We start from the raw sequence: 57671 nt of genomic DNA on the forward strand, positions 1-57671 counted from the left end.
GCGGCCTTGGCGAACTGCGTCCCGATATGCCAGGATATTGCGACGGAGAGAGAAGATCAGAGAGAACGCGTGCTCGGAGACACTTGATGCTCCGTACGCACGAACGTTGCAGACCGAGATACCAAGACGCCCGCATGCTTCGGTGTCGATGATGTCATAGCCAGTAGCGGCAACAGCGATAAGTTTCAGGTTGGGGGCCTGTGCCAGTGCAGTGGCATCCAGTCTGACCTTGTTAGTGATGACAAAGTCTGCGTCGGCAATTCGTTCTGACACTTTGTCTGCAGTGGTGCGTGGGTAGGCTACGAATTCGTGGTCGAAAGAGAGGCTCTTCAGCGTGGTATTTGGTGGAAGCGTGTCTCTGTCCAAGAATACAATTTTCGGTGTCTTCATTGACTTATTCATTTTCTATAAAAGATTTGATAAAAATATCGCAGTGCTAGTCTGTAAGAATTGGGCGTTCGTCTACCGTCAAGACGCGGTGCCCTAAGGGGCGTCCAGTTGCAAAGCTATGTACATCGACACATAGTCTTCGGTGCTAGACAGGTTGATGCGGCACAATTCATTGACTCGCTTGAGTCGCTTGTCCAGTGTATTACGGTGGATTCTTAATTCTTCAGCTGTTTTGTTAGGCTGACCGCCATGGCGATACCACGCCTTTAAAGTTGGTAGAAGTTCGATCCTGGCACGATCTTGCGCTTTTAAAATTTCTAAAGGGCGCATCACTTCGGTGGCTTGCCAGGTTCCGGCCCAGGTAGAGAGAGCGGAAAAGAGGCGATGTTCGTAGAAAGAAAAACAGCGCTCGCGCAGGTTTGACCTTCTGGCAATGCCGGCCTGCATGGTCGCCAGCGCGCTTTTCCAGGAATGATTGAACGCAGTGATGCCGCTAAGGCCAACTCCTATGGATACTGTGAGTGGGAGTTTGCCGCTGGAATCAATGAGGTTCGTGATGGAAAATAGTCTTTCACGCGCTATCTCGGCCATGCAATGATCCGTCGCTGAAATGGAGATCTGGTCGAGGATAATTAATTCGCTGTGAGATGTGCGTGCCGAAAGGCATTGCGGGATATGCTGACTCAGTTTCCATTGAGCACGTGCAATATCCTCCAGAGCTTCGTTTAGAACAGTTTTAGGGTGGAGGAAATCACAAACGAGAACAAACCAAAATGCTGAAAAATCCACCCCAAATCTATTGGCCATGTTCTCTAATTCGGTGGCAGAGAAGGACCCTTGTGCATTGATCAAATGAAGAACTAAGTCTTCTCGATGTCTTTGATTACGGCGAAGTTCTGTAGTCAATGCTTCTCGCTCCAAGATCATTTGTGCGAGTACTTGCAGCAGTTTTCCATACTGGCGAACCTCTTCTGGCGCACCTGTAATTCCGATAGCGCCCCAAACTTCGCCATCAACGAAAATGGGCATGTTGACGCCAGGTTTTACCTTTGGAATCCGCTTGGCCATCGCCTTATCTACTTCCAGGTCGCTTCCGTTGCTGAGCGCAATCTGGGCACCGCGATGAAGGGAGCCGACGCGGCTTAGGTCGGTACTGGCCAAGATGGATCCGGTTTCGTCCATCACATTGATATCGAACAGCAGGACCCTCGTCGCTTCCGCAACAATTTGTTCCGCCAATCTTGTGTCAATTCGCCGCACCATAAGAAATCGTCGTACGCCTCAATAAAATGATTGGCCAATACGTATTGCTGCAGCAATGTTTCTTGCGCTGCTCCGAACGTTCCGGTAGGCATCCCGCAGCGCTTCATCGAGCGAACATGGAGCGTGGACGGCACTAAAAACCGCGTTAACGCCTGCGTGATAGAGGGCGTCGGCATCGGCGCCGAGAGACCCGCCCAGCGCGATGACCGGAATATCCTTCATACGCGCAATTCGCGCCACCCCGGCAGGTGCCTTGCCTCGCACAGTTTGGCTGTCTACCCGACCTTCGCCGGTGATGACCAGGGCCGCGCCATCTATCAGCTCTGCTAGTTTTGTTGCTTCTGCGATGATTTCGGTACCTGGACGCAGACGAGCGCCAAGAATCGCAGCCAAGGTCGCACCGATACCGCCGGCGGCACCGCCGCCCGGTAACTCAATCAAATCCTCATGCAAGTTAAAGTCTCGCTGCAAAATAGCAGCGAAATGTGCCAATCCCTGGTCCAGCATCGCAACCATTTCCGGCGTAGCTCCCTTTTGCGGTCCAAATATGACGGAAGCGCCACTTGGCCCGCAAAGCGGATTGTCCACGTCGCAGGCAAGCTCGAACTGACATTCGCGAAGGCGGCGATCCAAACCGGTGACATCAATTTTTTCCAATCTTTGGATGTCCTTTAGAGTCACATCCTGGCTGTCCGAATCCAGCATACGGACTCCAAGAACCTGCAAGATTCCAATAGCCGCGTCGTTTGTCGCACTGCCGCCCAAACCTATGACGAATCGGCGCAGACCGGCGTCGAGGGCCGCCAAGATGAGCTCGCCCGTACCACGACTGCTGGCAATTAGTGGATTGCGTTCTGATGGCGCGAGCCGCTCAAGTCCACTCGCTGCTGCTGTCTCTATCAGCGCGACACCTTCTGGCGTGATACCGAACTTCGCATCGATGGGGCGACCAAGCGGGTCACTGACACGAGCGTTCTTATATTCCCCTCCTAGCGCTCGTAAAAGGGTCTGAACGGTACCTTCACCGCCATCAGCAATAGGAAGAAGGACAAATTCTGCGTTCGGGAAAATCTCGGAGAAGCCGGCTCGGATGGCATCCGCAGCTTCTGCCGCACTAAGGCTTTCTTTGAATGAATCTGGCGCAATTACGATTTTCACGATGAGTGTCTCGATTGGATGTTTCTTAAATTAACCACAGAGCATAACTACCTAGCCGGAGCCTGAATATGGGCGATTGCCCTTCTACGAAAGCGCGGATTGATCTTTTATTGTGCAATTGCATATGTATCACCTGCGACCCTGCCATCTTTGGATGGCAGGGTCGCAGAGGGTAGACAGAGCGCGGCAGATTCCTGAGCAAATCAACAATCTTTCCGCCCTGTCGTCGCCGATCAAGATGATTCGCCTCCCTCCAGACAAAAAAGAAAGACGTGCACATGTTGCTTAGCAATAAGGCGCATGTCGCGGGCTTTTGGCGTTGATTTGCAAGGAATCTCCTACGATTTCTTGCTTGCAGTCGGCGGGATCGTGCTGCGCCTGCACAGAAAAAAAACTTGCAAGTGGAATGTGCGCACTGTACATTGTACTCTGTCGACAGCATGCACGATGTGAAAAATTCTTCACGATTCGTGGCGCGGGCGGCTGAGAGCCCAACGGGCAAGGCAAAGAAATAGAACTTTGAGAGGTACGAATGAACGATGACTATGTGGCCACGCTAGAAACTGCAGTGCGCCACTTGTGCCGCAGCGCGGATGCTGTGGTGGAGGGGTTGGAAAAGTGGGGCGGAGTTCCGCGGCTCAATGCGATGACCGGCAGCTACAGTTGGGATTCCGAGTACATTTGGGATAGCTGGGCGAACTTCCAGTGGGCGGGCTTCCTTGCCGGGCGCTTGTGGTTGCTATCCCGACTCGCGCAAGACCAGCGCTATGCCGATGCTGCAATGCATATCAGTCGGCAAATCGGCCCCGTGCTTGCGAAAAACCCGACGACCTTTTCGTCGACTGGCATAGATATGTATTATGCCCTCACGCTCGGCTACCAAATGACGGGCGACAAACAACTGAAGGAATGGGCTTTGGCAGGCGGTGACAATTTTGCCAACATTTTTGACAAAAAAGCCAATGCATTTCTGCAGATAGCAAGTGCCGATCGGATTGTCATTGATACCGGGCTGAATTTGCCGTCGATGCTTTGGGCCTCTCAATGGGAGCCTGAGCGGGCAACGTTGCCCTACAGGCATCTGGACACAGTCTTGTCAGTTGGCCTTGTACGAGAGGATGGCTCTAGCTGTCACGCTGCAGCCCTGGATCCTGGAACAAGGTCGGTCACGCATTTGTTTAGCCTTCAAGGCTGGCGCGACGACAGTGTTTGGGCACGTGGTCAGGCGTGGGCAATGCTCGGATACGCGCACGGATACGAAGCGAGTGGCAATCAGAAATATCTGGATGCTGCAGAACGTGCTGCCGACTGGTATGTGCAAAACGCGCCTCCGGACTGGGTACCTCGATACGATTACTTCGATCCGGAGCGTGAAAAAATGCCCTATGACTCCTGTGCAGCAGCAATTGCCACAGCTGTCCTGTTCCGGCTAGCACGCTGGATTCCGGACAAAGCGGAGCGCTATCGCGCCACAGCTCGCGAAACTCTGAAGACTCTGATCGCGAAATTCCTTACAGACGGCGGTGTTCTTTTGCACGGAACCTGGGGGCGCATGCGCCACATAGAACCAGGCCACCCGCGTCTGGGCAGATTTCCTCAAGAGGATGTCATGCCCTATGGAAATTACTGGATCGCTGAGTGCCTCTTCCGAGAGCTTCAAAGCGATTGGTCCCCCCTTTCATTGAACGACAAACACTAAATAAGGAAAGATATGAAATTCACTGCAGATGGAATCTACACAGCGATCGTCACGCCCTTCACCGCAAACGACGAATTTGACGAAAAAGCCTTTCGAAAACTCATCGACTTCCAAGTGGATGAGGGCGCTGGTGGACTGCTTGTTGCCGGCGGAAGCGGCGAATACGTCAGCCTCACGCCATCCGAGCGGAAAAAGGTCGTGGAAGTTGCGGTTGACCAAGTGCGGGGGCGGATCCCGATTATCGTCGGCGCGTTGGCTCCGGCTACCCGCGAGGTGCTGGACACTGCCAAGCATGCTGCTGACGCTGGCGCCGACGCGGTCTTGGTCCTTCCTCCTTACTATATCAAGCCAAGCGCGGATGGAATTGTCGAGCACTTTGCCACGATCGCGGACGGCACTTCGTTGCCGATTGTCGCGTACAACAACACGGGCCGCACGGGACTGACCCTGGACATCCCGATTCTTGAACGGCTAACGAAACTGCCGTCCGTGGTGGCCTTGAAGGAATGTGAGCGCGATCTTGCCGTTGTCTCCGCAAAAATCAAGGCGGTGGGCGAGCGCATCGCTGTCATGTCCGGTGATGATGACCTTGGCTTCCCGACCTTTCTATTAGGTAGCCCCGGCGGCATTTTTATGACGGCAAACCTCGTACCTGCCTTCCACAAGAAGCTTTTCGACGCCACCAAACGCGGCGACATCGCCAATGCGAAAAAAGCCCACTATGCTTTGTTGGCGTTAGTTGAAGCTCTCTACACCGCCAATCATCCAGGCCCCCTCAAGGACGCGATGGCCTATGTTGGTCAACCAATTGGCGCTGCTCGTACTCCGCTGCAGCACGGAAGCGCCGAAAGTCTCAAGCGCGCCAAGGCTGCCATCGAAGCCTTGCAAAGCCTTGTATTCTAAGAAGGCTTTGTTCTTTTACTCACCACTTCAGGACACTACAATGAAAACCTCGATCTGTTCGCTGTCGGTTGCCGCAGTATTCGGCATTTTGTCCACCTGTACGCTGCCGGCTTATGCCGGCAAGACGCTAGACGCAATCAAGTCCAAAGGTCAGTTAGCCTGCGGTGTGAATCCCGGTCTAGAGGGATTCGCGGCTGTTGACAATCAAGGCAATTGGAAGGGGATCGACGTGGATGTCTGCAAGGCGGTGGCGGCAGCGGTGCTTTCCGACGCGAACAAGGTCAAGTGGGTACCGCTCAATGCTGTGCAGCGTTTCGCGGCGCTCCAGTCGGGTGAAATCGACATTCTGTCGCGCAACACCACCTGGACGCTTACGCGCGATGCTTCGTTGGGGTTGAACTTCACGGGAACAATGTTCTATGACGGCCAGGCGTTCATGGTGCAAAAACCGAAGACGGATCCTGTGACCAAGAAGACTACCGGAGCCAACATCACTAGCGTGAAACAACTCAAGGGCGCAACTGTATGCGTTCGATCCGGGACGACTACGGAGAGAACTCTCACTGACTTTTCGAAAGCCAATGGCCTCAATCTGAAGGCTGTCGTCTACGAATCGCAAGAGGCGACAGATAAAGCTTACTTCAGTGGTCGCTGCCAGGCATATACCTCAGACGCTTCAAATCTGGCATCGGTGCGCAGTGCACAAGCGCCGAATCCGGCAGACCATGTCATCCTGCCCGAGCTCATCTCCAAGGAACCTTTCTCTCCCTCGGTGCGGCGCGGAGATGACGAGTTCTTTGCCATCGTGAAATGGGTTGTCTATGCTTTGATTGAAGCAGAGGAGTATGGCATCACGCAAGCCAACGTCGACGATCTGAAGGCCAACAGCAAGGATCCAGCGGTGCAGCGCATCCTTGGCACCGGCGAAGACATGGGGCGTCTGCTGGGGCTGAACAAGGACTGGGCTTACCGCGCCATCAAGGCCGAGGGAAATTACGGCGAAATGTTCGAGCGAAACGTCGGGGCCAAGTCGCCTTTGAAGCTCACCCGCGGATTGAACAATCTGTGGAATAAGGGCGGCTTGCTCTACGTGCCGCCAGTTCGCTAAACGAACTGTGATCACAGCCATGGAACATACTGGACATCAGAGTTGGGGAGGCGGGTGGCGTAGCAAAAGCACCCGCAGCGTAATCTATCAGGTGGTCGCGCTGGCAGCGGTGATCGCCATGGCGACATGCCTGTTACACAACACGCTCACAAACATGCACGAGCGTGGTGTTCAAAGCGGATATGACTTCCTGTCGCAGCCGGCCGGTTTCTCTATCAGTGAAACCTTGCTCGCCTTCGATTCGAGCGACTCGTACCTGCGCGCCCTGGCGGCAGGGCTGCTGAACACCCTTCGCGTTGCACTGCTTGGCTGCGTTCTGTCGACTGTTGCCGGCACGTTGATCGGTATCGGCCGTCTCTCTCGCAATGTACTACTGCGGTCGCTCTGTGGCGCCTATGTGGAAGCTGTACGAAACGTACCATTGCTTCTGCAGCTGTTTGCGCTCTACTTCATATTGACCGAGCTGATGCCGCCGATCGATGCGGCATTGCATCCCGTTGCAGGACTTTTTCTGAGCAAAAATGGTCTGCAATTTCCCCTTCCGAAATGGGATGCCGGCTACTGGGGTGCATTTGCAGGAGCCATGGCCGCTGCGGCCGGCGGCTGTGCATGGGGCATTTATGCCAGACGGAAGCGAGAGATGAATGGCCATCGGTTGCCGGTATTTGTACCGCTGATCTTGATTGCGATTGTCTGTGTTGGTGCTGGGTGGATGTTGGGAGGAGCGCCACATGTGATCGATGCCCCCGGCGAACAGATGGCTTTATCGACGGCGGTGCCGCCGTGACGCCAGAGTTTTTGACTATTCTGATCGGCTTGACGGTCTATAACGCCGCCTTCATCGCAGAAATAGTACGCGGCGGCATTCAATCAGTGCCCTTTGGGCAGCACGAGGCTGCGGCAGCGCTGGGGTTGGGCCGAACACTCGAATTGCGTTTTGTGCAGTTGCCCCAGGCAATGCGCGTGATTGTTCCGCCGCTGACCAGTCAGTACTTGAATCTGACCAAAAACTCATCTCTCGCTATCGCTATTGGATATCCCGACTTGGTCTCGGTAGCAAATACGACGCTGAATCAGACGGGACGCGCCTTCGAGTGCATTTCACTTGTCATGGCGTGTTATCTGACGCTTTCGCTGGTGACAGCGGTCGGCATGAATATCTATAACAAACGGTCACTCATCAAGGAGCGCTGAAGTGCATGGCATTATGAAAAGTTCGTGTGCAGCAAGTAGCGTGAAACCCAGGACTTCCTCCCTGAGTAAGGCTTGGCTGTGGTGTAGAAAGAATCTGTTTGGCGGTGTGTTCAACACCGTGGTCACGTGTGTCATTGTAGTTCTGGCGTTGTCGGTTCTTCCGTCGGCGTTTAATTGGGCTATCCGAAACGCCGTATTTGCACCCGATAGCGCTGCGTGTCGAGCAGCTGCGGAGCATGGCGCATGCTGGGGCGTTATAGCCGCCAAGTACCGGATTATGCTGTTCGGGCGCTATCCATTTCCTGAGCAGTGGCGCCCGCTCTGCGTAACGATCGCCCTTGTGTTTCTGCTCGTGTTGAGTTGCTGGAGAAGGATGTGGCGCGCTGGATTGCTGGTGGTCTGGCTGGTGACGCTTCTGTCGGCATTTTTTATGTTGCGAGGTGGCTTGTTCGGACTCGATCCCGTTGAAACTGAACGCTGGGGTGGACTTCCACTCACCATGTTGCTGTCCATGGTCAGCCTTGCACTCTCGTTTCCGCTGGCAGTGATGATCGCGTTGGGGCGTCGATCCAGGATGCCGGTAATCAAGGCACTCTGCGTCTTGTTTGTGGAGATTGTTCGAGGCGTACCGCTCATTTCAGTCTTGTTCATGGCGTCATTCATGTTCCCGTTTTTGTTGCCGCAAGGAGTGAGCATCGATGTCCTTGTGCGGGTGCTTGTCGGATTGACGCTTTTCACCGGGGCCTATCTCGCCGAAGCAGTTCGGGCGGGATTGCAGGCCATCCCGAAAGGACAAGTTGAGGCGGCTCACGCAATTGGCCTTTCGACCTGGCAGACGAATCGCAAAATCGTCCTGCCGCAGGCACTGCGTCTTGTTGTTCCTTCGATGATGAATACCCTGATCGGGACCTTCAAGGACACCTCTCTGGTGACGATTGTAGGACTCTTCGAGCTGACGGGAGCCCTCCAGCTTGCCCTTGCCGATGCCGAGTGGCGGCGCTTCTACATTGAAGGGCAGCTATTTATGGCTGCAATCTACTTTGTCTTCTGCTTCTCCATGTCGCGCTACAGCCGCTGGATCGAACGCCATTTGAACCGTGGTACGCGCCGCCAATGACCCCTCAATCAACTCAACTCCTCGACAGCATGAAAATCGACCAACCGATCATCGAATTTAGCGGCGTACATAAGTGGTACGGCGACTTTGAAGTGTTGCACAACATAAATTTGAGTGTCCGCCCGGCGAGCGCATCGTAGTTTGCGGACCATCGGGATCAGGCAAGTCAACGATGATTCGATGTATCAATCGGCTGGAGGAGCACCAGCAGGGAAGGCTCATCGTCGACGGCACCGAACTCAAGGATGATGTTCGTTCGATCGAGCGGGTACGCAAGGACGTAGGCATGGTGTTTCAGCAGTTCAATCTGTTTCCCCATCTGACCGTTCTTGAGAATCTTACCCTGGCGCCAATGTGGGTTGGCAAGGTATCCAAGCGCGAGGCAGAGGAGCGCGCAATGCAGCAGCTCAAGAGAGTCCGCATCGCCGAGCAAGCGGGGAAGTATCCGCTCCAGCTTTCCGGTGGACAGCAGCAGCGCGTGGCGATCGCGCGCGCGCTCTGTCTCTCGCCCAAGATCATGCTCTTTGATGAGCCGACCTCTGCGCTTGACCCGGAAATGATTCAGGAGGTCCTGGATGTCATGGTTGAGTTGGCGGAAATGAAGATCACCATGCTCTGCGTCACCCATGAAATGGCGTTCGCAAAGGCTGTAGCCGATCGTGTTATTTTCATGGATCGAGGCCAGATCGTCGAGCAGGCTGCTCCGCGCGAATTCTTCGAAAACCCGAAAAACGAGCGCACCAAAGACTTCCTTTCGAAAATCATCACCCATTAACGGCGTATGTACTGGCGCCTTGGAAATTTAACCTGGAAAACCAATGAGTATCTATACAAAACTTCAGCAACTTGACATCTCTTTGCCGCCGGTGGCGGTACCGGTCGCGGCGTACGTTCCTTTCGTGCAAACGGGAAATCTGATCTTCCTGAGCGGACAGATCGCTAAGAAGAATGGTCAGGCCTGGGTAGGTCAACTCGGAGCGACGATATCGGTTGAGGACGGGAAGTTGGCGGCGAGGGCGGCAATTGTCGATCTCTTGGGTACGTTGCATGCCGCGACAGGCAATCTGGACCGCGTTAAGCGAATTGTCAAACTGACCTCGCTCGTCAATTCGACCAGCGTTTTTACCGATCATCACCTGGTGACCAACGGTGCAAGCGAGCTGCTTGTCGAGGTTTTCGGCGAGGTGGGTGCTCACGCGCGAGCCGCGCTTGGCGTGGCGCAACTACCTTTCGGCGCCTGCGTGGAAATTGACCTTATTGCTGAAATTGAATGAAGCGTACGGGATTTGCATGCTGAGCTGTTCTAACAGGACGGCGTGACGTCCATCTATCTATAAATAGAATTTCTGTCATTCCGAGAAATACAGCGTGGCCTATGGGCAGCTTTCGGATAGCGATCTCACAACGAGACTCTTTTGAAGATCCTCAACATTCCACACACAAATGAAGATTCAAATTGATACGGCGTTGAGCTACTGCAAGTCGGTCCTGGTAGCGCTTGAAACAAGCGATTTGCATGCTCAGATTGTGGCGAGCCACCTGGTTGAGTCTGACACCAAGGGAGTGCGATCACACGGCTTGCTGAGGTTGTTGCGTTATGTCGACCAGATCGAAAGTGGCTATATCGATAATCGCGCGACACCGGTCGTTCAGATTCTGAGCTCCGGGCTTGTACAAGTCGACGCACGAAGAACTTGGGGAATCCTGGCGCTTAACGATCTTGTTCCTGTCCTGGCCGAGAATGCAAGGCTTTATGGCATTGCGGGTGGTTCGGTGATCAACTGCGCGCACACTGGCCGGATTGGCGCATTTACCGAGGCTCTCGCGAAGGATTTCATGTGGGCACAGATCTTCGGGGGAGGCGCAAATCAGCGACTCCGCGAGGTGGCACCTTTTGGCGGGGCAAGGGCGGAGTTCGATACGAATCCCTATGCGATCAGCGCTCCGTTGGCATCGAATCAAGTCAGCACTATCGATTTCGCTACTTCCGCGACGGCCCAAGGAAAGCTCCTTGTCCACCGGACCAATCGTAAGCCAGTACCAGATGGCTGGCTAATCGACAAAGAGGGAAATCCTTCCAACGATCCAGAGTCGTTCTATGAAGGCGGTGCACTCCTGCCGTCTGGTGCGCACAAGGGATATGGGATGGCATTTCTCGCTGAGCTATTCGGTGAAGCCGCGTTGGGTACGCCGCATGAACTGAACTGGTTTGCGGTCGCTGTTGACCTGAATCGATTCTCTGCGCGCGAAGGGTATTTTTCTCGATCTGAGAAGTTGAAGAAGAAAATAGAACAGAGTCCACCCGCAACTGGGGTGTCTAAAGTCATGTGGCCGGGTCAGCCTGAACTTGAGACGGCTCAGTCAACATGTGCAGAGGGCTCAATTGAATATTCCGATCTGGAGTTTTCCAAACTGTCCATCCTCGGTTTGCGATTTGGACTGACGTTGTGAATGTGCCTTTTACGGGGAAGACTTCGCACATGCGAAAACAAAAATTATTGGAGCGCCAATTCCTTTGCCTCGGCGATTTCGAAAAGGCCGCAAAACGACATCTCCCTCGCCCATTTTTCGAGTACATTGCCGGTGGAGCAGAGACTAACCAATCTTTGCGGGACAATGCGACCGTCTTCTCCGAATACGGGTTCATTCCGCGTTATATGGTCGATGTCAGACGCCGCGATACTCGCGTGTCTCTACTCGGTCGCAAGTACGATGCACCTTTCGGCATAGCACCTATGGGAATCGCGGCACTGTGGGCTTACCGTGGCGACATTGTACTTGCACGAGGTGCTTGTCGAGCAAACATTCCAATGATATTGAGCGGCTCCTCTCTTATCCGCCTCGAAGAGGTAGCGAGCGAGAATGAAGACGCCTGGTTCCAGGCGTATCTTCCGGGCGATGACGAAGGCGTCATTCAGCTCGTTGAGCGCGCCAGTACTGCAGGTTATCGCGTTCTTGTAGTCACCGTAGATTGCCCTGTGGGCGCCAATCGGGAGAACAATGTCAGAGCTGGCTTTTCCACACCTATGCGACCAAGCCTGCGACTTGCTTGGCAAGGCCTGACGCATCCTCGCTGGACGGTTGGGACGTTCTTGAGAACGCTGGCGAGTCACGGTATGCCTCATTTTGAAAACAATCATGTAGGCAGAGGTGTGCCAATTTTTCACCTACGCTGGAACGCGATCTGGGCGAACGAGCACACATCAATTGGCGCCACCTTGAGGCGATACGTCGACTTTGGCGAGGTCAACTCGTAGTAAAAGGACTGTTGGACGTTCGTGACGCAAAAACAGCGGTAAGTCTCGGAGCCGATGCCATTGTCGTCTCGAACCACGGCGGAAGGCAGTTGGATGGCGCTGTTTCTCCATTGCGGGTGCTGCCGAGAATAGTCTCAGCGTGTCCGGAAATTCCCATCATTTTCGATAGTGGACTTAGGCGGGGAAGTGACGTTCTTAAGGCGCTTGCGCTTGGTGCTAAGTTCGTGCTGTTGGGACGGCCGTTCGCCTACGCCGCCTCAGTGGCAGGCGAGGAGGGCGTAATGAGGGCAATACAAATCCTTAAAGATGAAGTCTCTCGAAATATGGCACTCCTAGGCTTATCGTCTCTTGGCGAACTGAATGACAGTTTCCTTGAAAGAATTCACGGCCACGATCTCGATGTGCGGTATAATGTCGACAATATACACGCTTAGCAATTAACTATGGTTCTTCACCTTTCATCTCGATCCTCTCTTGCTGACGAGGTTACCCAGGCCTTGCGCAATGCGATTTTGGACGGATCCTTAAAAGCGGGCACATTGCTTCAAGAGCCCGCGATCGCCAAGGAACTCAGTGTCAGCCGTTCTCCTGTCCGCGAAGCCCTCATTCAGTTAGAGCGGGAAAATCTCGTTTTCAGTAGCCCAAACCGTTCAACTGTAGTTCGGCGTCCGACAGCAGAGGAAATCTATCAGATCTATACGATACGGGCGCCATTGGAAGGTATTGCAGCTAGGTGGGCGGCGGAACGTTCCACTCCAGAACTCGTCGCATCATTGCGTGACGCGGCCGCAATATTGAATGATCGTACTGTCGGTGTTAAGCCCAGCAAAGGAGATGCGGCTCGCATGGGCATCGAATTTCATGCGGCGATTGCTGAAGCTTCGCAATCGATAGAGCTGCAGCGAGTCCTTCAAAGCTTACGAAACCAAATCCAGCTTGTGATGGTGGGTGGCTTGGCTAGCTTGTCGAACTCTCGTGCCGAGACCGTACATGCAGAACACCTTAAGCTCATTGCTGCGATCGCAGAGAAAAATAGCGGTCTCGCGGAGAGATTAGCCAGCGATCATGTTCTCAGTGCGCGCGACAGGTTGGTACATGCTAACGCTGAGGTGGTTGAATAAGGGGCGTGGTCGCTGTTACTTTCCAGTCAGTTTTCTATTGAGAAGTGGTACGGGCAATTCAACGATCCTAACCCCATTGGACGATAGAGTCGCCGCGCGATATTTTCGGCAAGGCATTCATATTGAGCCGTACGCGTACAAAAACATTGCCGGCCCGACTTTGGGACAGCATTTTTTTTGAAGTCACGCCCATACTCCCAGCTGTCTCTACAGTCGTACTGGTTATTCCATTGTGCGGCGCGTTGCTGTTTTTTTTAGTTCGCCGAGATCGTCAGCATGGCGATCCATCTGCATAGTCAAGCACCCCATGCCCAACGTTTGATTGATCCAGAAGCCTTTGATTCGCCACCATCTGGATACAGATTTACCCAGCCACTAACAGTAGACATCGCCGACTCGTAGAATCAACCGTAATACTGATGCCAGTTACACCTATCGTGGCGCTAAGGAGCAACGAGTGTCGAACACCAGCCCCAGTTCTTCAGCCTTTGCAACGATATAGCTACGTTGTTCAAGAAGAATGCATGGCGACATTCGTGCGACTCTACGCAGTTGATTGATCGAAATAGGAATTTGGAGTCCAGCATACTCTTGAAGAGCCCAATCGATGATCCTGCGTTGGAAGTCCTTTTTCCCTTCGGAAAGGCGCTTAGCTTCGGCACGGGTATTCGGAAATTTCCCCTCATTTTTTCTCTCAATGGCACCCAAAGCGCCAGCGATCGTTAATAATCTGGTTCGAGTGAGCCAAGTTGGTCTGTCGATCTTGTTGATCTCATCGAGGGCGGCTTTTCGAATTATGGCGGCCGCTGCAGTGTCAATCGCGGGCCAATCCTTTCGTCTTTGTCGGAGTATCTTTTGGACTCCGCGTATGGATAAGGGCAGATGACCCTCGAGCCACGTCCTGTCGTATTCTCGCAACCAGTCAAAGGCGCCAGCGTGCATAGTGACAAATGCCGATCGCGACGGTGAAGGATGATCTTCGCAATATTTGAGGAGGGCCGTGCGATGATTTTCTCGTTGTCGTTCGATGGTTGCATTGCGATGTGCGTTGCTTAGGTCAAGGTCATCGAGTTCGATCAGCAGAATTGACCATTCCGATATTTGTAGAGGTGTTGAATATCTTTTTTTGGTATCCCTTTTTTAAGCGCCTCTTGGATTGCGTGGATGCGTTTGATTCCTAGCCGTTTCGCGGTGACATTTGGCAGTGGTAAGCGCAAGCCATTTCTTCGCATCTCGGCCGCTAGTACATATGAGTGCACGCCAAGGACGCGCGCGGCGACGGTGATTTTCCCCTCGGTTGATTGAACCGCTAAATCGATCGTCCGGTTATCGAGGGCCTGACAAGAGGAAGCCCGGCGGCCATAGCCTGTGGGACAACGTTTTTCCTGCACTTTCGAAGTTAATTCCATATCCGAGAGAATCGATATGTCGGCAACAACAAGGCGGGCAAGCAATAACACGTGCAACACATTGGGAATTTTCCTACCTTCGATTACATCTCGGCTGAGCACACGATTTGCCCGATGTCCGTTGGAAAGCAGTTCACACCAATTCCCGAGATCTAATTGCTGCAGAAATGACCTGCCAAATCGTTCGTTCAGTGCATCGGCCACTGCTGAGGAGTCAAGGCCTCCAGTCGTTCCAGAAAATCCATTTTCTTTTAGGCAATTGAGGAGTTTTTCCGTAATGGAATGGTCGGTCGGTACATTCGAGTACCCCAGAATAATCGCGACCTGGTGCGATAGCCACAACCAATTCTCATCAGTTTTTACGTTAAGATCGGCATTGAGCACTGCCTGGGTCAGCGGCGAATGGCAATTGCAGCGGCCTGCCATTTGCCACATTCGAGTATGTCGATGCAATTCCTGACACCGAACGCAATTCCAATATAGCGGTTTGGCATGCACGTCGCACATGCGCACGAATGATGGCTGGTGCTGGCGATAAAGAACAGGAAAGCCGTGTGTCGCGATGTCTCGAGCTACGCAGTCGGGGCAGATTTTTGCTTTATGTAGTAGTTTCGTTGATCGGCTTGGGGTTAGCCCAACGGTCGCTGTCGGGTTTCTGCTGCGTCCCGCCGCGATTTCTGCAATGACCTCAGCGCTACGCTCAGCGGTGGAAAAACGGAGAAATAACGGTATTAGCGTGTGATCCAGGATGATGCGGCTCGGAGTATCGGCCCAAGGATGACTGGCCGGTAATACCTCGACGAACGGGGGGAGGTTGTTAGGAACGAGAGAATTTGCCGAGGCGATGCGCAGTCCAAGTTGGTCAAGATGGCGGCTTTTCGTCGCGGGGCTGCGAGCCAAGTGACGCGCTATGACCGAAGAGAAGATTTCCCCGGAAGCTGCAATCGGGAATCCTGGCAGTCTCATAAATTATCGAGGATGCTGATCAAGTCCAGCATGGAGTCTGAAGTGACTAATTTTTTGATCTGGTCTTCCGACAGTGCTGGGCTAGTTTTTGGATGTTTGGTATTCTTGCGGCGCACTTTGATTGGCTGCTCTACTGATGGGTTCAAGTCTGCGATGGCGTCGTCACGGACCTGTATTTTGGTACTGTCCGACTCGACGTTAGGGTCCGAACTATTGTCATTTCGGGATTGCGTGGGATACAAATTATTATAGATATCGTCAAATTTGTCCAAGAGGCGCGGATCCCCCGATTTGAGAATCCTCACCGCCTGATGAAGTGGCTTCATGCGCTCCTTGAATACATGACGGATTAAATCGGCGTCGACTCTCTCGTGCCCACCATCTTCCATTGCAGCAAGTTGTGAGGCAACGAAGACATTGAGCATAATTCCCGTAATACCCTGGCTTACCTCAAAGAGGGCATCGCCAATGTCGGACGAATACTCGATCGGCTCACGAATCCATTGGTATTGCCACGTGATTTCGCATAACTCCTGCCAATTGCTGTCGTCCGATGTGGTTGGACGCTCAAGATCGAAATAGCCGCCTTCGACCAGGCGCCGTGCGATGCTTAGATCTCCTTCCAATAAACGCAGTGCTTTGTAGGTCCCGACGACCACGATGGGAAGACCGAGTTCATCTCGGAGATTGACGAGCAATGCAATAATTTTCTTCGCTCCGACTCCCATTAGCGAAAGGTTTTGGAACTCGTCTAGCACTAGCAAACCGACATGATGGGTCGTAATGATTTTACGAATTTCTGCAAGATAAGCATCCCTACCTCCCCGTTTTAGCTTGTCGAAGATCCCTCCGTATAGAGACATGCGCAAAACGCGGTCGGTGTAGTCACCGAAGGTGGAGCATAAAGTGCCGACGCTACAATGCTCGGGGACGTTACGTCGCAACCAAAGGACCTGCGTTTCCGAAAATTCCTTACCGTGGAAGCCTGAGTGGCATTGCACTTGCTCACCTAAATAGCCGAGAATCCGGTCTACGAGAGTAGATTTTCCCATGCCGGAAAGTCCCGCCACAAGTGAAATGGTTGGACGGTACGTCAGGTTGACCGAGCCCCATACAAGATAGATTGTCCTTCAGCGGTCATGGGATTGCGGGCCATGTAGCCGTCGAATACTTGGGAGCAGATTTCAATGAGGGCACGACGATGAACGGGCAGAGTTGGGATGAAAAAGCGCCGCAAGCGGTTCACACGCAAGCGCCGAATAGCCGTGGGAAGTTTGCGTTCGCTAGCATCGAACTGCGGTTGCATGCCCAAAGCAAGAAATGCATCATCTCCGGTGTCAGGAGGAAGTTTTAGATGAGCGATCAGCGGATTACTATCAATCTCCGGTACGCCAATGGTTCGATAAGCTGGATTTAACTTAGTGCTTGTTGACAGCATTGACCTTTTCCCAAAGTGATTTTGTTTTGCTCATGGTGTTTGATTCGGCTATCGTTTCGGGAACATTGTCGGGGCGAACGACTCCGGTTTTTGCATCGCTCGCCAAGTTGTTTTTCTTGTCTGACGCTGGGAATGGTGGGGCGCTAGAAATTGCGCCATTCAGACCCGGTGATCGTTCATTTGCCCGTTCTTGCGCTCGGTTCTCACGTATTTGTGCTTTTGCGCCACTTGTTTTTATATTGACAGTTTTCTTTTCTTGAATCGCAACTTGGATAATTTTGCGCACGACAGGAATGCGCTGCCTGCGCTTGGCGTGAGAATTGAGCCCAGCCTGCTCGGTGAGCAGGTTTTGCATTGCGCGATAGTTTGCCGTCTCTGCAAACGAGGCTTTTAACCGCGCGATTTCTGGATCGACGTTGAATGCCCGGGGCCAAAGACCGTTTTTCTGGTCATGGAAGTAGATTTCAGAAGCAAACAGCGGATTGTATGCAGCGCTTATTTTGACGTTATTGTCTACAGAAGTAATAAGGATACCCAATTCGCGCAAGCGATCGCAGCTAAAGATTTCGCCTTTAACGTGAATGCCTTGCGGCGTAACAGGTGCGTTCACCCGAGTTAAGAGATGCTCGTATGCGAAATTTGGACCCATAGTAAGGGTGTAGCCGGCGCGGTGTTCCAATCCCCATTCGTAAAAGCCAATGCGGCTAGCGACTTTCGCGCCGCATAATAGAGCATCGGGAGGAATTCGCCTCGCAGCAATCGGCTCCCGATTGATGTCCATGATGATTTCCACCAGGATTCGTTCGAACTCGAAAATGTCGAGTGCCGCTGTCTTTTTCCCGTCAGGTGATCGTCGCCTACGAATCTTCTCATAGCGACCAGGCAGATCAAATCTGCCTCGCTGCGATTTTTTGATCTCGGCATTCTTGCCTTCTATCGTCCCTTTTGCCTCTGGGGTCATGGATGGGGCAATTTCGACCCGAATCCCCGAGGACGGAAACGCTTGTCCCATGTTTGATACGAGTTCAGCGCGATCCGCTCGCAAAAAAATTGGAAGTTGCCGACACGGCCAGTCTTTGGACTCGTAGGGCAGGCCTAGACGCTTAAAAACGAAGCCTTTGTCGTTGAAGCAATTAAAAAGGGCTTGTGCAGCGACTGCCCAACTAGGATTCTCCAAGCTAACGCAATAACCGGTGATTGCGCCGGAGAAAATATCGACGATGAGGTAGACGGTAGGCTTACCAACCAGTTGCGCCTTCGTTAGGCGTGAAACAAGCTGAATTTGGAAGTGCGTAGCGTCGATCTCGAAAAATCCAGGCCGAAGACATCGTCGGCGGCCTTGCCGCGTTTGCCTTGTGGAAGTTCCGTACCTTGGTTGGTGACCTCATTCTTGAGGCATCGGCAGCGATATCTGAACTGTGTCCATGTCGGCACACGATATTTTTCGACGAGTACTCGATCCAGGAATAGCCCATGTTTCTGCTCCGACATAGCTTCTTCTGGAATACCGTACAGCGCGATAAGCATCTCGTGATATGCATCGCGCCATGTCATTCTCCGTTGCATGACGTACATATCATAGGCTTTACTGATATTTCCTGTGACTTCATGCGCAGGTGCCAGGGAGGCGGAAGCGCCAATACGACGGCTGACGCCCCGCTTCTTTCCTTGTTTCTGAGGAATGATGACTTTATTTTCGTCCTTAGGTAAAAATTTTCGAACTGCGGCAACAGGATTCCTGCCGGCTTTCAGCCATTCAAAGACCCAGCGTTTGATCGTTCTGCTATTTAACCTCATGGCCTTTGCGATGGCATTGATCTCCGTGGTAAGTGCCTTCCGCGTGTGGAGCAAGTTTGGCGTCATGGATAATTTCGAGGTTATCTCAAGGACTTGCTTGTATCGGACGGTGGCGCCAATCGGTAGACTCTTTGGAATTGATGAGAGCATCAAGTAAGGGTCTGCCGTTTTCATCACTGAATCGGAGTGAAGAAGATCCAGCCATTCTTGGAAATCGAAGCTGAATGGAGCACTATGATTATTTTCGTCTACGCCGATCAGGATGACCTTTTTGAGGTCAACGGTATCGATGACCCGCACAGCACCCGTAATTCGCGACATCGGTTTCGTCGGCGTGAATATTTCATTGATCTTGAACATAGGGGCCTTACACGGTGAGTATGACGGCGCTTCGGTGACTAAGTGGCGTGGCATTTATGTCGATACGACTGGTTCGTTCCCATACCGCCCTGCCTAATAGTGTGTGACCGACCTGAATATCTACGCCTATATCTTGGATCGTCTTTGTCATAATTTCATTAAACGAAAGATGTGCTGCATGGTGCTCTTCAAACTTCCGGCTGAAATGAGTGGGATCAATACCAGATTGTGCCCTCGGCGATCATTAAGCGCCGCTTCAAAGAATTGCAGATTTCTTGCCCGCACGTTCGGTATGTTTGTTTCTGTGGCTAGGACCCAGCGTATCCCCCGTCTATTCCAATAGACACGTTCAATGAGAAGTTTCTCCAGATTTCTCGGCGTCAAGTGTTTGGTTAACTTTACGCTCACGGCAACCAGTTCAATGCCATCTGGGCGCTTAAAACTGAGAACCAAGTCCGTAGTAAGAACGGTTGGCGTGGAGGTCCCTGGGAAGTGGGGGTGCCGGATGCCGAGGTTTTTTGCGATTGACTGTGTTTCGTCCCATGGGAGAAGGGCGAATTGCTCGCGGATATCCAGAGTAGATCGACTGTACTCGGCAAGTAGGTGAGTCTTAAATTCCTGTCTAGACAAGTAATGGTGATTTCGACCGGTGATTCTGCTTGTCACCATGTTGGACGCCCCAATGGATGGAACATCGCGAACGTTCATGAATGGCTTGTAGCTGGAGCCTTGACCTTGACCATAACCAGCTTTGATCCAGCGTTTCACAATTTCTACAGTTGGCTTACGGGACTTTGTGCCGGCCATGCGTAATATCCCCTCTGATGCGTAGTACGACGATCGCCACTAAGTTATCGTGGTGTAGATATAAATCTAGTTGCAAAATCAATCGCCCCATGCGAAGATTCTTTCGTCGCAACGCGGCAACTCCTTTTAGCAGCTCGCAAGAACCTCCGCTGAGCAGTAGTACCCAATACTAATTTTTCAAAATGCAAATTTTTGGTTTTCCGTTACCACTAGCGGAAAGCCCGCGCCTCGCCTATTTTTTGCTATCGCCGCTTATGCGGAATAAAATTGAGGCTTCGGAAGTTTCCTGTTCGTTTTATGGTTTCGGCAGTAACGGAAGCCTTACGTCGAACCAAAGTACGGTAAACTTCATAACTTTATAATTACACAGCAGCTTTCTGGAAGAATCATGTTATTTTTTTATCTAAAATGCGGTGTTGGAAAATTTGGACAAATTTAATTTGTCCCTAATCGCATTTTTTTTGGACAAAATATATTGTCCCTAGGCAGCCGTTTTCTGGAAATCTCATGGGATTTTATCATCTGAAACGCAACATTGTAAGATTTGGACAAATTTAATTGTCCCTAATCGCATTTTTTGGACAAATTTAATGTCCCTTGGACAAAATAAATTGTCCCTGGACATTAGGAGAGAATTACATGGCATCGGTCAATAAAGTCATCATCGTCGGCAATCTCGGCCGCGACCCTGAAACGCGTTACATGCCGAACGGCGAAGCAGTCACCAACATTGCCGTTGCAACGACGGAAAGCTGGAAAGACAAGAATAGCGGCGAAAAGAAAGAATTGACCGAATGGCATCGGATCACCTTCTATCGCAAACTTGCGGAAATCGCCGGCCAGTACCTGAAAAAGGGCTCGCAAATTTACGTCGAAGGCCGCCTGCAGACGCGCAAATGGCAAGACAAGGACGGCGCTGAACGTTACACTACCGAAATCATCGCCGACACCATGCAGATGCTCGGCAGCCGTCAAGGCCAGGGCGGCGGCGCATCGATGGATGACGGTGGTGGCTACAGCAGCGCGCCACCGGCCCGCCAGAACACCAGCGCCCCGGCAGCCCGGCACGCCAGCAAGCCCCGGCTTCACGTCCGGCGCCGAATTTCTCGGATATGGATGACGATATTCCGTTCTAGGATATACGTTTTTATATTTGCAAACAAAATGAACGCAGCCCTTGAAAAGGCTGCGTTTTTTGTTGTTTGCGCTAAAAATACATTCCTGTTTTCTTGCATGAGCTGTGCGTTTGCACAACGCAAGCAAGCGCGGTCTTTCTATTTTTGGCACTCGCCAGCAGAGACTTGGATAAGCCGTCAAAATACGCTGTCTTCACACGTCTGGCGCCAACTTTTTTCATGAATAAAACTGCGAATCATCCACGCTTCCTGATATTTTTCATTTGCATGCTGGCCTCCGCGGGCCAGTTGGCGATTGATATCTACGTCCCCGCACTGCCGACGATGGCGCGTTTTTTTCAAACTTCGGCGCAGGCGATTCAATCGAGCGTGACGATTTATCTGGTGGCATATGCATTCGGACAGCTTCTCTTCGGCCCTTTATCTGACGCCTACGGTCGTAAAAAAATGCTTGCTCTGGGAATGGCCATGTTTACCGCTGGCTGCGTGTTGACGCTGGTCGCAAGCAACCTGGAGACTTTTGTCCTGGCGCGTTGCCTGCAAGGCTTTGGCATCGCGGCAACCAATCTGCTCGCCAAGGCGATCATCACGGATACGTTCTCGGGGCAGGCGCTGATGCATGTGTTTACTTATATGGCCACTGCATGGGGGCTGGCGCCGATTCTGGCGCCCGTCATCGGAGCACATCTGCAAACGGCGTTCGGCTGGCGTTCTTGCCTGACTTTTCTGTTGATCTATTCATTCGCGATGTGGATTTTTCTCTGGCGTTACCGGGAAACACTCAAGCATCCGGTACATCTGAATCCGAAGACGCTCATCAAGAACACCGGCATGGTGCTCTCGAGTCCGGTATTCCAGAGTTGCTTTCTGGCGCAAGGGCTGTGCTACAGCATTCTTCTGGTGTTCAACATCGTCGGGCCATTCATGGTGCAAGACACCTTGCACAAGCCGCCAACTTATTTCGGCTACCTGGCTCTGGCAATCGGGCTCATGTATTTTCTGGGCGGTATTTCCAATCGGATACATCATCCGCGTTTGCCGACATCTGAACAACGTCTTCGCATCGGTGCCCGCGTCATGACAGGCGCAGCAGTTGCCATGCTGATTCTGTCGCTAACGATTGGCTTGAACGTGTGGACCTTGATGGCCCCCGTCCTGGTCATGGGCTTGTGTGCCGGCGCCATGTATCCCACCTTGATGGGCAAGGGGAATTCGATCTTCCCTCATATTGCCGGACTGACGAGCGCCATTCTTGGATTCGCGCTGATACTCGTGTCGTCGGGCATGATGGCGCTGGCCGGGTTTGTGCCGTTCCACAGTCTTGCCCCGATGGCGGTCTTCTTCGTTATCGTTGGCCTTACCGTCATGCTGACGGTAGGCAAATTTCTACGTCACTTTGAGCGTCCGGTCGCATCATTGGCAACTTCTGACAATCGGACCACGACCGGTGTGAGCTAATTAGCGTGTCACGTTTGCCGCCACCCCGGCCGTCGTCGACGGCCATGTCGTCCGAAGACGCCCTGCTCGAAAAGCAGGTGCGTGAAAGCAAGGACGCGCTGATTCGCGGGGTCACTTCGATCCACGAAATGCGTGAAGCGATAAGACGTGTGGCGCGCGGCCTTCCAGCCATTTCGGTAGTGCCGCGCATCGGCGGCCTCGACGCCGCAGCTTTTCGCATGCATGCCGCAGAAGGCTTGCCATTCGTCATCACTGGGCTTGTCAACAAGTGGCCATTGTCAGCCCTCACGCCGCAAACGCTACGCGAGCGTTTCGGCGCGCTGCATGTGCGCGCCAGGGTGGGTGACTATATCAACACCGCGTTCGCGCCCGACCGGGCGATGCAGGATATGTCGCTGCTGGCATACCTGGACTTGGTCGCCGATAACACGCAGGACCTGCCACCGTATCTGGGCAACCTGGCGTTGCGTGAGTTGAATGCGCTGTGCCACTGGCCAACCTATTTTAATAAGATGGGCCCGCCACGCTTTTGGCTTGGACCATCGGGAACCGTGACGCCGTTGCATTGCGACTATGACGACAATATCTTTGCCCAGATCTGGGGCAGCAAGCGTATTTTCCTGTCACCGCCGCATCACGACGAATTCCTTTACCCGCGCGAGGCGAACGCGATTCTGTTCGGCTCACCCTTTGATCCGGAAGCGCCGGATTTCGACAAATTTCCGCTTGCCCGCCAGGCCGCTATGATTGAATGCATCATGCAACCTGGTGAACTGCTGTATGTGCCGGCGGGGTGGTATCACCAGGTGCGCGCGCTGACCTTTTCACTGTCGGCCAACCGATGGGCCAGGGCGCTGCCGTTGGCGTTGAATGGGGATGTTTCTCTGAAGGCAGGTTAGTTGATCATGTTGGATGCCGGCTAGCATCGTTTGTTTTTTTAAAATTGAGCTTGATGAGAAAGATTTGGCGAGACAACAAATTTCCAATCACGATAAGAAGTTTTTCCTGTGAATTCTACGTATTCTGGACTGAAATTTCCCAACTTTATAGGTTCGGAGTCGGACAAACTAAATACGCCAACAATGCCGCTTTTGTCTAGAGATTGGATTGTTCCCCATTCTTCTTTGCCGGTTATTGGATCTGCATACAATTTGCGTAAATATCGATGGGTTTCGGGATAACGGGGATCCTTCAAAAGATCTTGCAGAGAGGTGGGGTTGCGTGAATGCCCCACTGGAGTTGCATTGATATAGCTAGTGATTGCGTTTTGCATCTCGCTACCAATATGCAATAGGTTTTCCTCTGCATTTCGCCGTTGTACTAACGATCCAATTTGTAGCGATGCGACCGATGCAATACTAAGAATCGCAACTAGGATTAATACACCGAGATAGGTAAAGCCGGCATTTCTATATTTCCTATCATTTGTGCCATCGTGTAGTTCATGATGATAAAGATTACAGATCAGTAAAGGGTATGCCCATGCGATTGTTGCCTGGCGCGCCACTGCGAATGCTATAGACATTCCCCTTCTCCAGGTCTTCCGGAGGTACGATTATCCAGGCATCGGTATTTTCTGTAATGGGGTCAACGGGAAGGGATCGTAAATACTTCTTTTCTACCAACTCGTTGAGAGAGTCGGGATACTGACCTGTATCGGCATAGAATTTATCAATGGTGTCTCTTGTTAGGCGCAAATTTTCTACTAGAATAGCCTCCTTTGCTGTGTCAATACTTTGGAAGTAGCGAGGTAACGCCAGTGTTGCTAACAGAGCCACGATGGCCAAGACGACCAGTAATTCGATCAGCGTAAAACCATGTTCTGCCGTCTTTTTTTTGTACGTCTGAGTAGCGGATCGGTCATCGATATTCGTGGAGCGCGGGTTATTCATGACGTTACCATTTTCTATAGGGTATGCCGTTTAAACCAACCTTGGATGAGGTCGAATAGATGTCATAAACGTCATCACCCTCCTGCGGATCATTAGCCTCGCTGGCGTAGCTGCGCTTACCCCATGTTAATGCCCCGTCCTCGTTACTGTTTGCAGCCATGGGGTCACTTGGAATGCGCCTTAAAAAAAAGATTTTTGAACGTTTTGGATCACGTTGATCCGCTACGCCTTCTACTAGAATATCCAAATTCTTTGGATACCCGCTAGCCCCAAGGGATTTGGGAATTCGCCCCTCATCTGCGGCTCGCTTGTAGGCATCAATACCGCTGCGGATTTCCCAGAGTATCCGACGTAACTCCTGCTCTTGATGACGCTGCATTCCAACCTGTGTCAAGGGTACGGCTACACTAGCGAGTAGCGCCAGAATGGAGAGAGTGATTAATAATTCGATCAGAGTGAAACCCTGGCGCTTATTGGAGTCTGGCTGCGCGAAGTGGTAACTTCCCGCCCCACGGATACTGGATCGATAGAATTCTTCGCATCGGTTCGAACCCATGTTATTGGGCCTGTACCTGTATCTGATAAGGCGAAGGAGCGCCTACAGAGACAGGATTGCCGGTTGCGTCGAGGGGGGTGATGGCAAGCAAATGCACCTGGGAGATATCGGCTGCAGATAGTGCTTTGAAATTGATTGTTGCGATGGCGCCCAAAGCTGTTGCGCCGCCGTTACCGCCAGAGCGGGTATCAACTATCTGTATTTTTCCAGAGTTATCGACCTGACTATTGAAGTTGGTTTGTGCTCCACCTTGTTTTAAAAAATCTCCTTCAATAACGTTCTCGACAAGAATGACGCGGCTATCAAAGCCCAATACTATCGGCAAGCTTGCTACTGGTTGAGCAGATTGCATCATTAGCTGCACCGCAAACGTATCGCCAGCTTTTACTTGAGTTGGGCCCGACCATTGCAGTTGCGTACTGTTTGCGGGGTAACCCTGACTCCCCCCGTTGATGCTGCCGGAATTGCCGCTGATGGGAGTATTGGTGCCACCCGAGGTATTCCCTGTCGTTCCAGTAGATGACGAGGGCGTCGGCGCGCTTTTTGACGTGCTCGCGGGAGCCTCTACGGGTGTTGCAAGCGGTTCCCTTTGAACATCTCTCATTGAATCAGGGCGTACCCTGAAACTGGTGTCTGTACCAGAACGAAATTCCGATAACGCGGCATCCGGCCGTTGGATATTGCGAATCAAATGTGGCGTAATTGAAAGAACGATTTCTGTTTTTTGATTGTTGTCCGAGTTGCTGCCGAAAAGACGTCCAACCACTGGCAACTCACCCAAACCAGGTACTTTATTGCCACTACGTCGGTCCTCGTCGTTGATCAGACCAGCCAATACCTGATTTTCACCATCCTTGAGGCGCAACACGGTGCTGGCGGTGCGCGTGCCTATTTGATATGCAACAGAACCGGATTGGGTTTTCAATTGCCCGATAATATTGCTGACTTCCAGCGATACTTTGATGCCAACATCGCTATCCAAATAAATTGTAGGCTCGACATTTAGTGTCAACCCGACGTCTACGTAATTGATAGATTCTGAGACAAAGCCGGTCGAGGTGGCGGTGGTTGTGATGTTCGGTACGCGCTGACCAATTAGGATTTTTGCTTTTTCGTGATTGCGCGCACGGATACGCGGATTGGCGAGGAGATTGGCATCAGAATCGGTCTTGTTGGCGGTAATCGTCATTGGAGAGATACCTGCAGCAATACTTCCGCTATTTTGATGTAGCAAATCACGCAGCGATAACGTGCTATTTCCCGTTGAAGAGCTGCCATTATTCGTGCCATTGTTTGAACCATTGACTGGTGTCCCAAGTGGCAACGGCGTCAAACTTAAACTACTCGGCCATTGAATTCCCAAGTCAAGTAAGCGCGTGCGTGATACTTCTAGCACTTCAACTTCAAGCATTACTTCTGGTTCGGGAGCATCATGTAAAGCGACGAGCTTTTCTGCCAATTTGACGGCTTCTGGTGAGTCGCGGAGGATAACCATATTCAATTTGTCGTCGACGACAATATCGCGCGATTTCAGAATCGATTTTAATGTGTTGGCGACGGTCTTCGCTTCCGCGTTGGCGAGGAAGAAGGTCTTGATGACCATCTCTTGATAGTCTTTTTGTTTCGCTGCCGTATTTGGATAGATCAGAATTGTGTTGGCATCTAGTACCTGTTGTTCTAGCTGATTAGTTAACAGTGTGTAGTGAATGGCCGACTCAATTGTGCTGTTTCTTAAAAAAATAGAAGTTTTTTGATCGGTTTTGATGTCTTTATCAAAAAGGAAGTTGATGTCCGCCGTACGTGAAATAACGTCAAATATTTGTCGTAGGGCCGCATCTTTAAAATCAATCGAAATCTTTTTCTTGTAGGCAGCCGAGAGGCTCGACTCCGGAGAGTGTTTACTGTTTTTCTCTTCAATGGCACGCTGTAATGCCTGCGCATTTGCATCATTTGGATTTTCACTTAAGATAATGCGCAATTTCATTTGCGCCATATCTGTATTTTTTTTCTCCCAAGCTAGCTGCGCCTCTTTCATCAAGCTGGCATGCCGCTCCGACATGTTGATCTGCAGTAGGCCACTTCGAGCACGATCATTACTCGGGTCGATCGTCAATATCCGTTGATAAAATTGTTCCGCTTCAGGACGCTTGCCGACGCCAGCGAGGTTGTCGGCCTGCATCAGATAAGCTGATATGGCTCTTTCTTTGGTGCGTGAGTACGCAATTCGATATTCATAATTTTGCGGATCTTGGGCGCTGGCATCCTTAAATTTGGCCAATCCTTCTTCAATCTTGTCTTGCGCAATAAGCTCTTTGCCGTCTCGATAGGCCAATTGAGCTGCGCATCCGGAAAGTAAAGTTGCTGCTACGATACTCGTAAGTACAGAAGAAAGGGCTTGTGCATACATTCTCGCAGGTGTTTGCCACCTGCGAGATAAATCTCTAGGACGACCTGTCATCAGTCGATTCCCCCAATAATAAGTGTCTGTACTTGCTGTAACGGTAAATATGTCAGTGAGAGAAGTGGTGGTTTAATCGAATCGACGCGATACATGTCATCAATCACAATTTGTTCACGGGCTATAACAGTCCGGTCACCACGTTCCAGATAAATTTCCCAGCGACCATCTTCCAGCTTCTTACCCAGATAGCTAAATGGCAAAGGTGGAGCGCTGGGCGGAAGAGGGGATATTTCTTGCGCGGGAGGGGGCGGAGGTGTCCAACTCTGATTTGTAAAGAGAGGCTCGGATTTCTTGTCGCGTTCTCCGCCGATCAAGGTGGCGCGCGACAGTAGTGCCTTGATGTGCAATTCCTTTTCATGGTCGCCTAACAAAGTTTTTTGGGTTGAAGTTGATATAGATGGTCGTGTCGATAGACGCGTTGCAGGTTCTACGATGGATGTATTCGGTGTTTTGTCTGCGAACAGCACCAGCCCGCCAGATCCAGCCAGTCCGATTAGCAATACAAGATGAAGTGGTTTCATAAATTGTGCTCCGATGCAGTTACTCCGCTAGCAGGCATGGAGTAGTCCGATAGATAGAGCGTGATGCGCAACTTTGCCTCCAAACTCGGATTGTTTATGGCCTCCCGTTTGAAGTTGATCTCATCAAGTGACGCAAACGGAATATCCAGTAAAAGTCGCTCACAGAATCGACGAATATCGGCATACGATCCTTTCAACGGAAATGACATTTGATACGTTTGATAACCACCATTTTGATTAAACGTTACCTTGTACTCGGCCATATTCAGATCAAGGTTCGAGTTACCTGCAATCGCAAAAATGGCTTTGATTTGTTGTTCTTTCTGCGAGGATTGCCCAAGTGTTTGATAGAAATTGAGCAGGCGATCGTCTGCGGTCGAACGTGGGGAAGCTATTGTTACCTGTACCGGTTCCCTTAAGATTATCTTGGTATGGTTCAACACTGCTTGTTGGATTTTGCTTTCGGCGCGCAGATGAGGAATGACGACCAGCCATCCTGCAATGCCAAGCGCAAACATAACGAACGTTAGACAACGGATAATTCCAAAGCGTGCCAGTATCAGGTGAATTTGCAGGACACGTTGTAAATACCGGGAGGCGGTCATTGAGCATCTCCCCATTGGGCCTGAAACTGAAAGCGGAGAGGCTTGTTGACATCCCGTTCGTTGATTTCGTGGCGCAGTAACACTACAGATTGAAAGAATTTTCGCTGTTTTAATTCTTCAACGTAGGCAATCATGTCATCACCGTTTTTTGCCTCAGCCAATCCCTTAATAGATTGTCGCTTGGCGTCAGGTTCTAGAGATAGCAGGGCAATAGAGTTTGGGGTGGCCACTTCCACGGCATCGAATAGATCACGCCATGGTAAATTCAGTTGAATAGTGGCAGTGTTGATGGCGTTGACCTGAGACTCTGCAATGACTCGCTTTTGTGGGAGAGCTTTCCTGGCATCTCGTTCGTCGAGTTGCTTTCGCATGCCGCTAATCTCGGTTTGACGCGTTTGATTTTGATGGTTGAGTCGACATGCCATCAGGATAGAACCAAGGCAGAAAATAAGCATGAAGAGCGCAGCGATCCAAGTCAACGCACTGGTACGGGTTAACATGCGCCGCATGGAATGCGGTGCGAAATCAATTCGTATTTGGCTCATGTGCCGGCCAACCCGGTACTTGCAAGTGCTAGCCCCGGAGTCTGCGCGACGCGGGTTGCCGTTTTGCCCTCATCTAACCAGCTATAAATCAGTTGATCCGCGGTCGGGATACACCAGTTTTCCCGTTTTTTTCCGTAGAATTGCATCTCGGTTGGCATTGGAATTTGCAGGCGCAATACTTCACGAGCGATATGGTCGTGTAAATAAGCAGGGTCGGTTATGGCTTGTTCTGCCAAAGGGATTGAACGCACGGCATGCAGACGTCCTTGATGCAATGCGGCGAAGGTAATTAGATCGCAATCTACTACACCAAACCATGCATTTTTGCGTATCAACGAATGCGATCTATTCCAGGCTGCGACGAACTGCGGCGCAATTTCTACTAACGGTAATCGACAAGCTAAACAGGCATGCTGCAATGTAGCTAAGAGTGTCTGTGGAATGGCCGAGGCTAAGAACGGTTGCACTATCTGCCAATCGGCAGCGATTTTCCAAGTTGTCGATGGTTCTCCGTAGAGTGCTTGAAATCGCAAATCTGCGGCGGCTTTGCAATCCAACAAACGTGTAGCGTTCGCTGGCGGCGTTACCATCCAGAAACGAGCTAGGTCGTTCGATAAAATAACGGTCGTCGCTAGCCGGCGATACTGTTCCGCTGCAAGTATTTTGCAGATATGACCACTTAACTGCTCGGGTGATTTTAAGAGGCACTCCTCAAATCTGTGATCACTGAGCGAAGTCGTCGCCGAACGCCGCCCGCGCTTGATGTGCAGCACTGTGAGGCCTTGACGAGACAGACCGATGCGCAATGATCTGTCAAAAAAATTACGCATGGAGAGTTACTCGTTTGATTTCTTCTAGTGTAGTTGCACCACATTTAACTAGTTCCAATGCCGATTCGCGCAATGTGCGAGTACCATTTAAGCGCGCCGCTTCTTTGATTTGTCGGATCGACCGCTTTTCAATAATCATTTCCCGGATTTCGTCGTTCAACGTCAATATTTCTGCAATTGCATGGCGGCCCTTGTAACCAGTACCACGGCAATCTCCGCAACCGGCGCCTTGTTTGAATTGATAATCCTGGACTTGTTCTCCGGTCAGGTGAACCCGCGCCAGATCGTTATCTGATGGCGTATTTTCTATCGCGCAATGCGGGCAATTCAGGCGAATCAAGCGCTGGGCCCAAATGCCATTGAGCGCAGATACGAACGCGTAAGGATCAATGCCCATATGGGTAAATCGCCCGAACACGTCGAAGACATTGTTGGCATGTACTGTGGTCAGCACCAAGTGGCCAGTCAAAGCAGACTGAACCGCGATCTCGGCGGTTTCTTTGTCGCGAATTTCCCCCACCATTATTTTGTCGGGGTCGTGACGTAGAATCGAGCGCAAGCCTTTGGCAAAGGTGAGCCCCTTTTTTTCATTTACGGGGATTTGAAGGATTCCTGGCAATTGATACTCAACCGGATCCTCAATTGTGATGATTTTGTCGCGGCCGTTATGGATTTCCGTCAGCGTGGCATAGAGCGTGGTGGTTTTCCCAGATCCGGTTGGACCGGTTACCAGCAACATGCCATAGGCTTCTTCGGCCAACATACGTAAGGTAACCAGTGATGTCGCGTCAAAGCCCAGCGCTTCAAGTGTCAATGCGCCATACGTTTCGACCATTGCACGCTTATCCAAAATTCGGATCACGGCATCTTCCCCATGAATGCTGGGCATGATGGAAATACGTAGATCGATTTCCCGGCCAGATGCTTCTACCCGAAAACTACCGTCCTGAGGAACGCGGCGTTCCGCAATATCCAGTTCCGCCAAGACCTTCAGGCGAGACACAGCTTGTTCGGCGACATCAATATTATTGATTGTAGTGGCATGATCTAGGACCCCATCAATGCGATACTTGACCGCAAGACCATTGGGTGTGCTTTCCATATGAATATCGGAAGCGCCGGCCTTTAGCGCATCGTATAACGTGGAGTTGACAAGCTTGACTGCTGGACTGGCGAAGGCGCTGACCGAGGCAAATGACAGGGACGCGGCTGTCTTGTTATCTCGTCGGTTATCGTTCGACGTGGGCGCCAGATTATCTACAGCTCGCGCAGATTCTTCCTGTTTCGACAGATAAGCCTGAATGTCTGCCTGCAATGCCAGGTGATAGCTGAGATGCGCTTTGGCATGTGTATCCATCCAAGTCTGGATATCTGGATCAAATGGATCAGAAATCACGCCAATTAAATTGTTTTCCGATTGGCGCAATAATACGCAATGGCGTTGCATTGCTTTGGACAATGGAAGCAAGTCAAATGCGGGTGTCATTGTCAGCATAGCGGCGGTTTCAATGACTTGCATGCGAAATTGTCGCGCGATTTCCGCCACTAACGGACGTCCCTCGTGGCCGGTCATCGATTCCAGCTCGAGAATGAAAGAGCGCTGTGAGTGTGTGGCTACTTGCCGCGCTTTTTGAATCAATGCGGGATCCAGTTGCAGTCGTGCAGGAATGGCTCTGTTCATGACAAGCTTCCCGCCAGATCAAAGATCGGCATATACAACAACACCACGATGCCACCGACAATGATCCCAATGATGGCCATCAAGATAGGCTCAAACGTTCGTGTAAAGCGATCAATCCAGCGGCTGATTTCGCCATCATAGAACGCTGCCGATTGCGTCAGCATTTGCCCAAGTTCGCCGGAACGTTCACCCACGCGTAGCATGCGTAGCGAAATGGGCGTGGTGAGCCGGTTGGCCTCGAATGCTGTTGATAGGGAGCCACCAGATTGTATAGCTTCGCTTGCAAGAGATAACCCTGTTCTAATTTGTAGCGAGACGATGCCCTGCACCGTATTCATGGCTGAAACAATTGGGATGCCGCCTTCCAGGAGCATACCAAGCGTTAAATATAAACGCGATAATTCATAGATATGAACTCGCTCTCCAATTCCAGGGAGCTTATTGATTAGCCTCGTCATACCGCCGTGGGCGATTGCATGACGTAATCCGAGAAACAAACCAACTAGACCAACAACGACCATGATGAGGACGGTTTTTGAATTGTTTGTGGCGAACTGCCCCCAATCCAGTAACAGTTGGGAGAGCCAAGGCAAACTGCGACCAGCACCTTGATATACCTCCGCAAAGCGAGGTACCACATAGCCAATCAGGAAGCCCGATACGCCGCCGCCGACTATAAGTAGAATCAACGGATAAATCGCCGCACTGATGACCTTATTGCGAACACTATCTATGCGTTGTTGATAGTCGATAAAGCGTGCCAGTGAACGTGGCAAGTCGCTGGTTCCTTCTGCAGCTTTGACGATACCAATGTACAGTGGTGGAAATATTTCAGATTGCTCCGCTAGTGCATTTGAAAACCGTCTTCCTTCATGCAAGCTCGCGAGCAAACGAGTTATTACTCCACGCGTGCTGTTACTGGTTTCCTTCTCTAATAGCGCTTCCAGGCTTTCGACGATACTTAAACCCGCTGTGAGCAGTGCCAGTAATTCCTGGCTAAATAGAACCAGCGAGAAGCGCCCTTTGCTAGCGCCGGTAGGTAATATTGCACCCAGGCCATTGCCTCGGACAGGTTGGATGGTTGCGATAAACAAACCGCGTGCCTCAACCTGACGACATGCGTCCGACTCGTCGTTAGCATCGACGAAAAGTTGCACCATCAGGTGTTCGGCAGAAAGAGCCCGGACATCGTATTGCATAGATTTCGACTAGTTCCTGCTAGTTAGTGATATCGGCATTCTCATCACTACCTCCGGGTTGCCCGTCTTTGCCATACGATATGACGTCGTAATCACCTCTTGTGCCGGGGAGCGGTAGACATAAGAGTTCCCCCAAGGGTCTAGAGGGATTTCTTTTTTTAGATATGGACCGTTCCATTTGATCGCTGCCGCAGGCTTGATCAGCAGTGCAGCCAAACCTTCTTCGTTGGTCGGGTAGTGGCCTACATCGAGTCGATACGTGTCGAGGGCTTTTTCGAATGCTCCTATTTGTGCCTTGGCGATGGTCACTTCGGATTTGCCGAGCTGCGCAAAATACTTGGGGCCGACGTAGGCCGCCAATAGTCCAATAATGACAATAACGACCAATAGTTCGAGCAACGTGAATCCGGCGGCCCGCGATTGGAAACTGATTGGCCTCAAAGGATTGGGGAGACGGGACTGTGTCGATGAATTCACGAGGCTGTTTCTCATTCTAAATGGCTGATCCTGAGATCAAATTTGCGTTCTTATTTGATTGTTGATTTGTTGTTTATTGGAAATATTGTGTAAAGATAACACAATCAGAAGTCGTTGTATGCTGTGCATTGCTAGCTGTGTATTGGCTTATGCATCACTAATGCCAACGTGCGTATTGGCATAAAATTCTTGATAGTCCGGCTATTTTTGGACAGATAAATTTTCTTCGATGTTTGCAAAACGCGATGCGGGTGGGCTGGTTAACGATTTCAGGAATTCGACCAAATCGGCTTTTTCAAGCGGGGTAAGAATCAACGGGTGGCCATTTTCTGCGCTGCGGTAATAGATTTCCAGCTCGACTGCTTCTTCCAATGTTTCGACACTGCCGTCATGCATATAGGGGGCAGTTAATGCCACATTGCGCAAGCTTGGCGTACGGAATTTCCCAATATCGGCAGGGTTCAATGTGACAGCGAATCTCCCGAGCTCAGCAATATCTTCATCGCTCAGTACTGTCTGGTCTAGATTGGAGCCCTGCGTCCTAGCATCAATCAAGCGCTTGGTGATGCTGGGCACACGTTGCTCTATACGCTGCCAACCGACGCTCAAGCTATGAAATTGGTTGTCAGAAAACAAGGCTTGATGCTTATCAATCGTATGGCACGTGGCGCACTGTGCCGAGTTTTGAAATAAGACTAGTCCCCGCTCCGCGCTGGCTGACAGAGCCTTTTTTTCTCCCGCAAAGAAATAGCGATCAAAGGGAGAATTTCCTGCTAATAATGTTTGTTCGAAACTAGCGAGCGCTTTACCCACATGTTCGATCTGGATAGCACCAGGAATAATTTGAAATGCGTCTTGAAATGCCTTCTCGTAATGGACATCGCTTCGCAACAACTCCAGCAAGATCGTGTGATCCTTTAATCCGTGCTCCCTCGCGTTCACAAACGGGTCCAGTGCCTGCGACTCTAATGACGCACGTCGCCCATCCCAAAACTGTGATGTATTAAATGCAGCGTTAAGCAGCGTCGGCGTGTTGCGTGTACCGGTGCGATCACCTATGCCTTTGGCTAAGGCTCTCCCATCGGTAAAAGCCAACCCCGGTTGATGACAACTTGCGCAGCTAATTGTCCCGTCGCCACTCAAGCGTTTATCGAAGAAAAGTTTCTGACCAAGTGCTACTCGGGCTGCAGAAGTGGGATTTGTGATGTTGCCCACAAGGGCCGGCAGCCCTAAATGGACATCGTCTAGCGGCCCGGCCAGCAAAGTTGTGCCTATCCCCAGCGTAGTGACCAAAGTGAGCCAGTGCCGATGGAATTTTCTTTGTTTTGATATTGATTTTGTATGCATCAAGTCGCCGTCATGTTTATTTAAACGCCACTAATAAATGTTGTTTGAAAACGTTGTCATAATGAATTTGTTTCTTTTTTGCATTTTATGTTGTCAAAGTTAGAATGGCTATGTAGTATTCGTCAACGCAAATAGTTTCCTCAAAACAATTATATCGAATTTTATTTGCTAATTATTAATAAAAATACAAGCGATACTTTTGAAATGTAAGGGGATGGATTCATGTTGCATCGATTCGGTACAGGGAGGTGCGTGCGCTAAGCGCCGCACGGCATTGCTTGGCGAAGTGCTTCAACGTGGCTGCAATCTGGTGTCGACCGGGGCTTTCGAGCTCTCCCGTCGCGTACCGGAGAATTAGGGAGCTTTGCGCGAGGCCTGACGCTACTTTGAGTTCCGTTTATCGGATCATGTATCGCGGGTTGCAAGGTATCTGTTTAACCCTCGTGTTCACTATGCCGGTGCATGCAGCCCAGTATGTCTACGATGAATTAGGGCGCCTGGTTCAGGTGGTGTCATCTGATGGCACTGGCGCGCAGTACGTCTATGATGCAGTAGGCAATATAACGACCATTAAAAAAAATGCCGCCGCAGCGATTACGATTGCAGAATTTGCGCCGAGCGTCGGTCCAGTCGCAACGACGGTGACTATATATGGCAGCGGATTCTTGGCTGTGCCAGCTAACAATACAGTCACGTTTAACGGCGCACCAGCGACGATAACAGCAGCGTCTCCCACAAGTCTGACTGTTACCGTGCCTCTTGGCGCCACTACAGGAAAAATTGCCGTTTCCAATGTGAATGGCAGTGCCACAAGCGCAGTGGACTTTACGGTCGGGGCCATGCAGGCGCCGACTATCACGAATTTCTCCCCAACAATCGGCGCGGTGGGTACCGCCGTCACGATTACTGGCACTAATTTTCAAACTACAAAAGAAGATAATAAAATCACCTTTGGTAACACGGCTGCGTTGACAGCATCGGCGACAGCAAACAGTCTGGCGACGATAGTTTCGAATCCGGGAGGTTCCGGCAAGATAGGCGTTACCACTCCTTACGGTAAGGCAACAAGCAATGGTGATTTCTATGCATTGCCTACAGGAGTGAATTCTGCTGATATCCAATACACTGGCCGACTTCTCGTTGATGGTGCTATACAGACCGTCACCATCAATACGGCGGGCAAGAAAGCTTTGTTGCTGTTTGATGGTCTGCCACAGCAATATCTATCGTTAGTTTCGTCCGCCGGCACGTTCGTCTATGGCGCCCAAATGATGGTCTACACGCCAGATGGTAAGGCGTTAAAGTCACTCTACGTCGGGAATGATGGCTCAATCACATTAGATGCGCTACCGAAAATTGGCACATATTCGATACTTTTGAGTACCGAATCTAATGATAAGGGGAAGGTGAACCTGCAACTAAAAACGGCCGCTAATGGCGCCTTGATCATTGATGGTGAACCATTCAAGGTGGTTTTAAGCAGCGGTCAAAATGGTCGATATACATTCAATGGTTCGATGGGGCAATCCCTTGGCTTGGGATACACCGGTGTTAAAACGAACCCACTTGGAAAACCAATTTATTACACTTTATATCAGCCGGACGGGACTCAATTTTTTAGCGACTATTGGTCGAACGATAGCAGCAATAAATTGCCTGTCTTGCCGGTGAGTGGGTCGTATACCTTGGGAGTATCTACTCAAAGCAGTGCTAGTGCGAATGTTGCGTTGACCTTGTCATCGCAGATTATCGGCGTCTTGGTTGCCGATGCGGCACCCATAACATTCAAAACAACCCGAGTGGGCCAGAGTGGGCGTTATACCTTCAGTGGTGTGGCAGGACAACAGTATTGGATGGATTTTTCCAATGGAACCATGTACCCAACTGCGATTAATGTCTATGCGCCAGATGGCACAAATCTAGCGTCCAACAGTGTTGGCAGCTCAACTACATTTGATATTCCTGCTTTGCCGGTGACAGGAACGTATAGCGTGGTACTCAGTCCGTCAGGGGCGACAACAGGCCAGGTCGATTTGCAGTTGAAGAGTGTTCCGGCGAACAAAGCTGGTGTGATTGCAGTCGACGGCGCTCCGCTTCAGGTCGATCTGATCGTTCATCAAAAAGGAGTAGTCACATTCAATGGTACTGCAGGCCAGGCACTGGGGCTTGGATATACCGGGGTCAGCACGAATCCAATCGGGCAATCCATTGCTTATATGGTCTACAAACCGGATGGCAGCTTATTATTTAGCGATAATTGGTCTAGCAATAATAAAAATACCTTGCCCATATTGCCGGTGACAGGGGCGTACACAATCACGATTCAAGCAAATAGCAATGCTTCAGCTAGTGTTACGCTGACTTTGTCATCGGAGCTCACGGGGACCTTGGTCGCAGATGCAACCCCCGTCACATTCAAAACCGTACGGGTGGGACAAAACGGTCGTTATACTTTCAGCGGCATGGCGGGGCAACGGTATTGGATGGTCTTTTCCAGTGGAACCTTGCCCTCTGCAGGGATCAACGTATATGCGCCAGACGGGACATACCTGACGTCAAATAGTGTTAGTGGCTCAACTACATTTGATATCCCAACGTTACCCGTAACGGGAACGTACAGCGTGGCAATCAGCCCATCAGGGGCGACAATAGGCCAGGTCGATTTAGAGTTGAAGAGTGTTCCGGCGGACAAAACTGGCGTCATCGCAATCGACGGTGTCCCGCTTCAGGTTGATTTGGCGACACACCAGAAAAGTGTCATTACATTTAGTGGTAATGCAGGTCAAGTATTGGGGCTTGGATATTCTGGGGTCAGCACGAATCCATCCGGGCAATCCATCACCTATACGGTTTATAAGCCGGATGGCAGCCAATTATTTAGCGATTATTGGTCGAACGATAATAGTAACAACCTGCCCATATTGCCGGTAACCGGGACGTACACAATTAATATCCAATTGAGCGGACTAGCCTCTGCTAGCGTGACTCTGACCTTGTCGGCGCAGATCTCCGGTACCTTGGTTGCCGATGCCGCCGCCGTTACATTCAAAACGACCCGAGTAGGCCAGGGCGGGCGCTATACCTTCAGTGGCGTGGCCGGACAACAGTATTGGATGGTCTTTTCCAATGGAACCATGTCCTCTGCCGGGATCAACGTATATGCACCGGATGGTACAAACCTGACCTCAAACACTGTTTATGACTCAGCCACATTCGATATTCCAGTCCTGCCGATGACGGGGACATATAGCGTCGTAATCAACCCGTCATCGGCGGCAACAGGTCAGGTTGATATGCAGTTGAAGAGCGTTCCCGCAGACAAAGCTGGTGTCATTACAGTCGACGGCGCACCACTCCAGGTGGAGTTGGCCATTCATCAAAAAGGAGTGGTTACATTTAATGGCACTGTAGGTCAGACATTGCAACTCAAGTATACCGGGGTAAGTACGAATCCAATCGGACGATCCATTACCTATACGGTTTATAAGCCAGATGGCAGCCAATTATTTAGTGATTATTGGTCAAACGATAATAGCAATAATTTGCCAGCGTTACCGGTAACAGGGGTCTACACAATCAATGTGCAACCAAGCGCTAATGCCGCAGCGAGCGTGGGGTTGACCTTGTCGTCGAACTTAGCGAGTCCTTAAGTCGCCAGCGTCGTATCCATCTTAATCGGCGCGATGCCAACACCCCAAAAATTCAGTGACAGCAGGACTGTTGGAGCGCGTTGGCTTACGACTTTGTACCAAGATTGGAGTTAAGTGTCTTGATTGAAATTCGCATCTTGGTGCTACTGATGACGGATGCGAATGCTCCGCTAATTTGCTCGTAAGCAAAGTGGCCTCGCAGCATAAATTCGAAGTCGAAGTCAATCTCAGTAGTATCAAGTTTTGTGGAAAACAATAAATCAGATCGCATAGGGAGCGGTACCGTGTTTAAGAAAATCACAGAAAAAATGTCCGCCACAGAAAAATGGCCTGTCTTCGAATGATCCAATGTTCCCAATGGATTTCGATTTTGCTGGCAACGCTTATGTTTAGCTCAGCCACATTCGCGCAATCAGGCAGCGAACCTACACGCGGTGCGATACCCGAAGTGTTGGCAAAAATATTTTCTCCTCTACCGGAGGTGCAATCCGGTCAAAGTGCCACTCAACTGCCGGATGGCAGATGGTTATTGTTAGGCGGAGGTACTCCAAGTCCTAATGGCAGGGCGGCATCAAATGTGCCGGCCTATATCATCGACTTAAAAACCAAGCAAACTACTACGTTGCCAGTCAACCTCAAGCAAGCGCGTAGTGGGCAAAGCGCGACCTTGTTACCTGACGGTTCTGTACTTATCCTGGGTGGGCTAGACGTCGGCGGCAATATCGTTACCGTGGCCGAACAATTTGATCCGGTCAGCGGCAGCTTCAAATCTTTGGGAGATCTGAGTTTGATTGCGCGCAGTGGGCATACTGTCACAGTACTGTCCAACGGTAGCCTACTGATTGCCGGCGGTGTTGATGCTCGTGGTCAAGCAATTTCGGAGGCAGAGTTATTTAATCCGTTCACCCACCAGGCAGAGCATTTCAACGCCAAGCTAGATACCGCGCGCTACAATCACCTCGCAGCTTTGCTGCCAAGCGCAAACGTTCTGTTATGGGGCGGAAATGGCGCTACTCAACAGGCGCTCGGCAGCGGAGAGTTGTTCGACCCGCTCAGTCAGCGTTTCAGCATGGTTACTACGGCCGTGGCTTCTGTAATTGCTGCTGGCCTTAGCGGTAGTGGCCTGCCCAGCGTCAAAGACAGTCAGCCAGCTGCCGAAGAGCAATCCGTTCCCATCAATCAGGCGTTGGTGGTGCGTTTCAATCAGCGTATGACGGTCGCGAGTCTTAACAATACGAGCGTGACTTTAATTGGCCCGCAAGGAGCGGTACCCGTAAAACCTGTAGCGGTAGAGCAAGGCTTGCTGTTGTTCATAACGCCGCTGCAAGATTTGCTTCCGGCCAGTCGCTACACACTCTTCATCAAGAATGCTGTCGATGATGCCGATAGAGTCTTGCCATTCTTTTCAATTGGATTCACTACAGCACAATTGGATGGAAAAAAACCCAACTCGCGCGCGGTTATTGCAAGCGGCGGTAATGGCATTGCAATTGCCTCCCCTTCATTGGGAAATGCAAGCACTGGTGCGCCACAACCGTTAAGCACCCCACCTGCGCCATCGAATTTGAAAGATTCCGGCCAGTTTGGCAAGTTGGAACGGCAAGCAATTGCCGCAGCCGAGAATATTCAGCAGACGGAAGCATGGCAACCAGATGCGCAGCATTTCCGGGGGACTGGCGCGCCAAGCGGGGCAACAGCCCATTGCAGGCGTTACCTCCACTGCAAGCGCCAGTGGGAGAAACTGCGCTGGCGGGACAAGTCTTGACTCTAAATGGTCGCGCATTGGCAAGCGTCACGATAAGCATCGGTAGTCAATCCACAGAGACCGACAACACCGGACGTTTTCTGCTGCGGCACTTGAATCCAGGTACCCAAGTACTTGCAATTGATGGGCAGAGCGCCCAACGTAGGGATGCCCAATATGGTTTCTATCAAGCCCGAGTCAGTGTCGAGAGTAATAAGACCAATGTGTTGAGTTACACAATATGGAGTCCCAAGCTCGACTCCGCAGGCAATGTCACTTTGCCGTCACCAACAACGCAAGAAACAACCGTCACATCAGCACGGATACCCGGATTGGAACTACGTATTCCGGCTGGTACAGTGATTCGCGATCGTAATGGAAAAATTGTCACGCAACTTAACATGACAGCGATTCCCACGGATCGTCCCCCGTTTCCAATTCCCGGCGTGGGCGTACCGGTCTACTTCACGATTCAACCAGGTGGCGCGACTCTGACCAGCACCGCCGACCGAGCCCAGCAAGGTGCACAACTGATCTACCCCAACTTTAGCGGGGCAGCGCCAGGTGCGCGTATCGATTTCTGGAATTACGACGCGCGTGTTAAAGGATGGTATGTCTACGGGCAGGGAACAGTCACTCCTGACGGTAAGCAAGTGATGCCGGACAAGGGCGTGGCGATTTATGAGTTTACTGGAGCGATGATTTCGTTACCCAGCAATGCACCCGCGGAGGGGCCGCCTCCTGGGGGATGTGGCAAAGCTAGCAAAGCGGGTGATCCGGTGGATTGTTTCACTGGGCTGTTCCAGCATGAGGTGACTGATCTTTTTATTGACGATGTCTTTCCGCTGGAAATACAGCGCAGCTATCGACAACGTGATCCAGCCTCACGTGCGTTTGGTATCGGCACCAATTTGTCATACGACCTCTTCCTTATTGGCGATACCAGTCCTTGGACTTACCAGGAATTGGTTCTGCCTGATGGGGGGCGAGTGCATTACGTACGTATTTCACCCGGTACCACCTACACTGACGCGGTGTACCAACACACGACAACACCAACCAAATATTTTGGCTCGACGATCACTTGGCGCGGTGGAGATTGTTATTGGGAATTGAAAATGAAGGACGGCTCCAAGATTTGCTTTCCGGAGTCCATGGCGTCAAGCAATGCTCGCGCTGCTGCCGCGGTTTCAATCAGTGATCGTGCCGGTAACACGCTCGCATTTTCGCGTGATGGCCTTGGAAATTTAACGAAAATTATTTCGCCAAGCAGCCGTTATGTTCAGATCTCCTACGACGCTAAAAATCGCATTACTTCGGCGACCGATAATATCGGGCGTACTGTAAGTTATGAATACGATGCGACGGGGCATCTCGTTAAAGCGACCGATCCGGCGGGAAAATCCGAAATGTATACCTACGACGTCAACCACAACATGCTGACGGTACAAGATAAGCGCGGCAATGTGATGGTGACCAACACTTACGATGCCAACAATAGAGTCGCCACCCAAACTTACGCGGACAACACGACGAATAAGTTTGCTTATACTCTGGATACGAATAATAAAGTCACGCAAACCGATGTCACAGACGAGCGGAACATCGTTGCACGTACCGTGTTCAATGCTAATGGCTACCCGATTTCCTTCACCAGAGCACTGGGTTTGCCGGAACAACAGACTGTCACTGTCGCGCGTGATCCAGTTACGAATCTTGTGCAATCCAACATTGATGCGCTTGGTCGAAAAAGTACATATACCTACGACAGCAATGGCAATCGATTAACAACAACGTTATTGGCTGGTACTGCCAATGCGGTTACTTCATCATTGGCTTATACCCCCGACTTTAATCGAGTCGCGACTGTTACGGATTTCCTCCAGCATACAACCGTGCTCAACTACGATACGCAAGGTAATCTCAGCCAGATCAAGGACCCGAATAACAACAGCGTCAAATATAGCTACAACGGTGTGGGGCAAATTACGCAGATCACGAATCCCCTCGGCAAAAATACCACTCTTGGCTATGACGGCTATGATCTTGCGCAAGTTACAGACCCGTTGGCGCGCACCTCCAGTGTGTTGACCGATGGTTTGGGGCGCCCTCAGAGCAGTACCGACCCGTTGGGAAACCGGACCCGGTATGACATTAATGCGCTTGATCAGACTACGGCGATTACTGATCCTCTGAATCGTGCAACAGGCATGTTGTACGATGAGAACGGCAATGGCACACAAGTTACCGACGCTAAAGGTAATCAGCATCAGTTTAATTTTGATAAACGCAATGCGATTTTCAGCGTTATCAATCCCTTGAACAAGGCTGAATCCTATGTGTACGACAACAAGCACAATCTGATTCAAAAGACCGACCGCAATAATCAAGTCACGCAATATGGCTACGACGGCCTGGATCGCCTTCATAAGATTACCTATGCGGATAACAGCACTGTCGTCATCAATTATGATCAAGGGAATCGCGTAATCCAGCTGGTAGATTCGCTCAATGGAACCATTAGTCGGACCTACGATGATTTGGATAGGATGACAAGCATCACTACGGCCAAGGGTACGGTGTCGTATACGTACTATGCCAATGGATTGCGTAAAACGATGGCGGTTGGTGGACAGCCGATATTGAGCTATACCTATGACAATGGCGATCGCCTAATTAGGATTGATCAGGCGGCAGGTCCAGCCAACAATAACGTAGCTCAAAGCATTCGCTTTAACTATGACGCTGCAAATCGCAGGACGCAAACGGTGTTGGCGAACGGTATTACGGTCAACTACAGCTACGATGACGCCAGCCAACTAATCGCGATCACCTATCAGAAGCCGGATAACTCTGTGATCGGTGACCTTAGCTATAGTTACGATGCGGCTGGCCGACGTATTGCGACAGGAGGTAGTTTTGCAAGAACAACGCTGCCGGATGACATGCCAGGTGCCAGTTTTGATGCGACGAATCGTTTAACTGCATTAGGTCCACAAAGCCTCAGTTACGACGCCAACGGCAATCTCATTAGCGACGGTAACCAAAGCTACATTTGGAACGCCAGAAATCAATTGGTGCAAATTAAAAGCAATGCGGGAACTGTCATCGCCAATTTTAGTTACGACGCATTAGGACGGCGCCAAACGAAGAGCATCGGTGGTATCGACACAGGGTATGTCTACGACGGTATCAACGTGGTACAGGAGCTCAATGCTACGAATGTAGATAACAGCCTTCCGGTCAACGTCAGGGCCAGTTACATCAGCGGCGGTGTTGACGAAGTTTTTGCGCAATTGATGGGTAGCGGCGCTAGTGCCAGCATCAACAGCTACCTGAGCGATGTGCAGGGTTCGACGCTACGGCTCGCAGATGCTACGGGCAACAAGGTGGTTGATTATACGTATGACCCGTATGGCAATACCACGGCTGACGCCATCGTAAATAATCCGTTCCAGTACACGGGGCGGGAGAATGACAATAATGGACTTTACTATTACCGGGCAAGATACTATTCACCAGCGGTTGGACGCTTTATTTCTAGCGATCCGATTGGGCTTGCTGGAGGCATTAATACTTACACCTATGTCGGTGGAAATCCGGTTGATTTCAGTGATCCGCTTGGATTGGCGCGGGAAACGATTTGCAATGGAACTGACTGTTACCATTCACCCTATGAGCCGTCGCCAAATGGTCCAACGCCAGGTCCCAACAAACTACCAAAGGCATCAGAAGGCGGCCCATCATTGTTGGATCGAATTTTAGGGCGAGATAAAAAACCTAGGCAATATAGCTGCTCAGATGTAACGGGAAGCTTGGGCGCATGTTATTCCTGCTGTGCTTCGCGCAGTCCAGGACAGTATTTGCAGGAACAGGGGACTTTGTGCCAGCAGCACTGCAACGAAGCTGCTGGAATATCTCAGAATGAATCAAATCCGAATAGTTGTTCTACACAATAAAGATATGACCATGAAAAATTGATGCTCGTTAGTTTGTTAGGCGTATTTCTCGTCTTCGCATGTGGCCTGTCTTTCTGGTTTGGAAAAAATATGGCGGAAAGAGAAAAAAATATCCTCGTTGAAGGTTTGTCATTGAATGAGCTTGGAAATACATTGTTGGTACTTCGCTATTTTGATAAAAATCAACCGAGCGAAGCGCAGCATCTTCTGCAAGCAGAGACTAATGGTCAACTGAATTGGTTGATAGCCCTTGAACAGGCTAATAGCGATCCAGAGTTTCATAAACAACGCTGCAAAGTATTAAATACGCTTAAACAGTACCGTGAAAAGCATCAGCTATTCAAAACAAATGATTGGAAGGATTTGCTGAGCCTACCGGAAGCAAAAGAGGACGAAGAAAAAAGGATCCAGTATTTAGCCGGCCTCGCATGCGGGAGCGATGTCTTCTTCAAAATTCAATCGGAATAGCCAGCATATACAGCTACGCCAATGGAAATCCAGTTGGCTACCGCGATCCGAGTGGATTAGATGCGGCTGGTGCAGCGATTGGCGCTGGTATTGGTGGCTATGTCGGTGGATGGGCCGGAGGGGCAGTGGGCGGCGCCATAGGAGCGGCAGGTGGGACGTTTATAGCCCCTGGAGTTGAAACCGTTGGAGGCGGAAGTGTTGGTGCCACGGCTGGCTACGGAGTCGGTGCGGGTATTGGTGCAGTAATAGGAGGCTTTGTAGGCGATTATGTCGGTAGCTGGATAACGGAGCAAGTAAAAACCCCCAATACCGGCGAACCTGATTCTTGGCATACCAACCCCGGGAGTGGGCAGGAGCGTAAATACGGTCCGAATGGAGAGCGTCAGTATGATCTTGATTGGGACCATGACCATGGCATAGGCTCACCGCACGGACATAATTGGGGGAGCGACGGAAAGAGAGAGGATAATGGGGTGCCGGTGTCTGCTTGGCCTCAGGGCAGAAAACCTAAAAAAGATGCTTGCCCATAATTTTTAGAGAGATTTGAATATGAGCACTCAAGTTGCATTGGTGTTGGATGAAAAAAATAGTGAGGCTGTTAAGTCTTTGGTAAACAAGATGCCCGTTTGGATTATCAAAACAAAGGACAACGATGCGCTCACCAAAGAGTTGCGAGATGACTTTGGATTGGGGGTCTCGATTACCACCTTTCCAGCCGAAGAAAATGAGTCAAAAACACAGGCTGCTGAACGAATCATTTACTCATTAAACGATCATCACGATGAACATGCGTGTGATGATCCTTATGACACATTGTTAGTATCTGGAATTGCTCTGCAAGACTCGAACTTAGATGCGTATAGAGATCTCGGTTTCTCCCAGTTTGAAGAAACTGACTTTGGCTTTATTGCGCGAAAGGCGTAAAACAAGCGCAAATTTTTGTGTGAGCTGGCTTTTTGGGGACCAGTAATTTAATTCTTTAAACAGAAAACGCAGACCTTGAAAAGGCTGCGTTTTTGTTAATTCGCCAATCAAATCGCAGGACGCAAACGGTGTTGGCGAACGGTATTACGGTCAACTACAGCTACGATGACGCCAGCCAACTAATCGCGATCACCTATCAGAAGCCGGATAACTCTGTGATCGGTGACCTTAGCTATAGTTACGATGCGGCTGGCCGACGTATTGCGACAGGAGGTAGTTTTGCAAGAACAACGCTGCCGGATGACATGCCAGGTGCCAGTTTTGATGCGACGAATCGTTTAACTGCATTAGGTCCACAAAGCCTCAGTTACGACGCCAACGGCAATCTCATTAGCGACGGTAACCAAAGCTACATTTGGAACGCCAGAAATCAATTGGTGCAAATTAAAAGCAATGCGGGAACTGTCATCGCCAATTTTAGTTACGACGCATTAGGACGGCGCCAAACGAAGAGCATCGGTGGTATCGACACAGGGTATGTCTACGACGGTATCAACGTGGTACAGGAACTCAATGCCGCGAATGTAGATAACAGTCTTCCGGTCAACGTCAGGGCCAGTTACATCAGTGGCGGTGTTGACGAAGTTTTTGCGCAATTGATGGGTAGCGGCGCTAGTGCCAGCATCAACAGCTACCTGAGCGATGTGCAGGGTTCGACGCTACGGCTCGCAGATGCTACGGGCAACAAGGTGGTTGATTATACGTATGACCCGTATGGCAATACCACGGCTGACGCCATCGTAAATAATCCGTTCCAGTACACGGGGCGGGAGAATGACAATAATGGGCTTTACTATTACCGGGCAAGATACTATTCACCAGCGGTTGGGCGCTTTATTTCTAGCGATCCGATTGGGCTTGCTGGAGGCATTAATACCTACAGTTACGTTGAGGGAAATCCAGTTTCGTTTGCCGATCCATTGGGATTATGGAGATGGCCGGACTACGTGATGGTTGGTATACCAACTGTGTTTCCCGGTGTCGGAGTATCGCTTACGGTTGATCGGTACGGAAATGTTTATCCCGGCATTGCATTTGGTGCTAGTCTGCCCGGCGTAAGTGGTCGTGCTTGGGGCGTGGGCTGGACAGGCGATTCATGTAAGCCTTCAGAGCAGAAGTTAAAAGATTTTGTCGGAGGATGGTCGGGGAATGCTGGGGTAGGTGTTGGAGTCACGTGGTCTTCACCTTCGGATCCAGGCAATGGGGCGAGTGATAGGCTTGGATACAATATTCAAACCCCAGGTGTTAGTTATGGATATAACCAAGCGTTGAGTGGAGCAAAACTCCCAATTCATTGGTGATGGCAAGGGAAAGGAATATATGTTCGACGAGCTGACGGCATTATTTAGTTTTCTCCTCATAGTGGGGTTACTCTTTGGCGGAGGTAGCTGGTTATATTCATGGATGACGGGTTGGTCTCAACTTACGAAATTGTATGCAATGAAAGCTTCTGTGCAGATGGTAAGTGAGGGCTCTTTCAGATGGGTCGCTTGCGATTCTCGTTGGACATCTCTTAGCGTTTCTCTTGAAATATATCCTCAAGGGCTTTGGCTCAAACCTGGATTTCCGCTGAATTTTTTTATGTCAGCACTCCTGATTCCGTGGGAAAAAATAGAAGTGACTGAGGTGGGGGGGATTGAACCAAAGAGCAATGCTCCAAATAACAGGCATTACCTGGCCAATTGTTGTTAGAGGAGATGCCGGCTTGCGAATAGCCGAATTTTTAGATGCAACTCGTAAAAACAAAAAATCTAAATCGGCTATGCAAGCACCACTATTTCATATGGTTCTACTGCGACCAGCGCAAAAAAGGCAAGAAGTAGTTCGATGTAGCGGCGCTAGTGCCAGCATCAACAGCTAGTGGGCGGCGCCACAGGAGCGGCAGGTGGGACGTTGATAGCCCCTGGAGTTGAAACCGTTGGAGGCGGAAGTGTTGGTGCCACGGCTGGCTATGGAGTCGGTGTGGGTATGCGTCCTTATTGGGAGACTGCGACAAGTTTCTAGTCCGCAGACTCGGGGCTTTTTTAAATTTCGCTGTCAGGAATTCGGCGATGCGCTGCTGGGTGGCTTCGAGATAGGGAATGTTGTAATGATCGGAGCCAGGGATGGTTTCGTCCTGCGGCGTGGTCGTCAATTTGGCCACCAGCAGGTCGGTGTGCGAGGCTGGCACCACGTCGTCGGTGGCGGCGCGAATGATGAACGCTGGCGCCGACAGCGAGGGCGCATGCTTGACTGAATCGAAGCGATGCTTGAGAACAAAGCCTGGGATTGACGGAAAACGGCGCTTGGCGAGCGCCAGCACCGAGTCGTAAGGGGTAATCAACACTACCGCTGCGACTGGCCTGCTAACTGCGATCTGTACTGCGACGCCCGAGCCAAGACTGCGACCGACCACGGCAATTTGCCCGGCAAGGATATGGCGATGCTCGGCAAACCAATCGAACAGCATTTGTGCGTCTTCTATCATTTTCTGCTCGCCTGGCACTCCCTCCGAGTCGCCATAGCCGCGATAGTTGATGGCGAGCACCGTCATGTTGGGGAACATGCGCCACGCATCGCGCGCGACCCACGAAACTTCCTCCGAACGGCCACCGAAATACACTACGGCTGGATGGGGACCGGGTACACGCGGCGTGAGCAACCATCCTGAAAGCCGAGTGCCATCGATGCTGCGCAACGCGATCAGCCGGGAGCGGTGCCCGATGCTGTGCGGATGCTCGACTTCTCTGCTTCTAACCGGCTTGAAAATCAGCTTGCGCTGGCTAACCGCGACTGCGGTAGTGAAAATCAGCCACCCGAGGGCGACGATACCGCCCATGCCGGTGACTTTCTTGTATTTGATGTATTTCATGAGCCAATGTGGCCGCGCGGGGCACGAATCGATGCGGTCCTCCCTTCCTCCATTGTAATCCTTGAAATTGTTGTCGTGGCAGTCATTTGCGATGGCAGCACGGATGCCTGCTAAAGTAACGTTATTGCCAGGATTTTGCGGCCAATCAGGTCGCTGGCATTGCGGTTCGTATCATCAGATAAACAAGGAGATAAGCATGGCAAATACAAGAGAAGTCGTCATCGTCGGCGCTGCCCGCACGGCTATTGGAAGTTATGGCGGAGCATTGAAAGACTTTGCGCCGGGTGAACTGGGGGCGATTGCAGTCAAGGAGGCATTTGCGCGTGCTGGTGTTGATCCGCTCCAGGCCGGCCAGATCATATTCGGCAATGTCATCCACACCGAGGCGCGCGATATGTACGTATCGCGCGTAGTCGGCCTGAACGCCGGCATGGGCAAGGAATCCACCGCATTGACGCTGAACCGACTGTGCGGGTCCGGCTTGCAGGCCATCATCACGGCGGCTAACGCAATCCAGCTGGGCGAGACTGACGTTGCGGTGGGCGGTGGCGTCGAAAGCATGAGCCGTTCGATGTATGCAACCCAGGCGGCGCGCTGGGGCGCACGCATGGGCGACATCAAGATGGTCGACATGATGGTGGGCGCCTTGTCGGATCCGTTTGGCGCTGGCCACATGGGCATCACCGCAGAAAACGTGGCGGAGAAATATGGCATCTCGCGTGAAGAGCAGGACGCATTCGCGCTGGAAAGCCAGCGGCGTGCGACTGCCGCCATTGCTGCCGGTCACTTCAAGTCGCAGATCGTGCCGGTCGAAATCAAGACGCGTAAAGGCGTTACGCTGTTCGATACGGATGAATATCCAAAGGCCGATGCCACCATGGAATCGCTGGCCAAGCTCAAGCCGGCATTCAAGAAAGAAGGCGGCACGGTCACTGCCGGCAATGCTTCAGGCATCAATGACGGTGCAGCTGCATGCGTCTTGATGGCAGCCGATGCTGCGGCTCAAGCCGGCCTGAAGCCGCTGGCGCGTGTGGTGTCCTATGGCGTGGCGGGAGTGGATCCAACGATCATGGGAACCGGCCCGATTCCGGCGGTTCAGCTGGCGTTGAAGCGCGCCGGTCTTCACCTCAGCGACATGGAGGTAATTGAATCGAACGAAGCCTTCGCTGCGCAATCATTGGGCGTGTGCAAAGGGCTGGGTCTTGATCCGGCGCTGACCAATGTCAACGGCGGCGCCATCGCGCTTGGCCATCCATTGGGCGCAAGCGGCGCCATCATCGCGGTCAAATGCCTGTATGAATTGATCCGCACCAACAAGCGCTATGGCTTGATCACGATGTGCATCGGTGGCGGTCAGGGCATTGCGCTGATTATCGAGCGCATCTGAATCGAAGTAATTGCTGTGGAACTGGAAAGGCTGATCAGCCTTTCCAGGTGCGCTGCAGGCCGGTGTCGGTATGAATCCAGCCGCCGCGGTTTCCGGGCCGATAATAGAAGCCGACGCCGCCCTGGCGGAAGCTGCGTATCAGGCCGCCGAGTACGTCGGCATCCAGTTGCGCGAGGCGGATGTCGGCGGCGCGGCCTTCCAGGTGCAATGATTTGCGCGCTGCCGGCACGCCGGTTTCAATCAAGTGCTGATTGGTCGACGGGGTACGGTACCCTGACAGGATTTCCAGGGGCTGGACAATACCATAGCGTGCAATGAATGCCTGTGTACCCCATAGGGTTTCGAGCAGCTTGGGATCGATAGGCACTGTTTTTTTGCCCTGCACATCGCGTAGCAGATGGCATAGCTGCTGGTAGGCCGACTCCTGAATTTCCCCATCTTTCCAGTACAGCAGCTTGGCGCTTTCGCCGCTGGCCGGGCGCGTCACTTCCAGTACGCGCGGCTTGAGCCAGAATTCCAGGTCCACCAATTGCGCGTCAAAGATATCCGGCGGCGGTTCCATCAGCCCCGGTGCGTCTGGCGAGGCGGCAACTGCAGCGTCTTTGGCGTAAGCCTTCGATGACGTCAATGCCAGCTCAGTGGAAAAGAGCCCGGAGGCGGTCAGGAACAAGCTCTTTTGCAGGAATTTTCGGCGCGAAGACATGGCATTCCAAATGTGGTGAGATGGGCAATTTTATCGCACCCGCCCAGGTTTGAGTAGCCGCTTTGGGTAGAGCAGGGGTTGGCATCAACGCGCGAGCAATTCGTGCGTTCGGAGCACGCCTGACGGAGATGGATGAAATGCGTTCTAATACAATTCCAGATCATTTTCCTTGCGGATCGAGCCAACAATGAAGACTTTACTTTTGCCATCGGGAAGAGCGATCCCTGTGTTGGGTCAGGGCACCTGGAACATGGGTGAAGACCCGGCGCAAAAGAAGCGCGAGATTGACGCGCTGCGGCTGGGCATGGATCTCGGCATGCATCTTATCGATACGGCGGAGATGTACGCAGAAGGCGGGGCCGAGGAAATCGTGGGGGAGGCGATCCGCGGCCGTCGTGCCGAAACTTTCCTGGTCAGCAAGGTGTACCCGCACAACGCCGATCGGCGCGGTGTGCAGGCTGCCTGCGAGCGCAGTTTGCGGCGGCTCGGTACAGACTATATCGATCTCTATCTGCTGCATTGGCGCGGCTCTGTTCCGCTTGCCGAAACGTTGGAGGCGTTCGAGGCGCTCAAGAAGGCGGGGAAAATCCGCGATTTCGGTGTCAGCAATTTTGACACTGCCGATATGCGGGAGGCGAGCGCTTTGCCGGGCGGCGATGAGATTGCGGTCAATCAGGTCCTGTACAACTTGGTGCAGCGAGGCATTGAATGGGAGTTGCTACCGTGGTGCCGCGCGCGGTCCATGCCCGTGATGGCTTACTCGCCGTTGGAATCCTCCCCAAGCGAGCAGCGGCAGATGTTGGGCAATCCGCGTTTGCAAGCGATCGCCAAGCGGCATGAGGCGAGCCCGGCGCAGATAGCGCTGACATGGTTGCAGCAGCAGGAAAACGTCATCGTTATTCCGAAGGCTGTCGATGCGCGGCATGTACGGGAGAACCGCGCTTCGTGCGATATCGTTCTGACGGCTGAGGATCTGCGGGAAATCGATCGGGCGTTTGCTCCGCCGGCGCGGAGAAGCGCGCTCGCCATGCGGTGATTTGCCGCGGCAGGCGAGCGCAGTTAGCTTCAACCCCGCTTGGGAATGGTCAGGCCTTTGGTCACCGCGGGACGCGCAACGAATGCCTCGAGCGCACGCGTGACATGCGGGAAATCCTTGATGCCGACCAAGTCGCCTGCTTCGTAGAAGCCGATCAGGTTGCGTACCCACGGGAAGGTGGCGATGTCGGCGATGGTGTAGGTGTCGCCCATGATCCATGTACGTTCCGCCAGCCGCTGGTTGAGTACCGCCAGCAGGCGTTTCGATTCCGCCACGTAGCGGTCGCGCGGACGTTTGTCTTCATAATCCTTGCCGGCAAATTTGTTGAAGAAGCCGAGCTGGCCGAACATCGGACCGATGCCGCCCATCTGGAACATTACCCACTGGATCGTCTCGTAGCGGCCGGCGCCATCTTGCGGAATGAACTTGCCGCTCTTGTCGGCAAGATACAGCAGGATCGCGCCGGATTCGAACAGCGGTAGCGGCTTGCCGTCCGGGCCGTTCGGGTCGATGATGGCCGGGATCTTGTTGTTCGGATTGAGCGAGAGGAATTCCGGTGACATCTGGTCGTTGGTTTCGAAACTGACCAGGTGCGCCTCGTAAGGCAGGCCGGTTTCCTCCAGCATGATTGAGACCTTGACGCCATTCGGCGTTGGCAGCGAGTAAAGCTGGATTTGTTCTGGATGTTGGGCAGGCCACTTCTTGTTGATGGGGAAGGTCGACAGATTGCTCATGAAAAATCCTTTTCGATGTGGTGTTTTGATTCGCCCGGAAAGCCGTTGGCGTCCGGTGCTGCCTCAGTTTTGTTCGGGATTGCCGATCAAGCGGTTACGCGCAGGAGATGAAGCATAACGCGAAATGAAATTCACGGTTGGCGGGCCGCAGGTTGTGTCGATTCTTTTCATTTTAGCCCTGGAAAATTTTGTCACTTGCGCCTCCAGATCACGGCAGTAAGATCGATAACTCCTGCGCTCCGTGCTGCAGCACCGGCAGAAATTCTTCCTTCATCTTGCGGCTGCTGATGCGGGTCGCCTGCGCACTTACGTTCAATGCCGCCAGCACATTGCCCGACGCGCCGCGCACCGGCACCGCGATCGAGCGCAAGCCGATTTCCAGTTCCTCTTCCACCAGGGCAAAGCCACTGCTGCGCACTTCCGCCAGGATTTCCCGCAGGCGCTTGGCCGACACCACCGTACGTTCGGTGTAAGCCTTCAATTTGACCTTGTCCAGATAGGCGTTGAGCGCGTCGTCCTCCATGTGGGCCAGCATCACCCGGCCAAGCGAGGTGCAATAGGCCGGCAGGCGGCTGCCGGTGTTCAGCGACACCGACATGATGCGCGAGGTTGCCGAACGTGCCACATACAGCACTTCGCCGTCTTCCAGCACCGCTAGCGAACAGGATTCGTTCAGGGCGCGGCTGATCTGGTTCAGGTAAGGATGAGTCGACACTGTCAGCGGCGTCGATGACAGATAGGAGTAACCGAGCGTCAACACCTTGGGCTTGAGCGAGAAATTGTTGGCGTCGGCATCGGCATAGCCGAGTTGCTTCAGCGTGTGCAGGCAACGCCTCACCGAAGCGCGCGGGATGCCGGTCTTGTGGCTGATCTGGGCGATGGTCATGCTGCGCCGTTGATCGCTGAATGCGCGGATCACCGCCAGCCCGCGTGCCAGCGAAGTCATGAAGCTGGGATCGGTCATGGCATCGATTTCATCGGCGATGCTGGGAGCTGTGGCGCGGATGGCGGCGTCTGTCGTTGCTTTCATTGCTGGCGTTGTTGCTGCAGCGGGTTTCGCGCGCGCTTTCTTCGCTGACTGCTTGTTTGTGGTTTTTTCCATACTTGTTCCTTGCAAAACACAGAGTGATAGGGTTGGGGCACGCCCGACCCAAAAGCGCCATCACCGTTACGTGCAGGCGATAACCCTCTCGGCTCGTCATTCACGCGAACGCGGGAATGACGAGGTTGCCGAGACGGGATCGCCCGGTCGAGCGCCCTGATGCTTGCCAAGAAATTGGTAGACAAGATAACTGAACAGAATCGGGACAAGACCACGCTTTTATCCGGCTTGATATTCTGTTCGGCCACCGCACACATTCTGGTTTGCCGTCTTGACGCCGATTTTACGCTGCCAATACACTGCATTATGTTCTATAAACAGACATTCGTTCGATAATCGAACACATTTGTGAGGCGGCTGACAGCAGCCGCTTTGCCAAGGAGGCAACGCGTGATCAATAAAATTTCTGAGTCGCTGCAAACAGCGATCGCCGATGTGCACGACGGCGCAACCGTGATGATCGGCGGCTTCGGCAATGCCGGCATGCCGTCGGCGTTGATCGATGCGCTGATCGCGCAGGGCGCGCGCGATCTGACCATCGTCAATAACAATGCCGGCAACGGTGAAACCGGTTTGGCGGCGCTGCTCAAGACTAAACGGGTGCGCAAGATTATCTGTTCGTTTCCACGCCAAGCCGATTCGCAGGTGTTCGATGCGTTGTACCGCGCCGGCGAGATTGAGCTGGAACTGACGCCGCAGGGTAATCTGGCCGAACGTATCCGTGCCGCCGGCGCCGGCATCGGCGGATTCTTCTCGCCGACCGGCTACGGCACCATGCTGGCGCAAGGTAAGGAAACGCGTCTGATCAACGGCCGCCAGTATGTCCTGGAATCGCCTATCCACGCAGACTTCGCGCTGATCAAGGCGCACCGTGGCGACCGCTGGGTAACCTGGTGTATCGCAAGACTGCGCGCAATTTTGGCCCGATCATGGCGATGGCCGCCAAGTGCACCATCGCGCAAGTCAGCGAAGTAGTGGAGTTGGGCCAGCTTGATCCGGAGAACATTGTCACTCCGGGAATCTTTGTGCAACGTGTAGTGCGGGAGGCATTGTGATGAATCGTTTTACACGTGACCAGATGGCCGCCCGCGTAGCGCAAGACATTCCGGAAGGTGCCTACGTCAATCTCGGTATCGGTTTGCCGACCAAGGTCGCCAATTACCTGCCGCAAGAGCGCGAAATTTTCCTGCACAGCGAGAACGGCTTGCTGGGCATGGGGCCGGCGCCGGCTCCCGGCGAAGAAGATGAAGACCTGATCAATGCCGGCAAACAGCCGGTGACCTTGCTGACCGGCGGCGCGTATTTCCATCATGGCGATTCGTTCGCGATGATGCGCGGCGGCCATCTGGATATCTGCGTGCTCGGCGCTTTCCAGGTATCGGCCGGCGGCGACCTGGCCAACTGGCACACCGGCGCCGCAGACGCGATTCCTGCCGTGGGCGGCGCAATGGATCTGGCGATCGGCGCCAAGCAGGTGTTCGTCATGATGGAGCACCAGACCAAGAGCGGCGAGAGCAAGATCGTTGCGCATTGCACTTATCCGCTGACTGGCATCGCCTGCGTCAACCGCATCTATACCGATCTCGCAGTACTGGACGTGACGCCAGCCGGATTGCGCGTGCTGGAAATGGTTGAGGGTCTTGCATTCGATGAACTGCAAAAAGTGACCGCTGCACCTTTGCTGCCGCCGCTCTGAAATCTGTATTCAGTCAAACCACATAGAGGTGACACGCCATGAATGACGCATTTATCTGCGACGCAATCCGTACCCCGATCGGCCGCTATGGCGGCGCCCTGAAAGATGTGCGCGCCGATGACCTTGGCGCGGTGCCGTTGCGGGCGCTGATGGTGCGCAATCCGCAGGTCGACTGGAGCGCAATCGACGATGTGGTCTTTGGTTGCGCCAACCAGGCCGGTGAAGACAATCGCAACGTCGCCCGCATGTCGGCCTTGCTGGCGGGCCTGCCGCAACAAGTGCCGGGTTCCACCATCAATCGTCTGTGCGGTTCCGGCATGGATGCGGTCGGTAGCGCAGCGCGCGCGATTCGCGCCGGTGATACCGGTCTGATGATTGCGGGCGGCGTCGAATCGATGACGCGCGCGCCAATGGTGATGGGCAAAGCCGAGACCGCATTCTCCCGCAATGCCGCCATCTACGACACGACAATCGGTTGGCGATTCCCGAATCCGCTAATGGTGGCGCAGTATGGCGTTGATGCAATGCCGGAGACGGCAGAAAATGTCGCCGACGAATATCGCATCAGCCGCGCCGATCAGGATAAATTTGCGCTGGCCAGCCAGACCAAGGCCGCGTTGGCGCAACAGAACGGCATCTTGGCGCAGGAAATCACGCCGGTCGTCATTGCGCAGAAAAAGGGCGACCCGTTCAGTGTGAGTGTCGACGAACATCCACGCCTGACCAGCCTCGAAGCGCTGGCCAAACTTAAAGGTGTGGTGCGCGCCGACGGCAGCGTCACCGCCGGCAATGCTTCCGGTATCAATGACGGCGCCTGCGCGCTGCTGCTTGCTAACAGCGGTGCGATAGCGCGGCACAACTTGACGCCGCGCGCACGCATCGTCGGCATGGCCACCGCCGGCGTGGCGCCGCGCGTGATGGGCATCGGCCCGGCGCCAGCCACGCAGAAGCTGCTGCATCAACTCGGTATGTCGATTGACCAGATGGATGTGATCGAACTGAACGAGGCATTTGCTTCGCAGGGGCTGGCGGTGCTGCGTTTGCTGGGCTTGCAGGACGACGATCCACGCGTCAATCCGAACGGCGGCGCGATTGCGCTGGGCCATCCGCTCGGCATGAGCGGTGCGCGGCTCGTGACGACTGCGATGTACCAATTGCAGCGCAGCGGCGGACGCTATGCACTGTGCACGATGTGCATCGGCGTCGGGCAGGGCATCGCCTTGATCATCGAACGGGTTTGATCGAGTCGATAAGAAAAGTAGGTGGGAAACAGGTAGTCGCGGCGACAACGCCGCCGCTGCCCTATTGATGCAATACGCCTAGCTGCCAGGCAAAAAACACCACTAGTCCGACCGCGATGGTCAGCAATTGCCGCCGTGTCGTCGCGCACACCAGAATGGCGGCAATGGCAGCGATCAGCTGCGGATTGCGCCAGCTCAGTTCCATGCCCTCGCCATGTGGCGCCAGCACCATCGGCACGATGATCGCCGTCAGTACGGTGACCGGTACAAACACCAGCGCTTCTTTGAGCCAGATCGGAAAGACCACGCGGTCGCCGAGCACGAAGATGAAGGCTTTGATGAACACGGTGATCACGGCCATTCCGATGATGGTCAGGGTATACGTCATGCCTTGCTCCTTGCAGCACGAATGCGCGCCAGCCAATGCGACGAGACCAAGCCGACGGCAACGCCGACCAGCGTTGCCGCCATCAATCCCAATTTGTACGGCAAGTCGCGCAGGAACCAGGCGCACACGCCGGCCGCAATTGCTGCCGCCAATTGCGGCTTGCGAAACAGTTGCGGCACCACAATGGCGATGAAGGTCGCAACCATTGCAAAATCCAGTCCCAAGGTTTGCAATTTCGGGAACGCCACGCCGAACAACAGTCCGACCAAGGTCCACAACTGCCAGTTGCCGTACATGGACAAACCGGAGCCGAGGAAATACCAATGGCCGTGCGGCGTGTGCGCGTGTTTCAGATAGTAGGCATTCATCACGGCGAAGGTTTCATCGGTCAACAAGAAGCCGAGCAGCCAGCGCCAGCGCGCCGGCAGGTGGCTGACATGCGGCAGTAAGGTTGCCGCATACAGCATGTGGCGCAGGTTGACGATGAAGGTCGCCATCCAGATCACCAGAATGCCGGCCTGCCCAGCCGCCAGGCCGATCGCGATGAACTGGCTGGAGCCGGCGAACACGCCGAGCGACATGAACTGGCCTTGCCACAGCGCGAGCTGGCTGGCCGCCACCAGCGCACCGAAAATCACCCCGAAAGGCGCCGCACCGATCAGCATCGGCAAGGTGTCGCGCGCGCCGGCGGCGAAACTGGTTAGGGGAGTGGGATGGGACATGAAGTATTCCTTGTTGATGTCGGAATAGTAATGTCAGGCGCTTCTTTGCGCAACGCATATGGATATGTAAATACATGCGTTTGTATTGCCGCCAGCCTACGTTATTCTCGCAACTCTGCCCAAGTCCCTATGCATCGATCCTCAATCCAGTCGCGAATAAACAAGCACGCCACAGATGGACATCGCCAGCTCCCAACCTATCGATCTGATGTTTGAAAGCCACTTCCGCTGGCTGTGCAACCGGCTGCGCGCTCAATTGGGGTGTACCTTCAGTGCGGAAGATGTGGCGTCCGAGACCTTCGCGCAAGTAC

General features: G+C 52.3%; 51 protein-coding genes and 6 pseudogenes (2 of these 57 cut by a window edge). 27 read left to right on the forward strand and 30 right to left on the reverse strand.

All coding sequences use genetic code 11. The annotated features are described in order from the left end of the window. From CAter10_RS01890 to CAter10_RS01900, 3 genes are all read right to left on the reverse strand, one after another. A protein-coding gene (locus tag CAter10_RS01890; protein ID WP_128082959.1) for a D-2-hydroxyacid dehydrogenase crosses the window boundary here: on the reverse strand, positions 1–390 show its 5' end (the start). Its footprint begins 573 nt before the window's first position; 390 of the gene's 963 nt are visible here — the first part of the coding sequence; its start codon is at positions 388–390; its stop codon lies off the left edge, out of view. A 93-nt stretch (positions 391–483) separates the two neighbouring features. After that, a complete protein-coding gene (locus CAter10_RS01895) occupies positions 484–1629 on the reverse strand; it encodes a sugar diacid recognition domain-containing protein (RefSeq protein ID WP_164840402.1) in 1146 nt (381 codons plus the stop codon). 42 nt (positions 1630–1671) lie between these two features. Further along, positions 1672–2811 carry a glycerate kinase gene (locus CAter10_RS01900; RefSeq protein WP_061532066.1) on the reverse strand — a complete coding sequence of 380 codons (1140 nt, stop codon included), beginning with the start codon at positions 2809–2811 and terminating at the stop codon, positions 1672–1674. Positions 2812–3343: 532 nt separating this feature from the next. On the opposite strand from CAter10_RS01900, the gene CAter10_RS01905 reads away from it, so the two are divergent. The 11 genes and pseudogenes from CAter10_RS01905 to CAter10_RS01950 all read left to right on the forward strand — a co-directional run bounded on the left by CAter10_RS01905 (position 3344) and on the right by CAter10_RS01950 (position 13210). Further along, positions 3344–4510, forward strand: a complete 1167-nt coding sequence (locus CAter10_RS01905; protein ID WP_061532067.1) for a glycoside hydrolase family 88 protein — start codon at positions 3344–3346, stop codon at positions 4508–4510. Positions 4511–4522: 12 nt separating this feature from the next. After that, the gene (dapA, locus tag CAter10_RS01910) at positions 4523–5413 is read left to right on the forward strand and encodes a 4-hydroxy-tetrahydrodipicolinate synthase (protein ID WP_061532068.1); all 891 of its coding nucleotides are present in this window, start codon (positions 4523–4525) and stop codon (positions 5411–5413) included. A 40-nt stretch (positions 5414–5453) separates the two neighbouring features. Next, entirely contained in the window at positions 5454–6521 is a 1068-nt protein-coding gene (locus CAter10_RS01915) for an amino acid ABC transporter substrate-binding protein (RefSeq protein WP_061532069.1), read from the forward strand. Between the two features lie 19 nt (positions 6522–6540). After that, the gene (locus CAter10_RS01920; RefSeq protein ID WP_128082960.1) at positions 6541–7308 is read left to right on the forward strand and encodes an ABC transporter permease subunit; all 768 of its coding nucleotides are present in this window, start codon (positions 6541–6543) and stop codon (positions 7306–7308) included. Next, a complete protein-coding gene (locus tag CAter10_RS24110) occupies positions 7305–7715 on the forward strand; it encodes an ABC transporter permease subunit (RefSeq protein WP_335340180.1) in 411 nt (136 codons plus the stop codon). Before CAter10_RS01920 ends, CAter10_RS24110 begins: the two co-directional genes overlap by 4 nt. Position 7716: 1 nt before the next feature. Further along, on the forward strand, positions 7717–8832 hold the full coding sequence (locus CAter10_RS01925) for an amino acid ABC transporter permease (RefSeq protein WP_231879135.1): 1116 nt from the start codon (positions 7717–7719) through the stop codon (positions 8830–8832). A 29-nt stretch (positions 8833–8861) separates the two neighbouring features. Further along, positions 8862–9607, forward strand: a pseudogene (locus tag CAter10_RS01930) (amino acid ABC transporter ATP-binding protein). A 43-nt stretch (positions 9608–9650) separates the two neighbouring features. Beyond that, positions 9651–10106, forward strand: a complete 456-nt coding sequence (locus CAter10_RS01935) for a RidA family protein (RefSeq protein WP_061532070.1) — start codon at positions 9651–9653, stop codon at positions 10104–10106. 169 nt (positions 10107–10275) lie between these two features. Beyond that, positions 10276–11283 (forward strand): Ldh family oxidoreductase, encoded by a 1008-nt coding sequence (locus CAter10_RS01940; RefSeq protein ID WP_061532071.1) that lies wholly within the window; start codon positions 10276–10278, stop codon positions 11281–11283. A gap of 29 nt (positions 11284–11312) precedes the next feature. Further along, positions 11313–12523 (forward strand): annotated as a pseudogene (locus tag CAter10_RS01945) (alpha-hydroxy acid oxidase). 9 nt (positions 12524–12532) lie between these two features. After that, positions 12533–13210, forward strand: coding sequence for a GntR family transcriptional regulator (locus CAter10_RS01950; RefSeq protein ID WP_061532072.1), 678 nt, complete (start codon positions 12533–12535; stop codon positions 13208–13210). Positions 13211–13642: 432 nt separating this feature from the next. On the opposite strand, the gene CAter10_RS24015 is transcribed toward CAter10_RS01950, so the two are convergent. The 7 genes from CAter10_RS24015 to CAter10_RS01985 form a co-directional block, all read right to left on the reverse strand. Further along, positions 13643–14311 (reverse strand): TnsD family Tn7-like transposition protein, encoded by a 669-nt coding sequence (locus CAter10_RS24015; RefSeq protein WP_082797757.1) that lies wholly within the window; start codon positions 14309–14311, stop codon positions 13643–13645. Continuing rightward, positions 14287–15585 (reverse strand): TniQ family protein, encoded by a 1299-nt coding sequence (locus tag CAter10_RS22250; RefSeq protein WP_128082962.1) that lies wholly within the window; start codon positions 15583–15585, stop codon positions 14287–14289. Before CAter10_RS22250 ends, CAter10_RS24015 begins: the two co-directional genes overlap by 25 nt. Beyond that, on the reverse strand, positions 15582–16709 hold the full coding sequence (locus CAter10_RS01965) for an AAA family ATPase (RefSeq protein ID WP_335340223.1): 1128 nt from the start codon (positions 16707–16709) through the stop codon (positions 15582–15584). The genes CAter10_RS22250 and CAter10_RS01965 overlap by 4 nt, the downstream gene beginning before the upstream one ends. Next, positions 16679–17023 (reverse strand): hypothetical protein, encoded by a 345-nt coding sequence (locus CAter10_RS22255; protein WP_128082963.1) that lies wholly within the window; start codon positions 17021–17023, stop codon positions 16679–16681. Before CAter10_RS22255 ends, CAter10_RS01965 begins: the two co-directional genes overlap by 31 nt. Beyond that, positions 17004–18200 carry a hypothetical protein gene (locus tag CAter10_RS01975; RefSeq protein WP_061532077.1) on the reverse strand — a complete coding sequence of 399 codons (1197 nt, stop codon included), beginning with the start codon at positions 18198–18200 and terminating at the stop codon, positions 17004–17006. The genes CAter10_RS22255 and CAter10_RS01975 overlap by 20 nt, the downstream gene beginning before the upstream one ends. An 83-nt stretch (positions 18201–18283) precedes the next feature. Continuing rightward, entirely contained in the window at positions 18284–19180 is an 897-nt protein-coding gene (locus CAter10_RS01980) for a hypothetical protein (RefSeq protein WP_128082965.1), read from the reverse strand. A 147-nt stretch (positions 19181–19327) separates the two neighbouring features. After that, positions 19328–19987 (reverse strand): TnsA endonuclease N-terminal domain-containing protein, encoded by a 660-nt coding sequence (locus CAter10_RS01985; protein ID WP_061532079.1) that lies wholly within the window; start codon positions 19985–19987, stop codon positions 19328–19330. Between the two features lie 639 nt (positions 19988–20626). On the opposite strand from CAter10_RS01985, the pseudogene ssb reads away from it, so the two are divergent. From ssb to CAter10_RS02000, 3 genes and pseudogenes are all read left to right on the forward strand, one after another. Further along, a pseudogene (gene ssb / locus CAter10_RS01990) lies at positions 20627–21123 on the forward strand (single-stranded DNA-binding protein). A 219-nt stretch (positions 21124–21342) separates the two neighbouring features. After that, positions 21343–22581, forward strand: coding sequence for a multidrug effflux MFS transporter (locus CAter10_RS01995; protein ID WP_061535123.1), 1239 nt, complete (start codon positions 21343–21345; stop codon positions 22579–22581). Positions 22582–22625: 44 nt separating this feature from the next. Continuing rightward, positions 22626–23480 (forward strand): cupin-like domain-containing protein, encoded by an 855-nt coding sequence (locus CAter10_RS02000; RefSeq protein WP_082797758.1) that lies wholly within the window; start codon positions 22626–22628, stop codon positions 23478–23480. A gap of 38 nt (positions 23481–23518) precedes the next feature. On the opposite strand, the gene CAter10_RS21740 is transcribed toward CAter10_RS02000, so the two are convergent. The 13 genes and pseudogenes from CAter10_RS21740 to CAter10_RS24075 all read right to left on the reverse strand — a co-directional run bounded on the left by CAter10_RS21740 (position 23519) and on the right by CAter10_RS24075 (position 34695). Next, entirely contained in the window at positions 23519–24106 is a 588-nt protein-coding gene (locus tag CAter10_RS21740) for a type II secretion system protein (RefSeq protein WP_236905473.1), read from the reverse strand. Next, a complete protein-coding gene (locus CAter10_RS02005) occupies positions 24039–24473 on the reverse strand; it encodes a type II secretion system protein (protein ID WP_061532081.1) in 435 nt (144 codons plus the stop codon). Before CAter10_RS02005 ends, CAter10_RS21740 begins: the two co-directional genes overlap by 68 nt. Positions 24474–24477: 4 nt before the next feature. Continuing rightward, positions 24478–24852, reverse strand: a complete 375-nt coding sequence (locus tag CAter10_RS02010; protein WP_335340227.1) for a hypothetical protein — start codon at positions 24850–24852, stop codon at positions 24478–24480. A gap of 27 nt (positions 24853–24879) precedes the next feature. Further along, positions 24880–25029: pseudogene (locus CAter10_RS24115) on the reverse strand (type II secretion system protein); the annotation flags it as partial. 1 nt (position 25030) lies between these two features. Beyond that, on the reverse strand, positions 25031–27487 hold the full coding sequence (locus tag CAter10_RS02015) for a cohesin domain-containing protein (protein ID WP_231879139.1): 2457 nt from the start codon (positions 27485–27487) through the stop codon (positions 25031–25033). Beyond that, positions 27487–28011, reverse strand: a complete 525-nt coding sequence (locus CAter10_RS02020) for a hypothetical protein (RefSeq protein ID WP_082797760.1) — start codon at positions 28009–28011, stop codon at positions 27487–27489. The genes CAter10_RS02015 and CAter10_RS02020 overlap by 1 nt, the downstream gene beginning before the upstream one ends. Beyond that, a complete protein-coding gene (locus tag CAter10_RS02025; protein ID WP_061532083.1) occupies positions 28008–28616 on the reverse strand; it encodes a hypothetical protein in 609 nt (202 codons plus the stop codon). The genes CAter10_RS02020 and CAter10_RS02025 overlap by 4 nt, the downstream gene beginning before the upstream one ends. After that, entirely contained in the window at positions 28613–29161 is a 549-nt protein-coding gene (locus CAter10_RS02030; protein ID WP_061532084.1) for a PilN domain-containing protein, read from the reverse strand. The genes CAter10_RS02025 and CAter10_RS02030 overlap by 4 nt, the downstream gene beginning before the upstream one ends. Further along, positions 29158–29991, reverse strand: coding sequence for a hypothetical protein (locus tag CAter10_RS02035; RefSeq protein ID WP_061532085.1), 834 nt, complete (start codon positions 29989–29991; stop codon positions 29158–29160). The genes CAter10_RS02030 and CAter10_RS02035 overlap by 4 nt, the downstream gene beginning before the upstream one ends. After that, on the reverse strand, positions 29984–31672 hold the full coding sequence (locus tag CAter10_RS02040; RefSeq protein WP_061532086.1) for a GspE/PulE family protein: 1689 nt from the start codon (positions 31670–31672) through the stop codon (positions 29984–29986). Before CAter10_RS02040 ends, CAter10_RS02035 begins: the two co-directional genes overlap by 8 nt. After that, entirely contained in the window at positions 31669–32871 is a 1203-nt protein-coding gene (locus tag CAter10_RS02045) for a type II secretion system F family protein (protein ID WP_061532087.1), read from the reverse strand. The genes CAter10_RS02040 and CAter10_RS02045 overlap by 4 nt, the downstream gene beginning before the upstream one ends. Positions 32872–32890: 19 nt before the next feature. After that, positions 32891–33363, reverse strand: a pseudogene (gene gspG, locus CAter10_RS02050) (type II secretion system major pseudopilin GspG). A gap of 186 nt (positions 33364–33549) precedes the next feature. Continuing rightward, complete coding sequence (locus tag CAter10_RS24075) at positions 33550–34695, reverse strand: cytochrome-c peroxidase (RefSeq protein WP_061536918.1); 1146 nt, start codon at positions 34693–34695, stop codon at positions 33550–33552. A gap of 452 nt (positions 34696–35147) precedes the next feature. Here CAter10_RS24075 and CAter10_RS02060 point away from each other — a divergent pair, with 452 nt between their 5' ends. The 4 genes from CAter10_RS02060 (at position 35148) to CAter10_RS02080 (ending at position 44516) form a co-directional block, all read left to right on the forward strand. Next, positions 35148–38345, forward strand: a complete 3198-nt coding sequence (locus CAter10_RS02060) for an IPT/TIG domain-containing protein (RefSeq protein ID WP_164840479.1) — start codon at positions 35148–35150, stop codon at positions 38343–38345. Between the two features lie 340 nt (positions 38346–38685). Next, complete coding sequence (locus CAter10_RS23325; protein WP_164840404.1) at positions 38686–40110, forward strand: Ig-like domain-containing protein; 1425 nt, start codon at positions 38686–38688, stop codon at positions 40108–40110. 677 nt (positions 40111–40787) lie between these two features. After that, the gene (locus CAter10_RS02075; RefSeq protein WP_236905562.1) at positions 40788–44048 is read left to right on the forward strand and encodes an RHS repeat-associated core domain-containing protein; all 3261 of its coding nucleotides are present in this window, start codon (positions 40788–40790) and stop codon (positions 44046–44048) included. A gap of 90 nt (positions 44049–44138) precedes the next feature. Then, positions 44139–44516: a hypothetical protein gene (locus CAter10_RS02080; RefSeq protein WP_128082966.1), complete on the forward strand. Its 378-nt coding sequence runs from the start codon at positions 44139–44141 to the stop codon at positions 44514–44516. A 56-nt stretch (positions 44517–44572) separates the two neighbouring features. On the opposite strand, the gene CAter10_RS22260 is transcribed toward CAter10_RS02080, so the two are convergent. Further along, positions 44573–44809 carry a hypothetical protein gene (locus CAter10_RS22260; protein ID WP_128082967.1) on the reverse strand — a complete coding sequence of 79 codons (237 nt, stop codon included), beginning with the start codon at positions 44807–44809 and terminating at the stop codon, positions 44573–44575. 256 nt (positions 44810–45065) lie between these two features. Between CAter10_RS22260 and CAter10_RS02085 the strand changes: the two genes are divergently transcribed. The 3 genes from CAter10_RS02085 to CAter10_RS22265 all read left to right on the forward strand — a co-directional run bounded on the left by CAter10_RS02085 (position 45066) and on the right by CAter10_RS22265 (position 47192). Continuing rightward, the gene (locus tag CAter10_RS02085; protein WP_061532094.1) at positions 45066–45440 is read left to right on the forward strand and encodes a hypothetical protein; all 375 of its coding nucleotides are present in this window, start codon (positions 45066–45068) and stop codon (positions 45438–45440) included. Positions 45441–45571: 131 nt separating this feature from the next. Beyond that, the gene (locus tag CAter10_RS02090) at positions 45572–46801 is read left to right on the forward strand and encodes an RHS repeat-associated core domain-containing protein (protein ID WP_061532095.1); all 1230 of its coding nucleotides are present in this window, start codon (positions 45572–45574) and stop codon (positions 46799–46801) included. 19 nt (positions 46802–46820) lie between these two features. After that, positions 46821–47192 carry a hypothetical protein gene (locus tag CAter10_RS22265; RefSeq protein ID WP_128082968.1) on the forward strand — a complete coding sequence of 124 codons (372 nt, stop codon included), beginning with the start codon at positions 46821–46823 and terminating at the stop codon, positions 47190–47192. A gap of 97 nt (positions 47193–47289) precedes the next feature. Here CAter10_RS22265 and CAter10_RS02095 read toward each other — a convergent pair whose 3' ends face one another. Further along, positions 47290–48351, reverse strand: coding sequence for an alpha/beta hydrolase (locus CAter10_RS02095; RefSeq protein ID WP_236905474.1), 1062 nt, complete (start codon positions 48349–48351; stop codon positions 47290–47292). A gap of 196 nt (positions 48352–48547) precedes the next feature. Here CAter10_RS02095 and CAter10_RS02100 point away from each other — a divergent pair, with 196 nt between their 5' ends. Next, positions 48548–49738, forward strand: coding sequence for an acetyl-CoA C-acyltransferase family protein (locus tag CAter10_RS02100; protein WP_061532096.1), 1191 nt, complete (start codon positions 48548–48550; stop codon positions 49736–49738). Positions 49739–49772: 34 nt separating this feature from the next. Here the strand turns inward: CAter10_RS02100 and CAter10_RS02105 are convergent, their stop codons facing one another. Then, positions 49773–50441: a YcbK family protein gene (locus CAter10_RS02105; RefSeq protein ID WP_061532097.1), complete on the reverse strand. Its 669-nt coding sequence runs from the start codon at positions 50439–50441 to the stop codon at positions 49773–49775. A gap of 187 nt (positions 50442–50628) precedes the next feature. On the opposite strand from CAter10_RS02105, the gene CAter10_RS02110 reads away from it, so the two are divergent. Continuing rightward, positions 50629–51477, forward strand: coding sequence for an aldo/keto reductase (locus CAter10_RS02110; RefSeq protein WP_061532098.1), 849 nt, complete (start codon positions 50629–50631; stop codon positions 51475–51477). 29 nt (positions 51478–51506) lie between these two features. Here CAter10_RS02110 and CAter10_RS02115 read toward each other — a convergent pair whose 3' ends face one another. Next, a complete protein-coding gene (locus CAter10_RS02115) occupies positions 51507–52211 on the reverse strand; it encodes a glutathione S-transferase N-terminal domain-containing protein (protein ID WP_061532099.1) in 705 nt (234 codons plus the stop codon). Positions 52212–52419: 208 nt separating this feature from the next. Continuing rightward, positions 52420–53241 carry an IclR family transcriptional regulator domain-containing protein gene (locus CAter10_RS02120; RefSeq protein ID WP_061535126.1) on the reverse strand — a complete coding sequence of 274 codons (822 nt, stop codon included), beginning with the start codon at positions 53239–53241 and terminating at the stop codon, positions 52420–52422. Positions 53242–53703: 462 nt separating this feature from the next. Between CAter10_RS02120 and CAter10_RS02125 the strand changes: the two are divergent. The 3 genes and pseudogenes from CAter10_RS02125 (at position 53704) to pcaF (ending at position 56250) form a co-directional block, all read left to right on the forward strand. Next, positions 53704–54368, forward strand: a pseudogene (locus CAter10_RS02125) (3-oxoacid CoA-transferase subunit A). Further along, positions 54368–55009 carry a 3-oxoacid CoA-transferase subunit B gene (locus CAter10_RS02130; RefSeq protein WP_061532100.1) on the forward strand — a complete coding sequence of 214 codons (642 nt, stop codon included), beginning with the start codon at positions 54368–54370 and terminating at the stop codon, positions 55007–55009. Before CAter10_RS02125 ends, CAter10_RS02130 begins: the two are co-directional and overlap by 1 nt. A 38-nt stretch (positions 55010–55047) precedes the next feature. Continuing rightward, the gene (gene pcaF / locus CAter10_RS02135; RefSeq protein WP_061532101.1) at positions 55048–56250 is read left to right on the forward strand and encodes a 3-oxoadipyl-CoA thiolase; all 1203 of its coding nucleotides are present in this window, start codon (positions 55048–55050) and stop codon (positions 56248–56250) included. Positions 56251–56311: 61 nt separating this feature from the next. On the opposite strand, the gene CAter10_RS02140 is transcribed toward pcaF, so the two are convergent. After that, positions 56312–56638, reverse strand: a complete 327-nt coding sequence (locus tag CAter10_RS02140) for an AzlD domain-containing protein (RefSeq protein ID WP_061532102.1) — start codon at positions 56636–56638, stop codon at positions 56312–56314. Continuing rightward, positions 56635–57360 carry an AzlC family ABC transporter permease gene (locus CAter10_RS02145; RefSeq protein WP_061532103.1) on the reverse strand — a complete coding sequence of 242 codons (726 nt, stop codon included), beginning with the start codon at positions 57358–57360 and terminating at the stop codon, positions 56635–56637. Before CAter10_RS02145 ends, CAter10_RS02140 begins: the two co-directional genes overlap by 4 nt. A 175-nt stretch (positions 57361–57535) precedes the next feature. Here CAter10_RS02145 and CAter10_RS02150 point away from each other — a divergent pair, with 175 nt between their 5' ends. After that, positions 57536–57671, forward strand: partial view of a sigma-70 family RNA polymerase sigma factor gene (locus CAter10_RS02150; RefSeq protein WP_061532104.1) — the beginning only. The gene runs 365 nt beyond the window's last position; 136 of the gene's 501 nt are visible here — the first part of the coding sequence; its start codon is at positions 57536–57538; the stop codon falls past the right edge of the window.

It is taken from the genome of Collimonas arenae, assembly GCF_001584165.1.
GTDB lineage: Bacteria > Pseudomonadota > Gammaproteobacteria > Burkholderiales > Burkholderiaceae_D > Collimonas > Collimonas arenae.

Bases quoted from the DNA above. Each gene is read 5' to 3' on its own strand.
- CAter10_RS01905 (WP_061532067.1), top strand. From the start codon at position 3,344: ATGAACGATGACTATGTGGCCACGCTAGAAACTGCAGTGCGCCACTTG.
- dapA (WP_061532068.1), top strand. From the start codon at position 4,523: ATGAAATTCACTGCAGATGGAATCTACACAGCGATCGTCACGCCCTTC.
- CAter10_RS01915 (WP_061532069.1), top strand. From the start codon at position 5,454: ATGAAAACCTCGATCTGTTCGCTGTCGGTTGCCGCAGTATTCGGCATT.
- CAter10_RS01920 (WP_128082960.1), top strand. From the start codon at position 6,541: ATGGAACATACTGGACATCAGAGTTGGGGAGGCGGGTGGCGTAGCAAA.
- CAter10_RS01935 (WP_061532070.1), top strand. From the start codon at position 9,651: ATGAGTATCTATACAAAACTTCAGCAACTTGACATCTCTTTGCCGCCG.
- CAter10_RS01940 (WP_061532071.1), top strand. From the start codon at position 10,276: ATGAAGATTCAAATTGATACGGCGTTGAGCTACTGCAAGTCGGTCCTG.
- CAter10_RS01950 (WP_061532072.1), top strand. From the start codon at position 12,533: ATGGTTCTTCACCTTTCATCTCGATCCTCTCTTGCTGACGAGGTTACC.
- CAter10_RS22250 (WP_128082962.1), bottom strand. From the start codon at position 15,585: ATGAGACTGCCAGGATTCCCGATTGCAGCTTCCGGGGAAATCTTCTCT.
- CAter10_RS22255 (WP_128082963.1), bottom strand. From the start codon at position 17,023: ATGCTGTCAACAAGCACTAAGTTAAATCCAGCTTATCGAACCATTGGC.
- CAter10_RS01980 (WP_128082965.1), bottom strand. From the start codon at position 19,180: ATGTTCAAGATCAATGAAATATTCACGCCGACGAAACCGATGTCGCGA.
- CAter10_RS01985 (WP_061532079.1), bottom strand. From the start codon at position 19,987: ATGGCCGGCACAAAGTCCCGTAAGCCAACTGTAGAAATTGTGAAACGC.
- CAter10_RS01995 (WP_061535123.1), top strand. From the start codon at position 21,343: ATGAATAAAACTGCGAATCATCCACGCTTCCTGATATTTTTCATTTGC.
- CAter10_RS02000 (WP_082797758.1), top strand. From the start codon at position 22,626: ATGTCGTCCGAAGACGCCCTGCTCGAAAAGCAGGTGCGTGAAAGCAAG.
- CAter10_RS21740 (WP_236905473.1), bottom strand. From the start codon at position 24,106: ATGTCTATAGCATTCGCAGTGGCGCGCCAGGCAACAATCGCATGGGCA.
- CAter10_RS02005 (WP_061532081.1), bottom strand. From the start codon at position 24,473: ATGAATAACCCGCGCTCCACGAATATCGATGACCGATCCGCTACTCAG.
- CAter10_RS02010 (WP_335340227.1), bottom strand. From the start codon at position 24,852: ATGCAGCGTCATCAAGAGCAGGAGTTACGTCGGATACTCTGGGAAATC.
- CAter10_RS02015 (WP_231879139.1), bottom strand. From the start codon at position 27,487: ATGACAGGTCGTCCTAGAGATTTATCTCGCAGGTGGCAAACACCTGCG.
- CAter10_RS02020 (WP_082797760.1), bottom strand. From the start codon at position 28,011: ATGAAACCACTTCATCTTGTATTGCTAATCGGACTGGCTGGATCTGGC.
- CAter10_RS02025 (WP_061532083.1), bottom strand. From the start codon at position 28,616: ATGACCGCCTCCCGGTATTTACAACGTGTCCTGCAAATTCACCTGATA.
- CAter10_RS02030 (WP_061532084.1), bottom strand. From the start codon at position 29,161: ATGAGCCAAATACGAATTGATTTCGCACCGCATTCCATGCGGCGCATG.
- CAter10_RS02035 (WP_061532085.1), bottom strand. From the start codon at position 29,991: ATGCGTAATTTTTTTGACAGATCATTGCGCATCGGTCTGTCTCGTCAA.
- CAter10_RS02040 (WP_061532086.1), bottom strand. From the start codon at position 31,672: ATGAACAGAGCCATTCCTGCACGACTGCAACTGGATCCCGCATTGATT.
- CAter10_RS02045 (WP_061532087.1), bottom strand. From the start codon at position 32,871: ATGCAATACGATGTCCGGGCTCTTTCTGCCGAACACCTGATGGTGCAA.
- CAter10_RS24075 (WP_061536918.1), bottom strand. From the start codon at position 34,695: ATGCATACAAAATCAATATCAAAACAAAGAAAATTCCATCGGCACTGG.
- CAter10_RS02060 (WP_164840479.1), top strand. From the start codon at position 35,148: ATGCCGGTGCATGCAGCCCAGTATGTCTACGATGAATTAGGGCGCCTG.
- CAter10_RS23325 (WP_164840404.1), top strand. From the start codon at position 38,686: ATGATCCAATGTTCCCAATGGATTTCGATTTTGCTGGCAACGCTTATG.
- CAter10_RS02075 (WP_236905562.1), top strand. From the start codon at position 40,788: ATGATTTCGTTACCCAGCAATGCACCCGCGGAGGGGCCGCCTCCTGGG.
- CAter10_RS02080 (WP_128082966.1), top strand. From the start codon at position 44,139: ATGGCGGAAAGAGAAAAAAATATCCTCGTTGAAGGTTTGTCATTGAAT.
- CAter10_RS02085 (WP_061532094.1), top strand. From the start codon at position 45,066: ATGAGCACTCAAGTTGCATTGGTGTTGGATGAAAAAAATAGTGAGGCT.
- CAter10_RS22265 (WP_128082968.1), top strand. From the start codon at position 46,821: ATGTTCGACGAGCTGACGGCATTATTTAGTTTTCTCCTCATAGTGGGG.
- CAter10_RS02095 (WP_236905474.1), bottom strand. From the start codon at position 48,351: ATGAAATACATCAAATACAAGAAAGTCACCGGCATGGGCGGTATCGTC.
- CAter10_RS02100 (WP_061532096.1), top strand. From the start codon at position 48,548: ATGGCAAATACAAGAGAAGTCGTCATCGTCGGCGCTGCCCGCACGGCT.
- CAter10_RS02105 (WP_061532097.1), bottom strand. From the start codon at position 50,441: ATGTCTTCGCGCCGAAAATTCCTGCAAAAGAGCTTGTTCCTGACCGCC.
- CAter10_RS02110 (WP_061532098.1), top strand. From the start codon at position 50,629: ATGAAGACTTTACTTTTGCCATCGGGAAGAGCGATCCCTGTGTTGGGT.
- CAter10_RS02115 (WP_061532099.1), bottom strand. From the start codon at position 52,211: ATGAGCAATCTGTCGACCTTCCCCATCAACAAGAAGTGGCCTGCCCAA.
- CAter10_RS02120 (WP_061535126.1), bottom strand. From the start codon at position 53,241: ATGAAAGCAACGACAGACGCCGCCATCCGCGCCACAGCTCCCAGCATC.
- CAter10_RS02130 (WP_061532100.1), top strand. From the start codon at position 54,368: ATGAATCGTTTTACACGTGACCAGATGGCCGCCCGCGTAGCGCAAGAC.
- pcaF (WP_061532101.1), top strand. From the start codon at position 55,048: ATGAATGACGCATTTATCTGCGACGCAATCCGTACCCCGATCGGCCGC.
- CAter10_RS02140 (WP_061532102.1), bottom strand. From the start codon at position 56,638: ATGACGTATACCCTGACCATCATCGGAATGGCCGTGATCACCGTGTTC.
- CAter10_RS02145 (WP_061532103.1), bottom strand. From the start codon at position 57,360: ATGTCCCATCCCACTCCCCTAACCAGTTTCGCCGCCGGCGCGCGCGAC.